The following is a 57,671-nucleotide window of genomic DNA, read 5'->3' as shown; positions in this document are numbered from 1 at the left end:
CTGATCATGGGCCACGGCCTTGGCTATGGCAAGAAGGGTCCCGAGAAGGACGCTGCAGGCTTCGACGTTACCTGCTACATGGGCCGCGGCGGCGTTTTCGGCACCACGGTTAACAAGGGCGACTCCCCCATGATCCCGACCAACGGCTACGGCGACTACCAGTGCTCCGTGTTCTTGGTTGCTGGCATCCTTGCCGCACTCCAGGGCCGCGAGAAGACCGGCGAAGGCGACTATGTCACCTGCGCTCTGCAGCACGCTGGCATCTACACGCTTGCCACGGGCATGATTTCCGCCCAGTACGGCAACCCGTACCCGAAGAGCCGTCTCGAGGTCAACAACCCGCTGAACAACGTGTTCCGCTCCAAGGATCAGAAGTGGGTTGTTCTGTGCCTGCCCGAGTACGACCGCGACTGGCCGCGCGTCATGCACCTCATCGGTCGCGACGAGCTCGCCGATCACCCTGACTACAAGTGCTGCCAGACCGTCAACGACAAGGGTCTCGCTCCTGAGGTCGTCAAGATTCTCGACGACGGCTTTGCCCAGTTCACTCGCGAAGAGCTGCTGAAGATGTTCTCTGAGAACGACATGCCGTGCGAGCCCGCGCAGACCCCGACCGACATCTACGAGGATCAGAACGCGCTCATCAACGAGTATATCAAGGCTGTTCCTTATCCCGATGGCCCGCGCTGGTGCCCGACTGCCCCTGTTCAGTTCGAGCTCGGCGAGACCGACGACCTTATCCCGGGCGGCAAGCTTGGCTCTGCCACTGCCGACGTCATGAAGGAACTCGGCTACTCCGAGGACGAGATCAAGGCCGCCGAGAAAGAGGGTGCCGTTTCCGGTCCCGTCGACTTGGCTGTTCTGCAGGGCAAGTAAGCCCATCTCGCCAAGAGAGATTAAAGCGCATCGCTTTTTCGAGAAGGGGGCGAGATACGTCTCGCTCCCTTCTTCTTTTTCACATGGAGGGATCAATTCATGATCACCGACGTCAAAATCAACGAAGCCCTGAAAAAACTCTATTACGAGCATGGCTACTGGGGAGACAAGACTATCGCAGACGTCTGGGATGAACAGTGCGAAAAGTATGGCGACCGCACGTATGTGCAAGACGATTTGGGCACGAAGCTTACGTATAAGCAGGTTGATACCGGCGCGCGTAAGCTCGCGTCGTGGCTGAAGGAAGTCGGCGTGCAAAACGGCGACGTCGTTTCCTTTCAAGTGCCCAAATGGGCAGATTTCTGCATTATTTACCTGGCCTGCCTTAAGGTGGGTGCCGTTATGCACCCGCTTGCAACGAATTTGAGCGCAAACGACATTGATTACATCATCAACAAGGTGCAATCGGTCGTATATATATGTCCTACGTTCTTCCATAAAACCGATTTCGAAAACCAGTACCACGAAATCGAAGGCAAGCTTGAATCGCTTAAAGCCGTGTTGCTGCTTGATAAAGAATTCCCCACGCACGATAAAAACGCCGTCACGCTGAGCAAAGTGCTCGACAGCTATTCGGGATTCGATGGGCCCTGCCCCGCTCATTCCGACGACGTGTGCTGCATTCTGTCAACCTCAGGCACGACGGGCAAACCGAAGCAGGCTATGTTCACGCACAACAATATCCTGTTCTCGGAGCGCTCCTACACCGCCGATTTGGACCTTACTCCCGATGACGTGATGTGGATGCCATCGCCCCTCAACCACGCGACTGGTTTCTACCATGGACTCATCTCGCCCATGCTTACCGGCAGCCGTTGCGTGCTTCAACTGCATTTCAAGGCAGCCGAAGCCATTGAGCTTATCAATCGCGAACACGTCACGTGGTCGTGTGGCGCTACGCCGTTCGTGCATGACCTCATTGCCGCTATGGAAGAAAACGGCACGGCAATTCCGAGCCTGCGTTTCTATCTGTGCGGTGGCGCTCCTGTGCCGAGCACGCTCATCGAACGTGCGGCCGAACACGGGTTTTTGCTGTGCGAGCTCTACGGCTCCACTGAAAGCTGCCCTCATCTGCGCGTTCCGCGCGACAAGTGCCTCGAATGGGACGGCCGATTCTCGGGCGTTGCCTATCCCGGCATCGAAGTGAAGGTCGTGGACGAATTCCGCAACGAAGTCGCCCATGGCGTTCAAGGCGAGGAAGCGAGCCGTGGCCCCCACATGTTCTGCGGCTACCTCAACGATCCCGAACGCACCAATGAAGCGCTCGACGATGAGGGATGGTTCTATTCCGGCGATTTGTGCACGATCGACGAAGAAGAGCGCGTGCGCATCAATGGCCGTAAGAAGGAAATCATCATTCGCGGCGGCGAGAACATTTCCGCGCGCGAAGTCGACGACAACGTGATGGACTGGGAAGACATCTGCGACCAAGCAACCGTCGGCATGCCCGACGATCGCCTTGGCGAGCGCATTTGCCTTTTCGCCGTGCCCGCCCCCGGCGTCACCGAGGAGCTTTGCCTGCACGACCTTACGGAGTATCTTGCAAGCAAGGGCGTGGCTAAGCGTTTGTGGCCCGAGCGTATCGAGACCATCGACGCCATTCCACGCACGCCTACGGGCAAAATCAAGCGCTTCGAACTCGCACGCGAGGTCAAGCGCCGCATGGGCATCGACCAATAACGCAAAACCATGCTTTCCATGCATGGGCACGCACGATAAAATGCCTGCAGCTGACGTCCGCAGCTGCAGGCATTTTCAAAGTTGGCCTTTTTGTTTTGCAGGATACGCGCGACCGGCGCCCTTCAAAACAAGCAGACCGTTCAGCGTATTAAGGGGGAACCATGATTGAACAGAAGTACACCATCACACGCACCAGAGCCACATGGAAGCCGCGCGTGACCGATGCCGACATGCCTTTTTTCACCGATAAAGACGGCAATACGCTCGTCGCCCTTTCAGGTGACGCCGACGCGGTATACACCGGCACGGGTCGCACGCTCGTGGGAGAGCCTCCCTACGCCCATCTTAACGATGCCGTTGAATCCACCAACGACCCCGTCGATTTTATCGAAGTCGAAGATCTGCCCGAAGGCATCGAGCTCGATTACCAGATCAGCGGCGGCTTCAACAACAATGCCGTGTACTTCAAATGGAAGATTGCCGACAAAACGAAATACCAAATCACCTGGGTTGCTCTGAAAACGTTTACGGGCATGCAGTTGAAATACGTGATGCCGAAGAAATTCCCGCCATTGCTGTTCGCCCTCGCCGACGAGGACGCGTTTGCGTATTGCAATAAGATTCCCTGCGAAGAATGCGCGTTCCGCTGCAAAAGCGGATTCGTGTTCTACGCGAACATCAAGGGCCTCGGAATCGTTCGTATGAGCATGGATCGCATCTCGATGCTCAACATGGACCAAATCAAATAGGCCAATTGGACAATCCCCTATCGAAAAAAACAACCGGCTGCATGGCCGGTTGTTTTCGTTTTACATAATGATGTCCGACGGAGGAGATGCGGGACCCGAATCTTGATTATCGGTATCGGGAAGCACGCCTTTGGGGCATACAAACCCTCCCGTGAAGTCGATGAAGCTTTCGAGCGCACGATTCTTGAATTCTTCCTTCTTGTACACCATGTACACGGAATGGAACTCGCGCGGAACCTCGTTTTCATCAATCGCGATAACGGCGAGGTTATTAAAGGGTTTCAAGCCGATAGTATTCGTGAGCAACGCGCAGTAATTCGGCGGCGCCGTGGAAATCATACCGCCCATCGTGATTTCATCGTCGTAATCTTGATGAACCTGAAGGCCATAACGGGTGACGAGTTTATCGACTTCGTCGCCAATGGGAGTGCCCGTGCGATAGGTATACACCTGCATGCCCTTAAGGTCTTCGAGCTGCAGCACACGACGGAACGCAAGCGGGCTTTGCTTGCTTACCGCGACAACCAGCTGATGGGCAACGACAGGCTCGAAACAAAGGCTCGACTCGCCTTCCTTCTTGGCGGCGAAAATAACGTCATATTTGTCGTCTTTCAAGCCTTCGATAAGATCGAGCGAGAAACCTTGCGATACACGGAACTTCACCGCTTCACCGAAGTTGTCGTGATAGGCACGAATGAGCGCCGGCAGATAATCGCCCGTGATGGTGTACAACGCACCCACGGCCAACTCGCCCGCGAGCTTGCCCGTGTACTCATGCATAATCGCGATGCCCTTATCGAGCTCGCGCAACGCATCGTGCACATAGGCCGAGAATTCTTTGCCATAGCGCGTAAGCTTCACATTGCGCCCCTCGCGCTGAAACAGCGGAACGCCGAGTTCCTTCTCAAGAGAACGAATGGCGTCAGATAACGCAGGCTGCGTAATATAAAGCTCCTTGGCGGCCTTGGTATAGTGCTGCAATTCGGAAAGCTTGCGGAAATAATACAGCTGCGAAAGGTTCACCGTTATCCCTTTCCTCCCAAGCGAACATCCCCTTTGCGCATAGCGCATCTCGTTCATTATATGAAACAAACAGGTATATCGAGGGTTTAATTTCATGGGCCGAGCAACAGCTCAGCACGTCGCTTTTCATCCTGCCTGATGAGGTCCCTAAAGAACGTAAATACCTACTATTTGTTTTTCAAATAATACGTGTTCAAATACGTAAAACGATTGAATTGGACTTCCTTTGACCCCGCTCGCATAATACAAGGCATAAGGAGCGAGGAGCTCCGGAGGAAATACGGATTGTCATGCAACTAGAGGAGGTTTCATGAATCCCAATGCCAAAATCACCGACGAGCAGTTTGAGGCGTATCTGAAGCAGATTCGCGAACTGGTCGAAGGCCCCTTCGAAGAGATTCAGAAGGAAGTCGAAGTCACCAACACCTTCCCCGAAGAGTTCTACGAACTCGCGAAGAAGAACGATCTGTATCGTTTCTATCTTCCCTCTGAGTACGGCGGATGGGACCTTGACGAACTCGAGATCCTGCGTGTTCAGGAAGAGTTCTCCCGCGGTCCTGGCGGCATGCGCATGCACCTGCATCACGCTGCCGATATGAACTGGCGCATCCTCGACGACTACGGCACCCCCGAAGTCAAGGCCGAGCTCATGAACAAGTTCCAGGACAAGACCGTCTACTGCAACTTCGCCATCACCGAGCAGACCGGCGGCACCGGCGCTGACCTTCACACCACCGCCATCAAAGACGCCGACGGCAACTACGTTCTGAATGGCGAGAAGTGGCTCATCTCCCACACCGACTGCTCCGATTACACCTACGTCATCGCCGTTACCAACCCCGATGACGACAAGGACACCCGTCTTTCGGGCTTCTTGGTCCCCAACGATGCTCCTGGCTTCGAAATTGTCCCCATGCCTCACATGATGGGCTGCCGCGGCGCCGGCCATGCGGGCCTGAAGTTCACCAACCTCGTGCTTGACCCGAAGTACCTGCTTGGCGAAGAGGGCCAGGGCATGGAAATCGCGATTCACTCGCTTTCCGTTTCCCGCGTGCATATCGCCATGTCGAACCTCGGCATGTCCCAGCGCATGCTTGAGATCTCCCTCAAGCGCGCCAACGACCGCGTGACCTTCGGCAAGCCGATCGCTTCCCGCCAGATGATCAAGGCCAAGATCGCCGACATGCAGAAGATGATCCATGTTCTGCGTTGCGCAATCTACGACTTCGCTCGCGACTTCAACAAAGACCCGCACAACGAGTACGTCACCGAGAAGGCTGCTATCTGCAAGCTGTTCTCCATCGACACTGTGAAGCTCGTCTCTGACGAAATGCTCGAGATCTTCGGCGGCGACGGCTACTTCGAGGATTGCCCCTACGGCCCCACCGAGCGTCTCTACCGCGACTGCCGCGCTATGTGGCTCGAGGAAGGCGCTCCCTGCGTGCAGCGCATCACCATTGCACGCGAATGCCAGAACCATGGCGGCAAGATCGAATACACCTTCGACTAAACCTTCGTTTCACTCGACTTTGCAGCGCGTGAACGTTTAATTCCTTCGGAAGCCTAGCGCTTACCTTAAAAGCTTGTGCGAGCAGCCGTCCTTCGGGGCGGCTGTTTCGCGTTTTGGAGCTTTTTCGCTTCGAGCGGAAAGCCCGAAGATGACCTGGAGTACACTATTCGCAGCTCAAAACCCTCAGAATGGAGCGCTATGAACCTTTCGCAGCTGTATTACTTCCGCAAACTCGCCGAAGTGAAGCACTATACCCACGCCGCGGAAGAGCTGTTCATATCGCAGCCGACACTTTCAAACTCCATATCGCAGCTCGAACGCGAATTGGGCATTCCCCTCTTCGAGCGCGAAGGACGCAAAATCAAACTCACGAAATATGGCGAGGAGTTCTACCAATACGCCACCGAAGCGGTGAACGCGCTCGAGAAAGGCATCGCGCTGGCCCACGAGCACGCAGGGTCGCCAACAGGCAGCATCGACATTGGGGCGATTTATACCATACAGAGCGACTACCTCCCATCGCTTATCAAAGGCTATCGCGACCAATACGGAAAAGACGCCCAGGTCAACGTTTTCCAGGGCCTTACGCAACCTCTGTTGGAGGACCTCGAGAGCAATCGCTACGAACTCGCCTTCACGGCCTACGTCGGCAACAAGCCCGATCTCACCTTCGTGCCCGTGCTTACCCAACGGCTTGTGGCGGTCGTGCACCGCTCAGACAAGCTCGCATGGTCGAAGAATCTCACGCTCGATTCTCTGCGCGGGCGCGACATCATCACCTACCCGCCCACCACGCCGATTGGCGCCGAGGTTTCCGCGCTCATGGCAACGCACGGGCTGAGCGCAACGCGCGCATACGCGAACGACGAAATTACCTTGGGCAGCATGGTGGAAAGCACGCCGGGGACCGTCGGCCTCGCCCTCGATACCATTGGGCTCACCCCGTTCCGCGAGCTCATCACCAAACGGCTGCCGGAAGTCGACGACGACTTCCACACGGTATGCCTCGCCTTTAAAACTGCCGCGTACAAAACGCGCGCCGTTGAGAACTTCATCGAGTTCACCCGATCTTTCGAATGGGACAGCAAGCGATAATCGTTGCATGAAGGCTCCACGCCCTCTCAACAACACGTGACGCCACGAACGAAACCCCATAGGGCCGTCATCAACAAGAGCCGCAAAGCACCGCCCATACAGAAAAAATCAAGCCGTCAATCGCCCAGCAATGCCAAGGCGGCTGACGGCTTGAATTCTCAATGTCGCAGAAGCCCATATTCGGGCCCTTTTGCATAGTGGGAATTTGCATCGCAATTCATTCGGAAAAAAAGGGCCGCACCCTTTCGAGCGCGGCCCTTTTCAGGAGCTCTAGATTGGAGCGAATATTATTCGGTCCAGTCGGCCTGCAGGCCCTTCATCTTGCCGAAGCAGAAGATGCCGAGCAGCAGAACCACAACCATGAGCACGATAGCGACGGTGAACAGGATGCTGTAGCTCATGTCACCGAAGAAGGCCCAGAAGGGAGCGCCCACAGCGCCAACGATGTTCACGAACATGGAGACGCGGGAGTAAATCTGAGGGTACTCACGCTGGCCGAAGAGCTGGCGAACCAAGATGGGAACCAGAACGACGCAGCTGGCGAAGAAGAAGCCGTACACAGCGGAGCCGGCGTACAGGATCATAGCGGAGCCGGTGCCGAACCACACGAGCAGGACGCCGAGGATGCCGCAAGCGCAAGCCGCAAAGAAGCTGAGCTTGGAGTTCTTGTCGGCGCAGACGCCCAGGGCGAGCTTGCAGATAGCCTGAGAAGCCATCATGACGGTTGCCATGGTAACGCCAACGGCGATGAAGGTGCCGGTGCCGTCGTCGAGCGACTTGGTGTACTTCGGGAACTGCTGAGCAACGATGGTGAGCAGGTTGATGATGCCGGCGAGCAGGAAGACCGCGTAGAAGGCAACGGACTTCATGGCCTTGCTGGCGTCGATGCCAGCGGGCTTGCCAGAAGCGGTCTGGGGCTTGCCATAGGGCAGGCAGCCAGCTTCTTCAGGAGTGGAGCGGATGCACAGCAGCGTGAACGGCAGAGAAGTGACAAGAGCGGCGACGCCCCAGATCATGTAGATGGTCCACACGTCCATGCCGGAAGCGATGAGCGCATTGAAGACCTGCAGCCAGATGGCGCCACCGATGCCGGTGAATGCCATGCAAGCGCCGATGATGGTGCCGGACTTCTGGTTGAACCACTTGTTGCACAGCGTAGGAACAGCCAGCCAGAGCAGACCAACCTCGCCAAGACCCATCATGAGGCCGGCAACGTAGAAGATCCACATGCTCTTGATGAGCGAAATGAGGATGAAGCCGACGCCGACGAGAAGCGCAGATGCGGAAAGCACGATGCGGATGTCGGTCTTAGCAAGCAGGTTGCCAATGAACGGCGCCGAGAAAGCTTCGGCCAGGTAGAGCACCGTGATGTACAGCGCCCACTGAGTGGTAGGAACGCCCAGCAGATCGGGGACGTAGGCCTGGAAAGCGCTCCACGTCGAGAAGACGAGAGCCGAGCATCCGAAGGTGATCATGATGCCCGAGATAATGATGAGGATGTGACGCACGCTCATCTTATCGGTGTAGGTTGCAGTTTCGCCCAATTTCTTTCCTCCTTATGAAAGACCAGACGATGTGGCCTGCCTTCTTAAGGGGGCCAGAATTCCCTTAAGAAGGCAGGCGCCTTAGATTTCACCCGAAGGCGCCGATCCAAGAACAAATTCACTAAGTATAATCCTGCAAATCTGCATATCATGTTACGGTCAATATTGCATTTCTGACCCTAAAACGATAAGTATCAGCGATAGTTGCCCCACAAATATAAGCAAATTGGATAGTTTTCTATCCCAATTTTTACGTTATAGGCTTGAAATCGATGGACAGTTCTTTAAAAACTGACCCAAAAGAAACGAGGGGAGCAAACGCTCCCCTCGCAATTGATAAGAATTCGGCGAAAGATGGCTACATCTCGGCTTCCGCATACTTGCGCATCACAAGAGGCGCTGCGATGTAGACCATGATCTGATCGGTGCCCTCGGCGATTTGGAAGCCGCGGCAGTCTTGCCAAATAGAAGAAATGCGTTCGTGCGTCGTATAGCCGCGGCCGCCAAGAATCTGCATGGCATCGCTTGCGACTTCGGTTGCAGCACGAGGCACATAACGCTTCATAAGTGCCACGGTCAAGCGTTCGTGCACGCCGTGGTCGAATTCCCACGCCGCCTTATAGACCATATGGCGCATATTCGTGAGCTTCACTTCCATGTCGGTCAGCATCTCTTGGACCTGCTGGAAATTCGACACGGGCGTGCCGAAGGCAGAGCGCTCGCGCGCCCATTCGACTGCATCGTCCATCGCGGCCTGGGCCTCGCCAAGCGCCGTTGCGCACGCGAATACGCGGCCGTATTCGAAGAAGCTGAACAACTGGGGGAAGCCCTTTGCCGGACCTTGCAGACGCCACGACTCGTCAAGTTCGACATTATCGAATCGAATATGGGCGAACGGGAGCATTTCTTGGCCGATTTTGCTCTCGGGAACCGCCTCGACGCCCTTTGCGGTACGCGGAACCATCCACATGGACAACGCAGGATGCCCGTTTTCAGCAGGCGCATCCTCATCGATTGCAGCAACAAGCAGGGCTGGCGCGTATTCGCCATTATTCACGAACATCTTCTCGCCATTCATGAACAAACGGCCGTCAACGGATCGAACAGACGTCTTCATGCCCGTTGTATCGGAACCCGAATTCGGCTCTGAAACCGCGAAAGCGAACGCAAGGCGCCCAGTATTCTGATACTCAAGGCGAATGGGATCGGTTTGCGAGGGGCTCGCGAAAGCCTCAAGAATCTGGAGCTGAAGGAAATCGTTTTGGAACGGCAGGGTCGCGCCCGAAACGCGCGACAATTCCTCAAGCACGAGAACCTGCGCGAGCATGTCGTAGTGAACATGGTTGCGACGATGGATAACGCCAAACCCATTGAAATCGAGGTCAACGAATGCCTTCACGACCTCATCGGGCAAGCCCATATCTCGGCGCCATTGCGCAACCGACTCTTTATTAAAGTAATTCTTGCCAAATTCGCGCACTTGCGAAATAAGCACGCGATCGGCATCGCTCAACATGAAATCCATTGCCGCGCCTTCCTATTCGCGCAACCGCGACGGATTCTCGTCGCGTCACCCCTTATACATATGTTTCGGAATGCGCGCCGCAGCAAGCTCCCCTTGCTTTCCGTTTTGCAAAGCGTGGCGCATTCCATAATGCAATGGCGCGATTATAACCGCCATTTCGCCTTATCGCATTTTTTGCAGGTAATTTGTACCACAGAAACGCGAAAATGACCCATCTACTACATTTTTAGCGATGCACTCAATTTACGCTGAAACCTCAATTACACCAACTCAAGCGATACCGAAGCGCCACGGGCGGCCATATTGTAGCTACCACGAGGTGCGAAGCCGACCGAATGGTCGGTTCGGCAGCGGACAGCCAAACCGACCAAATGCGTGAATCGGTCGGCAACGCACCTCGAGTAAAAGCGGGTTTGCCCCGCTTGAAACAACCAGGGGATATGCCACTGGGCGTATAAAGGCTTTTAAAAATAAAAGCCGCGACATCAAGGAGGAAACATGGCAGATTACTACGGAACCGACACTGTCGTATCCGAGCTTCGCGAGGACGGACTGCTGATCATCCGCATCAACCGCCCCGAGGTCGCCAATGCGCTGAACGGCGCAACTTCCGACGCTATGGAAAACATCATGAACCACGCCGAGAAGGACAAGGCTGTGCGCGCCATCATCGTGACGGGCACCGGCAAGGTCTTCTGCGCCGGCGAGGACCTCTCCGAGCTCTCTGAGGGCGGCGAGTGCCAGACCGTTACCGAGCACGGTTTCGGTGGCATCACGGCTCGTCTGTGCTCCAAGCCCATCATCGCGGCATGCAACGGCTCCGCTGCTGGCGGCGGCATGGAAATCGCCCTTTCCTGCGACATGGTTGTCGCTGCCGAGAACGCCAAGTTCGGCTGCACCGAGGTTGGTCTGGGCATCATCGCTTCTACGGGCGGCATCGTTCGCCTCGCTCGCGACATCAACCGCAAGGACTGCATGGAGCTTCTGCTCACCGGCAAGAAGATCAAGGCTCCTGAGGCAAAAGAGCTTGGCCTGATCAACTACGTCGTTCCGGCTGAAGAGGTCATGGACAAGGCTATCGAGCTGGCCGAGCAGGTTCTGAAGAACGCTCCTTTGGCTCTGAAGTGGACCAAGTATCTGGTTCATGCTGCCGACCAGATGTCTGAGGAAGACGCGATGCGCTACTGCGACGGTGCTTATCGCTTCCTCGAGAAGACCGAAGACGGCATCGAGGGCCCGCTGGCCTTCACCGAGAAGCGCACCCCCAACTGGGTTGGCCGCTAATTCGAGCGAACTTTCAGCTTCTTCCTGGCGCCCGCACGGCCCCCTAAGCGTGCGGGCGCTCCCCTTCGCTACATTCGGCCACTCCTTGGCGCGAAAGCGTCGGCCGAATCATATTGAGAGCGAGCGCTTACCCTTCGCTTTCAGCTTGTCGAAAAGAGACGCGTTATGCGTCTCTTTTCGTTTCTACAGCACATCTCGTCACTCTGTCGCCCTTAAAAAGAAACGCCCCCAGCGCGGCTCGCCCTGAGCTGCCCAGCTTTATTTCATATGCAGGGAGAACTGAAGCGCCCTAGGCATGGCTTTCGTCCAATCCAAAAGAGACAGGATAGACGACCGACTACGCCCATAAACGCATCTAAGAGAGCTCACAAAGCAAAGCGCTCCCCTTGGGTGCCTGGATCCGATAGATTCCGCACGAGCAGAACAGCACTTAATGTGCTGTTCGTAGCGAGCAGGACTTGACCGAAGCGGATTCAGGTACCCAAGGGGAGCGCACAAAGAACGCTATTCGCGAGCTTCCAACTCGTCGATAACCTCTTGGAAATCGGGCGGCAGCGTATCTTCAAACTCCATGCGCTCGCCCGTAATGGGATGGGTGAACGCAAGGCGATACGAATGGAGGAACTGGCGATCGAGGCCGAGATTTTCCTTCTTCCTCCAGCCATACACCGGATCGCCCACGCACGGATGCTTGATGTATTCCATATGCACGCGAATCTGATGCGTGCGGCCCGTAAAGAGCTTGCAATCGATGAGCGTAAAGCCGTCGTCGTTCTTGCCGGGCTCGAAGCGACGTTTGACCGTGAACGTCGTGATGGACGGGCGCGCGTCTTCGCGATCGGAAACCTCCATGCGAAGGCGATCGCGGCCGCCGCGCGCGATGGGAGCGTCGACGATGCCCGTATCGAGAGGAATCCACCCCTGCACGAGCGCCAGATAATGGCGATCGACGTCTTTCAGTCGAATATCCTCCATGAGCGCAAGGCCCACTTCGTTCGTTTTCGCGCACAGCATAAGGCCGCTCGTGTCGCGGTCGAGGCGATGGACGATGCCGAGGCGGTCTTGCTCGCCCTGCACGTCGCAAAGGTTTTCCTTGCCGCAGTGCGCGATAAGCGCATTCACGAGCGTATCGCCGTAATGGCCTTCCGCCGGATGGCACACCAGTCCCGCCTGCTTCGAGATAACGAGTAGATAGTCGTCCTCGTAGCGAATGTCGAGCGGAATATCGGCCGCAACGAGTTCGGGTGCGTGCGGGTCTTCATAGGTCTCGTATTCCAGCACATCACCCACGCAAACCGAAGCGCTCTTGCGCGGCAGCTTGCCATTGAGCGCGCAGCAGCCATCGGCAATGCATTTTGCAGCGGCGCTGCGCGTGGGATACAATCCCTGGGAAGCCATATAGGCGTCAAGGCGCATGCCCTCGCACCCTTCAGGCACCACATTGCGCGCGTAGCTAGACATGGGCGCCCTCCTTACGCGTCGCGAGCAAATAGCCTACAACGAGCAATACGAAACCGCAGGTCACACCAATATCGGCAACATTGAACACTGGAAAGTCGATGAACGTGAAATCGATGAAGTCGACAACGTAGAGTTGGCTGAAGCGATCGATGGCATTGCCCAAGCCCCCCGAGCACACCAGCGAAAGCGCAAGCGTTTCAAGCGCGCTTGGCGCGTGGCCGGCGAGCTTTTCCCAGAAGGCGAACGCAATCACGATGAGCACACAGACGATGCTCGAGGTAATGCCCAAGGCAAACGTCGAATTGCCGAACATGCCCCATGCAGCGCCCGTGTTATGCACGAGCGTGAAGCGGAACAGGCCGCAGTTTGTGCCCGCCTGCCCGAGCTCATAGGCGCCTTCAAAGTACGCCTTCGTAAGACGATCGAGCACCAGCCAAACGAGGGCGACCACTGCAAAAAGCGCAGCTGACTTCTTTTTCGAATTCTTCGATGTCACGATATCGGTAGTCACGTGAACCTTTCTTTAGAAATGCGGAGCGGGCCGAAAGATCACTCCCCCGGCCCGCCTTTGAACTCGCGTGCGATGGCGCGCGAAACTCCAAGCTGCTTTTCAGCACGCCCAGAGCTCGCACGCCCGTATTACGCGAAAATGCGGATGCTTACGCGAGTTGGTCGAGCACGTCGCCGCAGCGCTTGCACACCTCGGCGTGGTTCGCGTTGCCGCCCAGCTCACGATGGTTCCAGCAACGCGGGCACTTCGGCTCGCTGGTCGCGGAAACCTCGACCTGGGCTTCCTCAACGTCGCCCGCGACAACGTCGACATGGCTCACGATGAAGAGCTCTTCGAGGTCGGCTGCGTCATATGCGCCAAGCACGTCGGCGACAGCCTGGGAAACCGTAATCTTCAGCACGGCCTCTTGACTCTTGCCCACGGTTTTCGCGTTACGAGCTTCCTCGATGGCCTTCGTCACGGCGTCGCGAACCTCAAGCAGGCACGCGAAGTTCGCCATAACGGCCTCGGCGGCCTCGCCCTGGGGCAGCGCCGGATTGAAATCGGCAGCCTCGGGCCAGCCGGCCAGCTGCACGCTCACGGGACGGCCCTCGCGATTGCGCTCGGTCTCGGGATAATGATCCCACACCTCGTCGCAGGTGAACGACAGAATCGGACTCATGACGCGCACGAGCACCTCGAGGATGTTCATGAGCACGGTTTGAGCCGAGCGACGCGCCACCGAGCCGGGAGCCTCGGCATACAGGCGGTCTTTCACGACATCCATGTACACCGACGACAAATCGCCGACGACGTAGTCGTAGAGCGCACGGAATACCTGATGGAAGTGGTACTCGTTGTAGCCGCGCTCCACATCGTCGAGCAGCTGCTTCAAGCGCAGCATCGCCCACACGTCAACGGGTCGCATTTCGTCGAGCGAAACGGCGTCGCGCTCGAAGTCGAAACCGTCGAGGTTGCCGAGCAGGAAGCGGAACGTGTTGCGGAAACGACGATACGCGTCGGAGGTGCGCTGCAAAATGTTGTCGCCGATGGAGACGTCGACCGAGTAGTCGGTAGACGCGACCCACAGGCGCAGCACGTCGGCGCCGTACTTGTCGATGACCTCCTGGGGAGCGATGCCGTTGCCCTTAGACTTCGACATCTTCTCGCCGTTTTCGTCAACGGTGAAGCCGCAGCACATAACGCTCTTGTAGGGCGACTGGCCAAACGCGCCCGTGCCCAACAGAAGCGAGCTCTGGAACCAGCCGCGATGCTGGTCGGAGCCCTCAAGGTACATATCGGCAGGCCAACGCAGGTGATCGGCCTCGGCGCGATGCTTCAGCACGCCCACATGCGACACGCCCGATTCCCACCACACGTCGAGAATGTCTTTCTCGGGCACGACATCGGTGCAACCGCACTTCGGGCAGCACGTGCCCTCGGGCAGGTATTCCTTAGGCTCCTTCGTGAACCATGCGTCGGCGCCTTCGGTGTTGAACAGGTCGATAACCGCGTCGAAGGTCTCTTCGGTGGCAACGGTCTCGCCGCAGCTCGCGCACTTGAACACGGGAATCGGCACGCCCCAGCTGCGCTGGCGCGAAATGCACCAGTCGGGACGATCGGCGACCATGGCGCCAATGCGGTTCACGCCCCACTCGGGAATGAACTCAACGTGGTTGTGAATCTGATCGAGCGCAGCCTCGCGCAGGCCCGTGTTGTCCATGGAAACGAACCACTGGTCGGTCGCGCGGAAGATGACGGGCTCATGGCAGCGCCAGCAATGCGGGTAGCTGTGCACGATGTCGACATGGGCGACGAGCGTGCCCTGCTCACGCAGCCACTCGATGATCTTCGGATTGGCCTCATCGGTGGTAAGGCCCGCCCACTGCGGCACGTAGTCGGTGAAGCGGCCGTCGTCGTCAATCGGCATGATGGTGTCGACGCCGAACTTCATGCCAACCTTGTAGTCATCGACGCCATGGCCGGGAGCCGTATGAACGGCGCCGGTGCCTGCGTCGAGGGTGACATGCTCGCCCCAGATGATGCGGCCCGTGTTCTCGTGCAGAACGGGGCAGATATACGTGATGTCGCCGAACTGGTCGCCCTTCATGGTGACGGGCTCGCCATTCGCCTCAACGATGCGATAGCTCTCCCAGCCAGCAACCTTGGCAACGGCCTCAACCATGTCCTTCGCGAACATCATGAATTTGCCGTCAGCCTCGACGAAGCAATAATCGATGTCGGGACCTAGCGACACGGCGGTGTTCGAAGGCAGCGTCCACGGCGTGGTGGTCCAAATGAGCACATAGGCGCGATCGAGGTCGACGCCGGCCTCGGCGAATGCAGCCGGAATGTTGTTGAGCTTGAAGTTCACGTAAATCGAAGGTGACGTCTCGTCGGCGTATTCGATTTCGGCCTCGGCGAGTGCGGTATGGCAATGCGAGCACCAGTGAATAGGCTTGCGACCGCGATACACGGCGCCATCGAGATAGAGCTGCTTGAAAACTTCAACGTTCGCGCTCTCGAAGTTCGGCTGGAACGTGAGGTATGGGTGCTCCCAGTCGCCGTTCACGCCCAGGCGCTTGAAGTCGTTGCGCTGCACGTCGACGAACTTTTCCGCCCACTCGCGGCACAGACGGCGCACCGTCGCCTGAGGCAGCTCGCGCATTTTCTCGGTGCCGAGCTTCTTTTCGACCTCATGCTCAATCGGCTGGCCGTGGCAGTCCCAACCAGGGATATACGGGGTGAAATAGCCGCGCTGCGCGTGCGACTTGATCACGAAGTCTTTCAGAATTTTGTTGAAGGCATGACCAATGTGAATCGGGCCATTCGCATACGGAGGGCCATCATGCAAGATGAAGGGCTCGCCATCTTTGTTCTTCTCGAGAATGCGATGATAGATGTCCTCTTCGGCCCATTTCTCCAGGCGCTTCGGCTCGTTCTGCGGAAGGTTCGCCCTCATGGAGAAGTCGGTTTTCGGCAGATTCATCGACTGCTTGTAATCGTTTCCCATCGTGTACTCCGATTCCTTTCTTCTGTGCGTGTTCCAAGCGCCGAATCGCGCTTGGGGCAGTACGGTTCACGCGATGGCCACCGCGGCCTTCGCGCAAGTTTTCCGAGTATAAAACATCGCGGCGCCAACGCCTACGGCAACAGGCACATTCTATGAGGTTCACACGCCACACGGGCAAGCACACACGTGTCAGGCGTGGCTTCGCGCGTCAGGGTGGCTTCGCGTGTCAGGCATCCCCGCCGCACGTACTGAATCAGATTTTCCCTTCACGGCGAAACGCATGCCCCACGCGGGCGCTTCAGCGCCATCGGCCGCAGCGCGCCCGCACGTGTCGCCGCGTGTCGTTGCCTATGGCAAGCACGTGTTCGCGGACAATAAAAAATGGCTCATGTCAAGACTTCTTGACACCTACGGCTATACTTTTTCTATTCCGCAGTTCAAGAGCGGAACGCCGCGCGAACGCGGCCGCAACGACGGGAGCACCTATGGGCTATCAAATTGTCACCGACTCAGCATGCAACCTTACCGAAGAGATGATCGACGCATTCGGACTCGAGATTCTGCCCCTCACCTTCATGGTCGACGGCGTGCAGCACCGCAGCTACCTCAAAGGCGAGAAAACTGACCTGCGCCAGTTCTACACGATGATGCGCGAAGGGAAGGTCATTACCACGTCCCTCCCCAACATGCAGGAAACCGAGACCACGCTGCGCCGCGTGCTTGATGCAGGCAGCGACGTGCTCTACCTTGGGTTCTCGAGCGCGCTTTCAGGCACCTATGAAGCCACAGAGCTGCTGATGAAACAGCTCGCCGGGGAATATCCCGAGCGCACGCTCTGCGCCGTCGAAACGTTCGCGGCATCGGGCGGCGAAGGCATGCTCGTATATTTGGCCTGCAAGAAAAAGGAAGCGGGCGCGTCGCTTGAAGAAGTCGCTGATTTCGTGCGCGAAACGCGCGACCACCTGTGCCACTGGTTCACCGTCGACGATTTGATGTTCTTGTTCCGCGGCGGACGCGTGAGCCGAACGAGCGCATGGGCGGGCACGTTGCTCAATATCAAACCCGTGATGCACGTCGACAACGAAGGCCGCCTTGTTCCCATGGAAAAAGCGCGCGGCCGTCGCAAGGCAATCAAGGCACTCGTCGACCACATGGAGCAAACAGCAATCGACCCCGCGAACCAAACGATTTTCATCACCCACGGCGATTGCATTGAAGACGTCGTGCTGCTGGAGAGCGAAATCACGAAGCGTCTCGGCTGCACCGAGTTCGTCGTGAACTACGTCGACCCTGTTATCGGCGCGCATTCCGGACCGGGAACGCTTGCATTGTTCTTCGTCGGCGAGCACAAATAGCACACCAAAGCGCCTTCGGGCGCTTTTTTATTGCCCGTTGGTAGGCTTCCCTATTTCAGCTCGATAGAATCGGACCCATGAATCACGATTTCCGCATCGAAGAACGCCTTCAGAGCATCGATGGAAAGCTTCACATCACATGCGGCGCAGGTCTCATAGCTCGAATGCATCGCGAGCTGCGGCAAACCCACGTCAACGCCATGCATGCTCACCTGGGTATTCGACAAGTTGCCCAGCGTGGAGCCGCCCGCCATATCGCTTCGGTTCGCGAACGTTTGCACAGGCACGCCCGCCGCCTCGCATACCGAAAGAAACGCGGCGCGCGAAAACGCATCGGTGCAGTATTTCTGGTTCGCGGCCTCCTTGACCACTATGCCGCCACCAAGAACGGGACGATTTTCCGCATCGGCCACTTCGGGTCGGTTCGGGTGTAGAGCATGGGCGTTATCGCAGCTCACGAGCATGGATTTCGCGACGGCGCAGTGATAATCTTCCCGCGAGAAGCCGAGCGCGACATTCATGCGCTCAAGCGTATCGCGCAGCACCGTGGACATGGCGCCCTGCTTGGTGTTCGATCCGACCTCTTCGTTGTCGAAGCAGCAATACACCGAAACGTCGTGGTCGTTTTCGGCTGCCAAGAACGCCTCGAGCGAAACGAAGGCGCATGCCAAATCGTCGAGCTTGGGCGCCGAAAGGAATTCTTCGCCCGCGCCCCACAGCTCGGGCTTTTGGCGATTCACCAAGAACATATCGCGGGAAATCACCTGGTCCGCGGAAACTCCCAGTTCAAAAGCAACGTATTCATCAAGCGCGCCGCGCGTGAGCGCGCCGGCCGAAAACAGCGGCATGAGGTCGGTCTGGCGGTTCGGGGAGAATTTCTCGTTCACCGAGCGATCCATATGAATCGCCAAACTCGGAATGAGCGCAACGTCGCAAGCCGAATCGTACAGCCTGCTTTCGATGCGCCCGCCTTCGCGCACAAGCACACGACCCGCCAAGCCAAGCGGCTTGTCGAACCACGTGTAGTCGATAGCGCCGCCGTATACCTCGGTATTCAGGCGCACATATGCGCCAGGGCCTTCAAGCTCGCTTTGCGCCTTAAGCTTGAACGTCGGCGAATCGCCATGCGCGGCGGTGATTTGGAAATGGTAATTGTCGAGCTGCTCGCCCACCTTGAACGCGACGACCGTTGAACCGTTGCGCGTCGTGAAATACTTCCCACCGCGCTCAACGCTCCACGCCTCGCCTTCAGGAAGGAACGTGAATCCCGCGTTCTTCAAACGGTCGGAAATCTCGGCCGTCGTATGGAACATGCTTGGACACTTCTCGATGAAAGCGGAAAGTTCCAAAGCCGCGTTGCGCGCATCGGCGGGCATGGCGCTCTCGTGATTGACATTCAGCATTAGTTGCCCTTCTTTCAAAATCACTCTGACTAATCGGCCTTCTCGACATAGGATGGAACATTGCTTTCGGCGCTCGTCGAGGCACCTGAACTCGTCGCTTCGCCCGTGAGCACACGGCTCGAGACCACGTTGCCGGGAGCAACGAGCAAGGCTCCCACGGAGCCGACCTCGGGCGTATCGACATACAGCGTATGGTTGATCATTTGGCTCTGCGAGAAACGCTCATCGGATCGCACCGTGATCACCACATCGGCGCCATCGATTGCCGCCATAGGACGCACGTCATGCGTAAGCACAACGATGATATCGACGCCGGCATTGCGGAAATGGTCGATAACATCGCCGACACGGGCAACCAGTTCCTCGTCAATAGAGTCGACATCGACATCGGCAAGCAGTTCAGCCACATTCGCATACGCGCTCTTCGTGGAAACCCTCGCGCTCGACCCTACCGACGATGTGCGGGACTCGCGCGACGTCGTAATGGTGGTTTTCGTGGTCGTGGCCGCCTTCGGCAAATCAAGCGCCGCAAGCTCGTCGTCGGTAATGCTCACAACGCCGTAGGTATGGCCGCCCTTCATGATGATGCGGCCATATTGGTATTGCTCCAAATCGTTCACGTCGAGCCCGAGGACGGTCGCCTTCTTCGCCTCGTAGATTTGCTTCGCTTCGTCCATCGTCATAGGGTCGCTCGCACCATCGGAAGCCGAGCTCGACGTCGAGGTCGCTGCGCCCGTCGATTCCGAAGCCTTCGCCGAGCCCGAAACGCCCTCCTCGGTTTCGGAATCGAGGCCCAGAGCCATTTTCACGAAGCCTTTGACAGACTGCTCGTCCGATTTGCTCTTCGCGCCCGACGCGCCCTCTTCGGCGCCTTCGTCCGATTCACCGCTTTCGCCCGTGCGGGCCGATCCGTTGGGGACCAGCGCGTTGTCGCTCGTCAGCGAAGACGCGGCCGACGATGAGAATTCGACCGTGCCCTCGTACAGAATCACGCCATACCCCGACATGTCGCCCGCGATATCGTCGATACCCGTAGAGGCATAGTTCAAATTATGTCCGGCGGAAATATACGTCGTGAGCGCTATGAAACCTGCGACGACGAGTAGCCCAAACACCGTGAGCGCGATGCCTTCGCGCACGCCATGACGCACGGTGTCTTTCGTGTTTGACTTCGCGTCAACCAAATGGGCCGCTTCTGGTGAGCAGATCATTTCTTCTAAAGAAAGCTCGCCGCTGTTGGCCTTTTCGCGCGCCTTCTGGGAAATGGCGGGATCCCACAGCACGACAGGCTCGGGAGCGGGAACTTCCTCGAGCGAAGCCTGAGACCCCGACGCAGCTTTCGCCGCACGAATCGCGGCCTCAGCATGGGCGAGCTCAATAGACTCGGGAGTTGGGACCGTATCTTCTTCCCCGGTTTTGCCCGCCAAGTCTTCCGCGAGCTTCTGCTCGTCATCGGCCTTCGAGCTCACAAGCAACACCATGGCAACGATGCAGGCAAAACCAATAAGGTCAACGAGCTCGAAACGCGTTCCAAGCAACGTGACCGTGAAAATGGTAGCCGCCACAGGTTCGACCGCCGCAATCATCGACGCCTTCACCGCGCCGATATCGGCGATCGCCTGCATGTAAATCCATGCAGCGATAACCGTGCCAACCACGATAATCGCGGCCATGCCCAAAATCACTTCGGTGTTCACGTCGACGGGAACTGTCCACGGCTGCTCGATAAAGCACATGGAAGCGCCTGCCACGAACATCGAGAAACCCATGGTGACCAGGCTGCCATAGCGGCCGATAAGCTTAACGGGAATGATGTTGTATGCCGCAAGGCCCACGGCCGAAAGCAGGCCCCATACAAGGCCGGGCAGCGGCATGGCCAAGCTCGAAATGTCGCCGTTCGTCGCAATGAGCACAACGCCGACGAGCGTGAGCACGAGGCCGAATACCTCTCGCTTTCGCGGAAGGCGGTGGCTTGCCCGACAGCTGTAGCCCATAACCAAAACCAAGCCCACCATCGACAACACAGTCGTGGTGCCCGAATCGGTATAGCTGATGGACGTGAGGTACGTGAACTGGCAAAACACGGTGCCGAAAAGGCCATTGACCGCGAACGCAATCCACGCGCGCTTGTTTTTGGCGGCTTCAAGAAAGCGCTCGCGGTCGATGATGGCCGCAAGAATCAAGAACACGACGCCCGAAATCATGCATCGCACCGACGTGACCCACGCCGGCGAGAGATGCTGCGTCTCAAAAAGGAATTCTGCGCATGTGCCAGAAAAAGCCCAGCTCACGCCTCCGATAAGAGCGAAAAGCACGCCGCGTGCGAAATGCGGCCGCGATTTCTGCATGTAACATCCCCCTTTAGCGCGCAAGCCGTGCGCGGGCGGCTAGACGTTCAAAATATCTCGCAAGAAGCGACCAGTGTGGCTTTCGGGAACCTTCGCAACCTGCTCGGGCGTGCCCGTGGCCACAATGGTACCACCGCGCGAGCCGCCTTCGGGTCCGAGGTCGATCAATCGGTCGGCGGTCTTAATAACATCAAGATTATGCTCAATAACGAGCACCGTATTCCCCGCATCGACAAGACGCTGCAAAACATCAAGAAGCTGTCGCACGTCTTCCATATGCAGGCCCGTGGTGGGCTCGTCGAGAATATAGAACGTTTTGCCCGTTTGACGACGCTGCAACTCGCTCGCGAGCTTCACGCGCTGGGCCTCGCCGCCCGAAAGCGTGGTGGCAGGTTGGCCCAATCGAATGTAGCCCAAGCCCACATCGTGCAGCGTTTGGAGCTTGCGCGCCAAGCCCGGCAAATTCTTGAAGAACTCGAGCGCCTCGTCGACCGTCATATCGAGCACGTCGTACACGTTTTTGCCGCGGTACGTCACCTGCAAGGTCTCGCGGTTATAGCGCATGCCGCCGCATACCTCACACGGCACGTACACATCGGGCAAGAAGTGCATCTCAATTTTGATTTGCCCATCGCCCTTGCACGCCTCGCAGCGGCCACCGCTCACATTGAAGCTGAAGCGACCAGGCGCATAGCCGCGCGCCTTCGCCTCCTGCGTGCTCGCAAACAGCGCGCGAATGTCGTCCCACAAGCCGATATACGTCGCGGGATTCGAGCGCGGCGTGCGACCGATGGGGCTTTGGTCGATATCGACGATCTTATCGAGCGCCTCGTAGCCCGTGAGCTTGCGGTATTCGCCCGTGCGATGGCGCGCGTGATTGATGCGGTTCGCGAGCGCCGGCGCAAGCGTGTCGGTGATAAGCGAGCTTTTGCCCGACCCAGAAACGCCCGTGACCACGGTAAGCGTGCCAAGTTCAACGGAAATGGACACGTTCTTTAAGTTGTTCTCGCAAGCACCGGTGAGCTTAATGGCACCGCGTTTGGGCTTGCGGCGAACCTCAGGCACCTCGATACGGCGGCGGCCCGACAGGTAATCAGCCGTGAAGCTTCCCTCGGCGCTCGCCACTTCATCGGGCGTGCCGGCGGCAACCACATGACCGCCCTTCTCGCCCGCACCAGGACCCATATCAATCACGTAGTCGGCATGGCGAATGGTGTCTTCGTCATGCTCGACGACGATAACCGTGTTACCCAAATCGCGCAGGCGTTCAAGGGTGGCGATGAGGCGCTCGTTGTCGCGCTGGTGTAGGCCGATGGACGGCTCGTCCAGAATGTACAACACGCCCATGAGACCAGCACCAATCTGCGTGGCCAGGCGAATGCGCTGGGCCTCGCCGCCTGAAAGCGACGCCGTGCCGCGTTCGAGCGTCAAATAATCAAGACCCACATCGACCAAAAACTGCAGGCGCGCACGCACCTCTTTCACGATGGCCGTGGCAATGAATGCCTGACGCTCGTCGAGCTGCAGGTTGTTGAAGAACTCCAGCGCCTCGGCGGCCGACATGTCGCACGCTTCATGGATATTCTTGCCGCCAACGGTCACGGCGAGAATCTCGGGCTTCAGACGTTTTCCGCCACACGTTGCGCATGGAATGGTGGCGAAATATTTCTCGTATTTCTCGCGCTGGGAATCGCTCGTCGAGTCTTTATAGCGGCCCATGACCGCTTCGCAGGCGCCTTCCCAATCGATGCTCCAGCCCGTTTCGCGACCGTCGACGGTCACGTAGTCGACGAAAACCTTTTCGTTCTTGAGACCATACAGCAACACATCGCGCGTTTTCTTCTTCAAATCTTCCCACGGAGTGGCGGGGTCTTCGCCCATATGTTTGCACACCGCTCGAAGCACCTGGGGATAATAATTGCCCGTTGCAAACGGCGCAATGCAGCCCTCGTTCAGCGACAGCGACGGGTCGGGAATGAGCAGGCTCGGGTCGACTTCCTCGCGGCTGCCGAGGCCCGCGCAATCGGGGCAGGCGCCGTAGGGCGCATTGAAGCTGAAGTCGCGCGGCTGCAGCTCGTCCATCGAATGGCCGTGCTCAGGACACGCGAGGGCAAGCGAATAGAAGTGGTCGCCCGGCATAACCGTCGTGAAGCCCGGAGTCGATTTCTGCCCATCGGCTTCCTGGACTTCCTCATCGACCAAGTGGCACACCACGCGACCATCGGAAAGCTTCGTCGCCGTTTCAACCGATTCGGCAATGCGGCTCGTCGCAGACGCCTTCAACACCACACGGTCGACCACGACATCGATCGTGTGCTTGAACTTTTTATCGAGCTTGACAGGCTCGCCTTCCAGACGCTGCACCACGCCGTCGATACGCACGCGCGAGAAGCCTTCTTTTTGCAGGTCGGAAAGGATTTTCGTGTGCTCACCCTTGCGTCCGACCACGACGGGCGCCAAAATGAGCGCCTTCTTGCCCTCGCCGAGCGCAAGAATTTCGTCGGTTACTTGGTCGGTGGTGCGCGCCTTGATTTCGCGCCCGCATTCAGGACAATGCGGCGTGCCCACGCGCGCGAACAGAAGGCGCAGGTAGTCGTAGATCTCCGTCGTGGTGCCCACCGTTGAGCGCGGGTTTTTCGACGTGGTTTTCTGATCGATTGCCACCGCGGGTGAGAGGCCGTCGATCGAATCGAGGTCGGGCTTGTTCATTTGCCCCAAGAATTGGCGGGCGTAAGCAGAAAGGCTTTCCACATAACGGCGTTGGCCCTCGGCGTAGATGGTGTCGAACGCGAGCGACGACTTACCCGAACCCGACAGGCCCGTAATAACCACGAGCTTATCGCGAGGGATGGTGACGTCGACGTTTTTCAGGTTATGCTCACGCGCGCCCTTGATGACGATGGAATCGCTGGCCACGATCTCGACCTTTCTGCCAAGTATTTGCAACCGCGCCATAATAGCAGAAATAGAACATTCATTCGTTCTTCTTCATAAAGCGCCCCACGATTTCGCCATGGATTGTGCCGCAAGAATGGCGCGTCGACGGTCGCCCTTCCCCTCGAGGCGCCCTACATGCCCGGTTTCACCAAACCGCTTTCATAGGCGGCAACCACGAGCTGGGCTCGATCGTGAGCGTCGAGCTTCACCATGATGCGGCCCACATGCGTGCGAACCGTTGCGGGAGAAATCACCAGTTCAGCAGCGATTTCATCATTGGACATGCCCTTGCCGACCATAGTGAGAATCTCACGCTCTCGGTCGGTAAGATCAGAGATGCGCGTGCCATCGAAGCGCGCCTTGCTGCGCGACGCGGCGTACGTCTCAACCAAGCGGCGCGTGATCGAGGGCTGAATGAGCGCATTGCCCTCATGCACAACGCGAATGGCCTGCGCCAAATCGTCGGGATCGACATCTTTCAGCAAGAAGCCGCTCGCACCCGCCGCAAGCGCATCGTAGACATATTCATCGATATCGAACGTCGTAAGAATAAGCACCGCAACATCGGCCGTATCGGGGTCGCCCGCGAGCTCTCGGCAGGCTTCGATGCCATCTTTGCGCGGCATGCGAATATCCATGAGCAGCACGTCGGGGCGCATGCGACGCGCCAATGCGACGGCATCGGCGCCATCGACCGCCTCGCCCACCACTTCAATGCCGGGAAACGACGAAAGAATGAACCTGAAGCCCTTACGAACCAGGTCTTGGTCATCGGCAATGGCGACCCGAATGGGTGCGCCGCCGCACGTCTCATCGATGTTCGTCATCGTGTACCACCTCCAAGGGTACGTCGGCGCGAATCGTGCATCCGCGGCCAGGCTCGCTTTCTATGGTGAATGCGCCGTTGAGCGCTTCGATTCTCTCGCCCATGCCCTCGAGGCCATGGCCTTCGGCATGCTCACGCACCCCGCTGCCCATGCCGACGCCGTCGTCGGAAAATACGAGCGTCGCCTTCGAGGGGGAAGATGCCAGTTCAATGCGAATACGAGAGGCATGGGCGTGGCGCACAGCATTGGTGGCCGACTCGCGCGCGAGCGAGAACAGCGCCATATCGACGAATGCGGGCACCCGCGCCTTGTCGTAATCGCTTTCGTCGAAATCGACCTCGATGCCAGCGCGCTGCAAGAACGACACGACATCGGCCATGCGCTCGGTGCCTTCGGCGGGCGCATGCTCAGCGGCTTCGTCGCCACGCAGCACTCCGATAAGCGAGCGGATCTCATCGAGCGACGATTTCGAAACCGATCGAATGTCGGCAATCGCTTCTTTCGCTGCAGCAGGGTTCAAGTCGATGAGGCGCTCCGCCGCAGCCGCCTGAATGGCGACCGCAGAGAGGGAATGGGCCGTAATATCGTGCACCTCACGCGCGATGCGCACACGCTCGTCGGCAACGCGGCGCGCAGCGAGCTCTTCGCGCGTGCGCTCGGCTTCAGCCAAACGGCGGCGCGTCTCTTCCATGTACGCATGGTACATGCGCACGCCGAAACCGCCCAAGGCCGCGACCACCACAAACGCAACGTTTTCGATGCGCATCACAAGCGCCATGGCGACGCTCGAAGCACCCATGGGAACCACCGCCGCGCACACGCCCACCACAGCCGCAGCCGCAAGGGCCTCGCCGCGGGCGCGTTCGCTTGCCACGGTATAGACAGCCACGATGGGGCCAATGGGCGAAAGCGAAACCGTTCCGCCCATGGAATTCGACAGGAAAACATAACATGCAAGGGTGAGCGCGAGCACGAACCACGGCGCCTCGCGACGAAGAATCAACGGCGCAGTCGTAAGGGCAACCGCCAAATATGCATAGATGTTAGGAACGTAATTAACCCAGCTCGACCCATAGGGACCAGCATCAACATGCACGACGGAAGAAGCGGTAATCACCATTTGGGCACAGCCAAACGCGAATGCGACAAGAGCGACGGCAACGTCGATTCCCCAATCGGCCGCGCTGCGATTCTGGGGCGCGGCGCCTTTTTCCGACACTCCGCCGAAAATACCGCTTGACGCGATGTTGTGCTTCACGAAACCGGCGAAGTCTTCCTCGCTGGAAGCATCGGGGCGGGAATGAGGGGCGGCCTGCGCGCGATCCTCGGGGCAGCTTTCGGCGCGACCCTCGGTGCAACCGTCAGAGCGACCTTCGACGTGGCCGTCAGCCTGATTTTCAGCGCAACCATCAGCACGATCACCAGCATGACCTGCGGCTTGCTCTCCGGCCCATTCGCCATGCAAAGAGGGTTCTACGGCGCACGGAGGGCAAGAACGCCCGCTCGCTTCGGGCTCAAAGACAGCAGCTCCACAATTGGCAGTGCCACAATCGGCTGGATCAAAGTTGTCGGTATGTTCCTTTATATTTTGCATGGAGTCATCGTAGAACATGGGCAGCGTTTCATCCATACTGCCAGCAGCGTAAACCCGACAATTGTTCAAAAAGGTGCTCGAATGCGGCATATTCGCATGTCACAGCAAGCACATCGTGCAGCCTTCCACTCATTTCTTCCCATACCACCAGGTCAGAAAGCCGTTTTCTCGCTCTCAAATTACAACCTCGCTAGATGGGTGATTTTTTAACCACATTCGAGCACCTTTTTGATCATTTCATAGATCATTTCTGTGCGCGAAGGAACAGAAAGGGAGCGAAAGAACACGACCGAGCGCCACGCGGCGGCACATCGCGAATGCGCCGCCCGAATTCGCGCCCTCCACGGCACAACAGCGGCGCGCACGCCGCTTTATCGCAAGTAGCCGCATACTCCTCGCAACGGAACAGCCTCCTGCGTCTTTTCCTCCGTATAGAGATGTACTCGTCCACGGGTCGGTTCCGTCTTATGGGGAGCTGCTGCTTGGCAAGCAATTTCCAAACATACCCGCCGATCACACTCGGCGAGCCTAATACCACGAAGCCGAAGTGAAGACGACCACGCCCTTCGCGCGGCCTCCACAGCAAAGCGGCACGCCGCACGTCTCCCGCCCGCGGCAAAACGACAGCCCGCATTTCTCTTCCGCCCGCAGCAAAACGGCGCGAGACATGCCTTTTCTGCCCATGGGAAAACGGCACGGCGCACGCCTTTCCTCCCATGGCAAAAACGGCACGGCGCATACCTCTTTCACCTTCAGAAAAACGACGACCCGCACGCCTCTTCTATCTGCAGCAAAACGACAGCCCGCACGCCTCCCCTATCCGCGCGGAAGGGTGCGGCGATGCTCCTCTTTCAAATGAGAGATGGACACATGCGTATAGATTTGCGTGGTCGACAAGCTCGAATGGCCGAGCATCTCTTGCACGCTGCGCAAATCAGCGCCACCTTCGACCAGGTCGGTCGCAAACGTGTGACGCATATCGTGCGGCGAAAGCGTTTGGTCGAGACCCGCAGCAAGCAGACTTTGCTTGAACATTTTGCGAAGCGCATCGGGCGACATCCGATTGCCGCGCGTGCTCACGAAGAAATACGGACTCTCTTTGCCAGCGAGCAGCGCCGGGCGCGCGTTGAAAAGATAGTCGCGCATGGAAGCGATAGCGAGCTCATGCAGCGGCACGATGCGCTCTTTCGAGCCTTTGCCGAACACGCGCACCTGCGCGGTGTCGAAATCGACATTGTCGACCAGCAAGCCCGACGTTTCCGAAATACGCGCGCCGCATGCGTACAAGAACTCGAGAATCGCGCGGTTGCGCATATCGGAAGGCTTATCGCTGCCGCGCCACACCGAAAGCAAACGCGCCATGTCGGCGGGCGGAATAGTTCGCGGAAGGCTGCGAGCGAGCTTGGGGCCGCTCACCACATCGGCGGGATTCGACTCGACCAACCCCTCGGCCGCAAGCCATCGGAAAAACGAGCGAATGGAAGACAGACGACGGTTCACCGTGCGACGGGAATACTGGGCATAGTCCAAATCGCCCAAATAGCTTCGCATATCGCGTCGCGTCGCGCACAGCGGATTCACCGAGGAGCGTGCCGCCCATCGGCCGAAGTCGAGCAAATCGAGCCGATAATTGCGCACGGTATGCTGCGACGAATTGCGCTCCACAACGAGCATGTCGCAATAGCTTGCGAGATAATCCAAGTAGAGCTCGTCAATCGCGGGAAGCCCGGGTTCGTCCGCCTGGCGTTCAACTTGTGCGCCCGTCCGGCCTTCAACCTGCGCGCCCAACCCTCGTTCGGCTTGCGCTCCCGCCTCGTAATCAACCCGCACGGCTGCCTCGCGTTCAACCTGAACGTTCGCCTCGCGCACAACTGGCGCAGCAAGCTCCCACTCAACCTGCGCGCACGCCTTCCCGACTTCCGGTTTCGCCTTCGCCATGCCTTAGAGCAGGCCCTTGGCACGAATATCAGCCACGTAGCCCTCCATGGCGCGCGACCCGCGCTCGGCATAGGCGGCGTAGCGCATACCCTTGTTGCGAATATGCTGATCGAGCGGCTTCAAGATGCCGAAATTCACGTGCATGGGCTGATAGTCTTGCGTTGCGGGGTCGGTGGCGTAATCGAGCAGCGCGCCGAAAGCGGTTTCCACAGGCAAAAGCGGAGCCTGCATGCCTTGGAGCCGGGCATACACGAACAGCGCGCACATAAGACCCGACGCGATGGCCTCGCAATAGCCCTCGGTGCCAGAAAGCTGACCGGCAACATACACGGGGGCGTCGATGCCGCGCAAGCGCAAATCGCGATCGAGCAGGCGCGGGGCCTGGATGAACGTGTTGCGATGCATGACGCCATAACGCGCGAACTCGGCGTTTTGCAAACCGGGGATCATGCGGAAGACACGTTTCTGCTCGCCAAATGTGAGATTGGTCTGGAAGCCCACCAGATTGTAGGCCGTGCCCTGGGCGTTTTCGGCACGAAGCTGCACCGCCGCCCACGGACGACGACCCGTTGCAGGATCGGTAAGCCCCACGGGCTTGCAAGTACCGAATCGGGGTGCGTCGGCGCCCTTGCGGGCGATTTCCTCAATAGGCTGGCACGCCTGGAACAAGTCTTTCGTTTCGAAGTCGCGCTTAATAACGCGATCGGCAGCAACAAGCTCCGCAATAAAGGCGTCATAGCTCTCTTTGTCGAAAGGCGCGTTCAGGTAATCGCCGGGAGCATCTTGCTCGTAGCGCGATTGGCGGAACAACACATCCATATCAAGGGAATCGGCCATGACCACGGGCGCCGCCGCGTCAAAGAACGCGAGATTGTCGGAGCCGGTTTTGTCAACAAGCCACTGAGCAAGCGCATCGCTCGTAAGCGGGCCCGTTGCCAAAATGGTAGCATCCGCAGCGCCCAAGGAAGCGTCGAGCGGGTCGGAAACGCACATCACACGATATTCGATATAAGGGTTTTCCTTCACCATGGAAGTGACGTCGGCGGAGAACTCGTCTCGATCGACCGCGAGCGCACCACCCGCGTCGACGCGGGTTCGGCCCGCCGCCGCAATAAGCTGCGAACCGAGTGCTGCAAGCTCCGCCTTCAGCATGCCTGCAGCGCTTTCAGGCTTGGTGCTCTTCAGGGAGTTCGAGCACACGAGCTCGGCGCAATCGCCGCCGCGATGCACATCGGTTTCGGTTTCGGGGCGCATCTCGAACAGACGCACATGCACGCCACGCTGGGCGAGCTGAAGCGCGGCCTCGCTGCCTGCGAGACCCGCGCCGATTATGTTCACAAATTTATCCATGCAGCGAGGATAACACACCCGCATGGCAATTCATAAAAGCCCGCAAGCTATCCAACAGCGCCAAACCGGCCATCGGGAAAACGAGTGAGCGCGCCCGCCCCTTCCAGCAGCGATACATGCGCCATGACGCGTGTCGCCGCGGCCATGGGATCATCGCCATCAGCGAACAGGGCGATGATTTCTTCGAGGCGCATAGGATCCGCCGCAAGCGCCGAAAGAATAGGATCGTCGACCCCCGCATCGGCCCCATCGCCCGCAAATAACGCCAACTGTTCAGCGCCATAGCCGCCTCCCACGATTTCCGGAAATAACGACATAATCGCCGAATCGAACACTTCCTTGCTCACGATGGGCATAGCTCCCTGCGCGAGCAACATATTCGAGCCCGCCGATGTGGCGGAAAAAATCGACCCCGGCACCGCAAGCACATCTTTATTGGCAGCAAGCGCTTCGTCGGCCGTAGAGAACGTACCGCTGGGAAGCCCCGCTTCCACGATAAGCGTCGCACGCGCCAACCCCGCGATAAGGCGATTGCGTTTGCGAAACATGAAGGGCTTCGGCGGATAATGCCACGGAAATTCCGAAGCAACCGCTCCTCCGCCCTTGACGATGCGCCGAAACAGATCCACGTTCGATTTCGGATACGGTTCGTCGCAACCGCCGCCCAGAAACGCGACGGTTTGACCGCCGGCCGCAAGAGCCGCCTCGTGCGCGGCTGCGTCGCAACCGCGCGCACCGCCCGAAATCACCACCACGCCGAGCTCAGCTGCGCGGCCTGCCAACATTTTGGTCGCATTCAACCCATAAGGCGTCGCCTTGCGCGCCCCGACGACCGCAAGACCCTCTTTAAGCGCAGAGGGGTCGCCGATCACATAGAGCCGTTCTGGCGGCTCGGGCACAGCCTCAAACGCATCTGGATACCCTTTCGTGCCCCGCGCAATTTCGAATCGCGGGCCATCGATGCGAAAACGTTCTTCCATGGCCGTTATACCCCCTTTCGGAGCTTGAAGCTCAGAGCTTCCATAAGGTGCTCTTCGGCCACCGACTTCGATTCGGCGATGTCGGCAATTGTGCGCGCCACCATGAGCGCTCGCGTTATTCCACGCCCAGAAAGAAGCTGTGTGCGCGACACCGTTTCCAACAAGCCCCGCGTTCGTTGCGCCATGCGGCAACGGGCAAGCAGCGCGCCCACATCGATGGCATCGCTATCGCCAAGCACGGCCCGCCGCCACGAACTGAACTCGCGAGCAGCCAAAACACCCGCCAGCAAACGCTCGGAGTCGATTGGGTCGCGGCCATCGGCGCGATCGAGCATCTCGCCGGGATCGCAGCGCCACACATCGACATGCATATCGATTCGGTCGAGCAGCGGGCCGCCGATGTTGCCCTGGTACCGCTCGATTTTCCATTGCGGACAGGTGCATTGCTTTTGAGGGTCACCGTAATACCCACAAGGACAGGGATTCGCCGCCGCGACAAGCGAAAAACGTGCAGGAAGCGCAACGCTGCCATCGGCCCGGGTTATCACGATGCGGCCCATTTCCATGGGCTGGCGAAGCGCTTGAAGCGATCGCGACGAGAATTCCGGCAATTCGTCGAGGAACAGAACGCCGGCATGAGCAAGCGATATCTCACCTGGATGCACGGGCGTTCCCCCGCCCACAAGGCCCGCCACCGTAGCGCTGTGATGCACGCGGCGAAACGGCCGTGTGCCCGCGAGAATAGAATCGATGGGCTCGCCCGCAACGGAATGGACGATAGCCGCCTCAAGCCTTTCGTCATCGGAAAGCGGCGGCAATATGGAAGGCAGGGCACGCGCAAGCATGGTTTTGCCCGATCCCGGAGGCCCCATGAGCAAAATGCCGTGGCCGCCCGCGGCCGCAACCTGCATAGCGCGCTTGGCAGCCGCCTGTCCACGGATATCGCCAAAATCGGGCGCCTCAACCGAAGAAGAAGGCGCGCAGAAATCGAGTGGCCGCACGGCCATGGAGCGCAAACTGGCAAGCGAGGGCAACGCGAGCTGCTCCATGTGCCCAAGCGGCGCTCCGTCACGCGCATCGGCGCTCACCAAGAGTTTGCACCCGAGCTCACGAGCGCACGCGGCGAATGCGAGCGTACCGTGCACCGGTCGCACGGAGCCGTCGAGCCCAAGCTCCCCTACCAGCAAGCATTCACCAAGAGCTTCTGCGTCGATTTGCTTCGTTGCCGCCAAAATCGCCGCAGCGATAGGCAAATCGAAGCCCGACCCGGCCTTGCGAATGGAGCTTGGCGCCAAATTCACCACCACTTTATCGCCCGGCATGGTGAAGCCGCAGGCTTTTATGGCAGCCCGCACGCGCTCGGTCGATTCGCGCACGGCGGCATCGGGCATGCCGACAATAGAAAAACCCGGCAATCCGTTCGAGACAACCACTTCAACGGCAACAGGAATCGCCCGCACGCCCACAATGGTCGCCGAATATAACGAGCATCGCAGCTGCATGACGTCACGCGCCCGCGCCGAAAGCGTTCACGATATGTTTCACGAAGCCCTTCGAATTCGGCATTGCTTGAATGGCGATCACGTCGAAGCGCACGCGGGCATCGGCCCCATCATAGCTAGACAAAAAGCTATAAGCGATGCGTTCATAACGGGCGCGCTTCTTCGGCGTGACCGCTTCCTGGGGAAAGCCTTTATCGCCACCCGCGCGCGTTTTCACTTCAACAAATACGAGGCAGCCGTCATCAAGAGCGATGATGTCGGCCTCGCCTGCGGCGCACGCCCAGTTGCGCTCCAGAATGATGTAGTCGTTTCGTTTCAGCAATTCGCAGGCGAGGTCTTCGCCGTAGGCCCCCAGTGTCTTCGGGTCGCAATTCCAGCGCTTGACGAAAGCGATTTCTTCTTCATCGTCGCCCCAATAGCCCTCATCGACAGCGGCGCATTCGTCGCTCACATGGGCATGGGAGTGCGGATTGCGTGGTGCAGCATTTTTTTCGGTCATGGCATCCCCTTTCTCGTACGGCGAGTGTAGAGGTGAAACCTTGTCCGATTCTTGCCCAAATCACGCGCTTTTCCTCGCGACAACCTTGCAATTGCCCCGCGATTCCCCAGCGTATTCTTTGGCCTTTAATGCCAATCGCTCTTCGTTTCCATCGCGTTCTCACGCATTTTTCCGGCAATTCTCCGACGATTCGCGCACAAATTCCCCGCGTTTCCCGCGGCGTGGAAGGGCGGCCTTCTTAGAACAGCGTCTCCTGCGTCCAGGCACGACAAAAACTCGCGCGGTGCACGGGAGAAAGTCCATATTGCTTTATTGCCTCGATATGCTCGGCGCTCGCGTAGCCTTTGTTCGATTCGAAGCCGTAATGGGGAAACCGCTCGGCATAGCGGCACATGAGCGCGTCACGATCGACCTTCGCGATAATGGACGCCGCCGCGATGGACGCGCATTTCCCATCGCCTTTCACAATATTGACCTCGCGTGCGTCGAGATGCTGCGCATTGCCATCGAGCAACACCGCATCGAGCGAAGCGCCTTTCGCTGAAAGCTGCTCCTCAATAGCTGCAATAGCGCGCAGGTTCGCCATACGCAACGCCCACGTCATGCCATGTTCATCGATTTCCTGAGGCTGAATGTATTCGATATCCCACGCGATAGCCACCTCGCGCACCACGGCGGCGATTTCTTCGCGACGCTCAGCAGAAAGCTGCTTCGAATCGTTCACGCCCTCGACACGCGGGTCGTCGGGCAGCACGACGGCACCAATGGCAAGCGGACCTGCGACCGGGCCTCGACCCACTTCATCGAGCCCCACGGCGATGCCGCCTCCTGCAAGTTTTGCCTGGAAGCTGTACATGCCCTCCAGACGAGCCGCTTCCGCGTCTTCGGCGGCGAAGCGGCGCGCAGCGCTTTTCAGGGCAGCTTTGACCCCCTTGCGCCCATCGGCAGCAAGGGCGCGGGCAAGCGCCTCGTATTCCGCGCGATTCGCGGTCTTCAGGGCTTCTCGTATTTCTGCAAGCGTTTGAGCCATTCGTTCCCCTCGTTTCTGGGCGACGATTCTTTTTCCATGCGACGAAGCATTTCGCTCACGCAAAACAGCAGTGAACACCGTTGGAATGCGCGCGCAGAATACCCCAGCGCATGGAAAATGAAACAAGAAAGGGGTCCCGAAGGACCCCTTCCAAAGCACCAATTCGGTAAAGACTTAGAATGCCTTTTCCTTGATCTTGGCAGCCTTGCCCACCTTGTCGCGCAGGTAGTACAGCTTGGCACGACGGACCTTGCCGTGACGCACGACCTCGATCTTCTCGATCTTGGGGGAGTGCACGGGGAAGGTACGCTCAACGCCAACGCCGAAGCTGATCTTGCGGACGGTGAAGGTCTCGCGGCAGGTATGGCCGTGACGACGGATAACGTCGCCCTGGAAAACCTGGATGCGCTCGCGGTTACCCTCGGTAATGCGATAGTGCACCTTGACCGTGTCGCCGACGTTGAACGGGGCGACTTCCTTGATCTGCTGCTGCTCGATAGCGCGGATGATATCCATTTCGTTTCCTTCTGCTAGTCTTTTCCTTCGACTGTGCTGCTTAAAACGCCAGTTTCGGGTTCGCCTTCGCGCTTGCGCGCGGGCATCGCATGCAATGCCCAACTAAGCTGAGCCCTTCAAGGTTCTGGACAAAACCTGGCACCGCAGCAGAGGTCGGATGGAAACGAACGCGACCCGAAGGTTGCTCGTTCCGACGTGAAACGGAGCGCTTAAGAAGCCGACGTTGAATTATAGCAGAGACGCACTCGCTCTCCAAGAGCTTTTTGCCCCTTGGGCAAGCGAACACAACTTGTGCAAATTGGCGCGCGAAATGCGGTTATGGAGCGCACGAAAGAGCCGCCCGCCACACCGCCCGCACGCGGGATACCGCCGCAGTTTCTAGCGGATGTTGGGCAGCCCCACGCCAGCAAGCATCTCGCGCTCGCGAGCTTCCATGGCCTCGGCCTCTTCGTCGGAATGCACATGATCCCATCCGCACAAGTGCAGAAGGCCATGCACGAGCAGCACCGCGAGCTCTTCTTGCGGCGTGGTGCCGAACTGGGCCGTTTGAGCGCGCGCATAATCGGAGGCGATGATGATGTCGCCAAGCATGAACGGCTCGTCATCGGGCACGCCCGCGTCGTCGTACGCCGCTCCCCCGTCGAAATCGTCGTCAAGGCCGTCGCACTCGAAGCTGAGCACGTCGGTCGGGCGGTCGATTCCGCGGTATTCCTTGTTCAGGCGATGAACTTCCTCGTCGGTCGTGAGCGTGATGGAGACCTCGGTTGTGGCGGGGCATCCTTCCTGCTCAAGCACGTATTGCGTGATACCCTCGATATCGACGCCGCTCGCGATGTCGGCGCCATGCTCGATTTCGATTTCGATGTTCATTTAAAACCCTTTCTTGTCGGCGCCCATGCCTCCGCACGCATACAAAACGAGCGCAGGGGCAACGATTCCAGCGGTTTCGGTACGAAGGATCGACGGGCCAAGCGTCACAGGCCAGGCATTGACGCCTGCCGTGAGCGCTTCGACCTCATCGGCGGAAAGGCCGCCCTCGGGACCCACCAGCACGGCGATGCGCGGCTTGGCGACAGCGGCGCTCCCGAGCGACTGTTCGAGCGCGGCGGCGATGGTCTTCGTCGAGGGGCATTCCTCCCAGCATACGAGCACGCAGTCGAATTCGCGCAGCAGCTGCACAGCCTGCTTCACCGTATGCGGCCCATGCACGCGCGGCTCGACCATGCGTCCCGATTGCATGGCGGCAGAATGCGCGATGGCCTGCCAACGGGCAAGCTTGGACTTCGCCTTCTTCGCATCGAGCTTCATGACGCAACGAGAGCTCGAAAGGGGCACGAACTCGTCAATGCCCACCTCGGTCGCATGGCGAATGATATCGTCCATCTTGTCGCCCTTGGCAAGGCCCTGGAACAGCGCAATGCTCGCAGGCGCCTGCGGCGCATCGAGACGCTGCGCGATGCGCGCCACCAGGCCATCGTGCGCCGAGATGATTTCCAGTTCGAAATAATCGCTCGCCGCATCAACAACGCTTATATGCTCGCCCTCAGACAGGCGCAGCACGCGCGCGTGTTTGGCGTCTTCCGCAGAAAGGCGCACGGGGAATTCCTGCGCCGTCTCTTCGGCGATAACTTGGCCGTCAAGAAAAAAATGATGGAATGACATGCGCTTGCCCCCCTATGCTCCCAGCAGCGCCAAAAGCGCCGGAACGAATACGATAAGGCCTACGACGACGCTTGCGCAGGCTGTGATAAGGGCGGCACCCGCCGCGCAATCTTTCGCGCGCTTGGCAAGCGGGTGGATGTCAGGCGAAGCCAAATCAACGATTGCCTCTATCGCCGTGTTCACGGTTTCCATGGCGAGCTGTACGCCCACGCACATGGCAACCACAGCCCACCCCCAAGCAGGCACCTGCAAAAGCGCGCACGCGGCAAAAACCACAACCGCCGCCACGACATCGACCTTGAAGTTGCGCTCGCTTCCCGCCTGGACCACGCCCGAAGCCGCATAACCGAACGATTTCACGAGATTGTTCTTGCGCTTCAGCGTTTCGCCCGTTTCGCCCATCTCACCCGCATCGACGCTTTGGCCTGCTGCCTCGCCGCCGCCGGCCATGGGCTCGCTTCCAGACGCGCCGGAATTCGAACGTTCTTCCATCATAGTTCGCACTCCACCAAATCGCCCACGATGCTGCCCGCTGGGGCATCGATTCCGTGATAGCTCTCAGTCGTGGCGTTGCCCTCCGATTCGACCAGGGCCAATTCCCTCGACCCGCAACGGCGATGCATATCGTCGGCGCGAAGACGTTCCTCGATCGCCTCGAGCCTTTTGGCGCGCTCGGCCTTCACTTCGGGCGAGACCTGATCGTCGCGCTCGGCCGCAGGCGTTCCCGCACGCTTCGAGTAGCGGAAAATGTGTATCTTCGAAAAGCGGCATATTTCAGCCACGCGGCATGTCTCGAGGAAGTCTTCTTCAGTTTCGCCGGGAAAGCCGACGATGACGTCAGTCGAAAGCGACAGCTGGGGCATGGCGGCATACAGCTTCTCGACCAGGCCCAAAAATCGCTCGGCGCTATAGGGGCGTCGCATTTCGCGCAGCACCTTGCTCGAACCCGATTGCAGCGGCAAATGCAAATGTCGGCAAATGCGGCCATTCGATGCGGCCATGAGCTCAATAAGGTCGTCATCGACGTCGCGCGGCTCAATCGACGACACGCGGAAACGAACGCGCGGCACGACGCCAAGGCCCGAATCGGCGGGAAATTCTTCATCGACCGCTTTCATAAGGCAACGCAGCAAATCGGCCAGGCGCATGTCGCCCTCGCGATACGAGCCCAAATTAATGCCCGTGAGCACGATTTCACGCACGCCCGCGCGCGCGAGCTCACGCACTTCCTCAATAATCTCTTCGGAAGGCCGCGATGTGGCACGCCCGCGCGCAACATGCACGATGCAGTACGTGCACGCATTGTTGCAGCCATCTTGCACCTTCACGCCAACACGCGTGGGAAATTCCTCGCCCGCGCGAATGGCGGCCAAGGCGGGCGACTCGCTCGTCTGCGCGCCAAGCACGTCGGCCATGGCGCTTTTCGGCACCACTTCGATGCGGGGATCCATCTCGGTATAGGTAATGGGATCGATGGCGGCGGCGCAACCGGTTACAACGACGCGAGCGAAATCGTTCGCGCGCAGCGACTGGCGCACGGCCTTGCGCGTTTTCTTTTCAGCCTCGCCCGTAACGGTGCACGTGTTCACGACAATGAAATCGGCGGCCTCGATGGGCACTTCTCGCCCACCGCCCGCAATAAGGGCGGCTGCGAAATCGTCGCTTTCGACGCGGTTCACCTTGCAGCCAAGGTTCACGACATGAAAAGAAGCTGCATTTTTTTTGGTTTGTTCCAACAAAGGCATTCCTTGCATTCGGCAATCAACGGCAGTCAACGGCGCTCAATCGTTTCAGGCAACCAGTGTACCCGAAGCGAAAGCGAAAAAGCCGCAACAACAAAGAGGCACCTAGCTCTACGCCAGGTGCCTTCATGCTTCCTAGTTGAACGCGTCGCGCAACTTCTGCAGCGGGCTGCGCGGTGCGGCCACGTCTTCGCCGAATTCCTCGGCCACCTTTTCGAGCAGCTCACGCTGCTTCTTGGTGACCTTCTTCGGAATAAGCACGGTAATGTGCACATACATATCGCCGCGCTCGGTGGACTTCAAACGGGGCATGCCCATGCCCTTTACGCGAATGACCTGCTCGTTTTGGCAGCCCTCGGGAACGCGAACCTTCACCTTTTCGTCATGGAAGATGCCGTCAATCTCGATTTCGGCGCCGAGCGTGGCCTGGATGAAGCTCACGTTCGCACGGGCGTGCAGATTGTCGCCCTCGCGCTCGAAGAACTCATGCGGCTGAATACGGCACGTCACGATGAGGTCGCCCGGACGAGCGCCGTGCATGCCGGCCTCGCCGAAGCCCGTCACGCGCAGCTGCTGGCCCTCGCGAATGCCGGCAGGCACTTCGACGGTGACATGCTGGCGATCGGGGATGCGGCCCTGGCCCTCGCATTCTTCGCACGGCTTGTCGATGACTTTGCCCGTGCCGCCGCATGTAGAGCACGTAGAGGCGGTTTGCATATCGCCCAGGAACGTATGCTGCACGGTGACCACGCGGCCGCGACCGTGGCAATCGGGGCAATCGATTTCTTTGCCGCCCTCGGCCTTGCCCGAGCCATTGCACACCTCGCACGGCGCCAGGCGGTCGTAGACGATTTCCTTCTTCGCGCCCGCAGCGACCTCTTCAAGCGTCAGGCGCAGGCCAACGCCCATATCGCGGCCTTCTTTGCGCACCGTGGCGCGACCGCCCGCAGCGCCGCCGAAGAAGCTCGAGAAAATATCGCCCATGCCGCCGAAACCGCCGCCGAAGATGTCTTCGAAGTCGACGTTGTAGCCGCCGGCGGGGCCGCCCGCCGCTCCGGGAACCGTGCCGAAGCGGTCGTACTGCGCACGCTTATTGGCGTCGGAAAGCACGTCGTAGGCCTCGTTCAATTCCTTGAAACGATCCTCTGCATCGGGCGCTTTATTCACATCGGGGTGAAGTTCGCGCGCTTTGCGGCGAAACGCCTTCTTGATTTCGGCGTCGGTTGCATCTTTGCTGACGCCCAAAATGGCGTAGAGGTCTTTTGCCATAGTGTGTGTGAGCCTTCCTATTTACAAATCTTTCAGCGCGCTTTTCGCGGAGCGCACCACGCTGATGACCTTCGAATAATCCATGCGCGTAGGGCCGATGACGGCGACCACGCCTTGAGCCTCGCCCGAACCGTATTGGGCGGCGACGACCGAAACCCCCGATAGCTCGCTCGCGGAATTCTCCTTACCGATGCGAACCTCGAGCGAATCGGGGGCATTGCCCGCAGAGCCCACGTCGTCGAAAAGATGCATAAGCACCGTGTCGTCTTCGAGCACTTGGAGCACGGGCAACGCAGCGGACGAGTTGCTGAATTCGGGCTTGCTCAGCAACGTCGACATACCCAAGCTATGCGCGCGGCCTTCGTCGGCCTTCGCCATGCAAACAACGAGCTCGTCAATCACGATGCGCGCGAGCGGGCTGGAAAGCGCTTCAATACGCACGCCCTTCGCTTTGCGCACCTCGGAAATTGAACGCCCCGAAAGCGCGGCGTTCAATGCATTCTGCACGTCGGCCAGCTCATCGGCGGAAACGTCTTCCGCAAACTCGACCGACCGGTTGAACACCTGACCGTCGTCGGTAACGACGACCATGAGCATGCGACGAGACGACATGGACACGAGCGAAATTTGCTTCACCGAAGACGCGAGCAAAGAAGGCGCGACCACAACCGAAAGGCAATCGGTCAAGCGAGACAGGGCGGCCGATGTTTGCTCCATGAGGTCGTCCATCTTCGTTGCCGCATCACGCACGTCGTCGAACATGCCGCCCGTGGCGTCTTCGCCGTATTCGCGCGAAAGCAAATCGTCGACGAATGCACGATAGCCCGCATCGGTCGGAACGCGGCCGGCGGAAGTGTGCGGAGAAGTGAGATAGCCTTCATCTTCAAGCACCGAGAGTTCGTTGCGAACCGTAGCAGAGGAAACGCCGAGCCGGTAACGATCGACCAAGGTGCGCGAGCCTACAGGCTGCGCGTTGGCGATGTACTCCTCGATAAGCGCTTGAAGCACTTTCTGTCGACGATCGGACAGCAACGGTTCTCGGCCCCTTTCATGCGACGCATTCCATGCCCCGCGCACCGATCGGCGCGAGACGACACAACGAATCACGCGCGTGCGCGTTAACGTGACAGGATTCTAGCAGCGATGCCCCAAGAGTGCTAATAAACCAAAGAAAACGACACCGTTCCGTCACGCTGCGGAAAGAAACGAGCTCCACAGCACCGCGGAGACATGCCGACGGGCACGCAACGCGCATATTCGCGAAGGCGAGAACCGCCAGTTAGCGTGCCAAATATCGTTCCTCTTCCGCTTCAATGCGCGCGGCGTCGGCAAGCAGCTGTTCAAGCACTCGGTCGAAATCGTCGAGCGTCACGCACTGGTTGAGCTCGCCGCGCGCCTTCGAGGCTCCTGGAATGCCGCGCAAATACCACATCACGTGCTTACGCATATAGACCAAATTGTTCCCTATGCGCTTCGATAAAATCTCGGCATGGCGATGAGCCATGGCAACGCGCTGTTCGGGCGTGGGGGGCTCGGGCGCGGCTTCGCCGTTCAAGGCGGCGCGCACCTGCTCGAACACCCACGGGTTTCCCTGCGCGCCGCGACCAATCATCACGGCATCGCAACCCGTTTGCGCCACGAGCGCACACGCCTCTTTTCCGCCAGTCACATCGCCATTGCCAATAACGGGCACCTCGACGGCGGCCTTCACGCGCGCAATCACATCCCAATCGGCGCATCCCGAATAGAATTGCGCCGCCGTGCGGCCATGCACCGCAACCGCCGAAGCGCCGGCATCTTCCATACGGCGGGCGAAATCAACCGCGATGTCTTCGTCTGCGGCATATCCCTTGCGGAATTTGACCGTCGTGGGATGTTCGACGGCGGCCGACACCTTGCGCACAATCTCGGCAGCGAGTTCGGGCGTCGTCATGAGCGCCGAGCCGTCGCCCTTCTTCACGATCTTACGAGCCGGGCAGCCCATGTTGATGTCGATGTAAGCGAGCGCATCGCCCATCTCGGATTCAATCCACGCGGCTTCACGCGCCATCGTCTCGGGCTCGTGGCCGAACAGCTGCACGGCAACCTTGCGTTCGTTGGGCGCGCGATCGAGCAAGTGGCGCGTTTTTTCGTTCGCGAACGAGAGCGCTTTGCTGGAAACCATTTCGGTATACGTGATGTCGCAGCCCAACTCCAGGCTCAGCTGGCGGAAGGCGATGTCGTTCACGCCAGCCATGGGAGCAAGAAGCACGGGAATGGAGTTGCGTGCGCCGTGCTCTTCCGAGGGGAGCGCTTCACGCGCAGTTCCGCACGAGCCGGAAGCCACTAAATGTGGCTTCCGTGCGAGCTCAGGACTGTTTGAGCATGCAGCGCTCTCCTCGGAAGAGCACGGCGCGCCCACAAAACCCGTCTTATTTGCCGTAACGGCGCATTCCTCGAAGGCAACCTTACGGAGCCAGCTCATAAATCCTCCCGTAAAGCTCGTTGCCCAAAAGCCAGCCGCCAAATGTCGGCTTCCAGCGACCATCTTCGCGTTTCACGAGCTTGTCGCGAACGAGCGAATTGAAGACGTCGAGCGCTCCAGGAATGACCACGGCGGCGGCGAACAGCTCATCGTCCGAAACGCCGCGCGTCATGCGCATTTTCATCATGAGGTCTTCGGCGCACATCTGCTTGCGATTGAGGTCGTCTTGCACTTCCCCATCTTGCACGCGCATGCGGCGGGCATCGTTTTGCGTCATGGTGACGGCAGAAATGCCCAGGCCAAGGTACGGAACACCCGTCCAGTAGGCAATGTTGTGCTTGCATTCGAAACCCTCGCGCGCATAGCTCGCCACCTCGTAGCGATGGAAGCCCACAGGCGTGAGCACGTTGGGCGCCATCGACATCATGAGCGCCTCTTTGTCCTGGTCAACGTCGTCAATCTCGCCCGAGTCGACCATGCGGCGAAACGGAGTGTGGTCTTCGATGGTAAGCGGATACACGCTCACATGCGTCACGCCCAAGTCGACCGCGGTTTGCACGTCGGCTTCGAACATTTCGGGCGTCTGGCCAGGCACGCCGCACATAAGGTCGACCGATACGTTTTCAAAGCGCTCGCGCGCATCGAGCACCGCTTGCTTGGCGCGCGCCGAATCGTGAATGCGATCGAGCGTTTTCAGCAAACCGTCGTCGAAGCTTTGCACACCAATGGAAAGGCGATTCACGCCCAGGGCATAGATATCGCGAATGAGCTCGGGAGTGAGCGAATCGGGATTCGCCTCCATGGAGCATTCGACCTCAGGCGTCAAATTCATGGAAACGCCCAGGGCATAAAGCAATTTCGAAAGGCGCGCCTGGCCCACAAAGCTCGGCGTGCCTCCGCCTACATACACGGTTTCGATTTCTGCGAGCTCGCCCTCTTTTGCCTTGCGGCGAAGCTCGAGGATCAGATTGTCGATATATTCGTCGATTTCCACCGAATCGGGAGCAACGGCTCGCGTGGTGAAATCGCAATATGCGCAGCGATGCTTGCAAAAAGGCAGATGGATATAAAGCGCCTTATACGGATCGTGCGGCATAGGTGCCTCCTAATTCGTTGCGACCACGGAAAGAAACGCGCCAAGGGCGTTCATGGATTCAACGCCAAGCAAAACAAGCAAAACCAAGGCCGCGATAATCGCCACGATAATTGCCGCCTTCGCCTTGCCCGACATTTTGCGTCGCACGGGGGCTTGCTCGCTGAACGCATCGTCAAGCCACGTGCCTTCGTCGCTCGCATGAACAGGCGTCGAGGCCTGAGGCTCGTCACGAAACGCGTCTTCCAGGAAGTCGTATTCTTCGTCGTGCTTTCCCATAAACACCTCCAAGCAAGCTCAGCAGTTAAAACCAAACCAAAAGAGCGACCCAAGCCCGCAAGGACCAGCAAAAGTCGCAGGTCAAACCAGAAAGCACCTGATTTGGCCAATGCCAACGAACGGCACTCCGAGCGGGCAGCTCGCCGCGAAACCGCGCGCATGAGCCTTACAGCCATGCGCGCGGCCCAAGCGGCAAGGTGCGGCTCGGAGCGCCGCGCAGCGCCAGGACTGACGCGTGGCGGGACTATTCGTCAACCTTCAAAATCGCCATGAAGGCTTCCTGCGGCACTTCGACGTTGCCAATCGCCTTCATACGCTTCTTGCCGGCCTTCTGCTTCTCGAGCAACTTACGCTTACGCGAGATGTCGCCGCCGTAGCACTTCGCCAAAACGTCCTTGCGCTTCGCGCGTACCGTTTGACGGGCAAGCACGCGGCCGCCAACGGCCGCCTGGATGGGCACTTCGAACATCTGCTGCGGAATGATGTCTTTCAGTTTCTCGCACAGCACGCGCCCGCGGTCGTACGCCTTATCTTTGTGCACGATGAACGACAGGGCGTCGATCGGCTTGCCGGAAAGCAGAATGTCGAGCTTCTGCAGGGAGCCCGGCTTGTATTCGTCGAACTCGTAGTCGAGGCTTGCGTAGCCCTTCGTGCGGCTCTTCAGCTGATCGAAATAGTCGAGGATGAGCTCGCTCGAGGGAATCTCCCAAATCTGCTCCACCGTCGTAGGCGAAATATAGTTCATGGTCTTGAACGTGCCACGGTGCGCCACGGTAAGCTCCATGACCGCGCCCACATAATCGGGCGGAATCATGATAGTCGCACGCAGATACGGCTCTTCGATATGATCGATTTCCGAAGGGTCGGGCATATCTTGCGGCGAATGCACGCTCACCATTTCTTTGTTGGTCTTGTACACGTGGTATTCAACGCTCGGCGCGGTGGCGATAAGGTCAAGGCCGAACTCTCGCTCCAGGCGCTCCTTGATGACCTCCATATGCAGAAGGCCCAAGAATCCCACGCGGAAGCCAAATCCCAGCGCGTGGCTGTTCTCCATCTCCCACTCAAGCGCAGGGTCGTTCAGCGACAGCTTCTCAAGGGCCTCTTTGAGCGCCTCGAACTGGTCGCTTTCAATGGGGAACAAGCCCGTGTATACCATGGGCTTCGCCTCGCGATAACCCGGCAAGGGCTCAGTCACGCCGCCGACCCTCGAGGTGATGGTATCGCCCACGCGAACTTGGGAAACGTCCTTCAAGCCCGTGACCAGATACCCGACTTCGCCTACCGAAAGATTCGGGAGCGCAACCTCTTTGGGATGGCGCGCGCCAACTTCTTCAACAAGAATCTCGGTGCCGGCGTTCACGAGGCGCACCTCGTCGCCCTTCTTGATGGAGCCGTCGACCACGCGAACCAGCGCGACCACGCCGCGATACGGATCGAAATACGAGTCGAAAATAAGCGCGCGCAGCGGACCTTCGGCGTTGCCTTCGGGCGACGGAATAAGATGCACCACGGCCTCGAGCAGGTCTTTCACGCCAACGCCCGTTTTGCCGCTCGCCAAAATCGCGTCATCGGCGACAATCGCCAGGCCATCTTCAATCTCGCCCTTCACGCGCTCGGGCTCGGCCGAGGGAAGGTCGATTTTGTTGATGAGCGGAATAATCTCGAGGTCGGCGTTCATAGCCATCATAGCGTTGGCGACCGTTTGGGCCTCAACGCCCTGCGTGGCATCCACCACGAGCACCGCGCCCTCGCATGCCGCCAGGCTTCGGCTCACTTCATAGGTGAAGTCGACGTGACCCGGGGTGTCGATAAGGTTGAACTGGTACTCCTGGCCATCGTCGGCGGTATAGGCGACGCGCACAGCCTGGCTCTTGATGGTAATACCGCGCTCGCGCTCGATATCCATGGTATCGAGCAGCTGCTCTTCCATATCGCGCTGGGATACCGTGCCGGTAAGCTCGAGAATGCGGTCGGAAAGCGTCGACTTGCCATGGTCGATATGGGCGATGATGCTGAAATTGCGAATGAACTTGGGATCGGTGCTCATATAGTTGCAGCGCTCCTGGTCTCTATAGCGGAAAGGGCCCACTTCCGCGGGCCCTTTTCAGTAACGTAACGCCGCGCTGTGGCCCGGCGTTGATTGTTGAGGATTTACTCCTCGGTGGCCTCGGCAGCCTCGGCGGCAGCGGCTTCAGCCTCGGCCTTGGCCTTGGCGTCGTGAGCCTTCTTCTCGGCCTTCAGGGTAGCCTCGCGGCGCTTTGCCTTCTCGGCGTCGGCAGCCTTGTAAGCTTCCTTCTTGGCAACCTTAGCGGCAGCCTTCTTGGTGCCACCCTTGGGGGCAGCAACCTTCTTCTCGCGCTTCGGCGCAGCAGCGATGTCTTCCGCGGTCACCACGGTGTTGGCGAGAGCCATGACGCCAGACTTGCGGTTGGAAGCCTGGTTCTTGTGGATGATGCCCTTGGAAGCAGCCTTGTCGAGCAGACGGCAAGCATGCTGAGCCTTGGTGTAAGCCTCAACGCCGTTGCCGGCAGCGACAGCCTCGCGGACCGCGCGAACGGCGGTCTTCAGCTCGCTTTTGACAGCCTGGTTGCGCTTGCGAGCCTTCTCGGCGGTGATGATGCGCTTCTTCTGAGATTTGATGTTAGCCACTGTTTCCTCCGGTTAATTAGAAATGGTCCCGTACCAGCGAATCGACGCATCTTCAGCACTCAGCTGCGTCGACGTGCGGATTTGCCGCTTCGCTACCCTTTGCATGGTTACCCGCGTCAGTTTCACGTGTGCTGGAAACCTGTAAGCGGCGCTTCGACCGGTGGACTGCGGCCTGGCCCATGCAACAAGGCAATGTGAAACTATAAGCGCTCGTCAAGCCCACGTCAAAGAATTTATGCCGAATGTGGGCGAAAAAGCGCAACCGTGTGAAAAACGCGGCTTCATACGGTAGTATGGGCGGCGTTACCAACAAGGAGATCGCATGTCTAAAACGATGAACTACCACAACGTGAAATTCACCGCAGCCTATGGCACTTCCAAGCAGCTGCCCCCTTCCACGCGCGCCGAGGTTTCTTTCGTCGGCCGCTCCAACGTTGGCAAGTCGTCGCTTATGAACAAGCTGTTCAATCGCAAAAAGCTTGCGAAGGTTTCTGCCACGCCGGGCAAAACGTCGACCATCAATTTCTTCGAAGCCGAATGGGCCGACTTCGTCGACCTGCCAGGGTATGGCTTCGCGCAGGTTTCGAAATCTGAAAAAGCCCGTTGGCGCGAAATGATCGAAGGCTATTACAACCAAGACCGCGAGTTTTGCTGCGTGGTCTCGCTCATCGACATTCGCCACCCCGCAACCGCGCTCGACGTGAATATGATCGAGTTCTTGATTGCCGCCGAACTGCCGTTCATGATCGTATGCACGAAAGCCGACAAGCTCTCGAAGAACAAATGCATGCAAAATATCGCCGCGCTGCGCCGCCAGCTGGGATTCTCGCGCGATGAGGTGGAAATCATTCCCATCTCTTCAGCCAACGGCTCGGGCATTGACGATTTGAAGGCAGCCCTCGAACGCCGCATCAAAACTTACAACAACGACGAAAGCAGCGAGGAATAGACCTTCGCCGAACCGCATAACCGCGCGCCGACGCACCCCTTGATTTCAGGCGATGCAAGCCTACTTCTTTACGCAGGTTGAAATGGCCCAATCGAAGAACACGCCCTCGGCGTCGGCGCCGCTTTTCATCGCGCGTTCGCAATCACGGGCGCTTGAAAGGGCTGCACGAAGCTCCGCAGCAGACCACAAACGCGCAGCAGCCGCCACCTTCTTCGCTTTCCAATCGGGCATCTTGAGCTGCTTCGCCAAAGGCCCGGGGCCGCTTTGCCCGCGAGCCGCAAGCGCATGGCATGTGAGCATTTCGCGCAACGAACTCACGCAAAAACCGATAAGCGCATACGCCGATGTATCGCCGAGCTTCGCGCGCACGCGTACGCATTCGGCGACATTTCGCTGCGTGAACGGCGTGGTGAAATCCCACGGCTTCGCCTGCGAAGTACGCGTGACAAGCGCCGACACCTCTTCGGGTCCAACGGGTTGGGTGCCCGTGTGCGCAAGCGCGATTTTCTTCAGCTCGGCATCGAGATGCACCGTGTCTTCGCCCACAAGCTCCACCAAAAGCTTCGCAGCCGAATCGGTCATGGCGATGCCGTGCGACGTCGCCATGGCGCGCACCTGGGACGGCAATTCGTACGCCTTGCGCGGCGCGCAATCGATGACCGCCTTAGGGCCAACCGCCGCCGCAGCCTTATAGAGGCGCGTGTTTTTCGCAAGCTTATTCGCAAGCAACGCCAGCACCGTGAAATCGGCCGGCGATGAGAGATACGCGACGAGCGCTTCGGAATCGGCCTTCTTCAAATCGTCGGCATTTCGCACGATAACGAGGCGCTTGTCGATGCCGAAGGGCATGGTGTTGCACGCAGCCACGATATCGCCACCCAAAGCGTCTTTACCGTCGAACGTGTCGCAGTTGAAATCGAGGTCGCCCATCGCTTCCAGGCGCGAACGCAAGCGCTTAAGCACAGTTTCGCGCTTAAGCTGGTCTTCGCCGTTGATCAAATATGCCGGCAGCAAATTCACTTCGGCCATAGCCTTCTGACTCCTCGATTCCATATCTTTTCTGACGCCCTATTCTAAGGCAACCTCGCCCGCATACTGAGGCCGCACCTCAATTCCCTCTCGGGAAAACACGCAGGCGATATCGCCCAGCTCATCGGTTCGAAAGACGCGCGTTCCCGCCGCCTCAAGGGCATCGATCGTCGTTTGCGCGGGATGCCCGTAGCGATTGTTCGCGCCGCAGCTCACAAGGGCGATATTTGCCGAAAGCTCCTTGGCGAGTTCCGTCGTCATTCCCGCCTTGCTGCCATGGTGGCCCGCCTTCAGCACATTCACGACCGGCGTCCCCAAAGAACCCGTGCCGCCGCTTTGCACCATGCTTTCTATTTGGTCGGCCTCAGCATCGCCCGTGAGCAGCGCGGTAAGCGGCCTCGCCTCGCTCTCGTAGCTCACGAGCAAACACAGGCTATCGGCGTTGCCGCCTGCATCCGAAAAAACTTGAGGCCACACCACGCGGCACGTAAACCTTCCCACGCGTATCTCATCGCCCACACTAAGCCCCACTGCCTGGCGTCCCGAAACGCTGCGCGCTTGCGCGAGCAGCTCGGCGCAACCATCGCAGGGGCACGCATACGTTTCCCGGGCGACATACACACACGACCCAGCTACGGCGGATGCAAGCGAGTCGAGCGATGCACAGTGGTCGTCGTCGTGATGGCTAATCGCGACGCCCGAAAGATGCGGCGTGCGCGTTCGAGCGAGCGCCGCCGCGAGCATCGCATCCTGATTGCCCGTGTCAACCAAAAGCGATGCACCTTCGCTTTTCACCAGAATCGCATCGCCCTGCCCCACATCGAGCGCGACGATTTCGTCGGGCTCGAGCAGCGGAGCCACCACGACGCACGCCACCACCATAAGCGCCATAGCAGCCGCAACCCCCACCGCGCACGCTCGCGTTGGACGAGGCCACACGGCCCACAGGGCCACAAACGCCAATGCGGAAAGGGCGACAACAACCCACATTTCGGCCGAACACGGAAGAGACGCAAAGGGAACGCGCGCGAGCGCCGCCAAAAGCGCAGACAGTGCCTGAGCCAAGACGATAATCGCCGCAAGAACCGCCTTTCCCACCGGCGCATACAAAGCGGTAAGCCCCAGCCCAACAAGACCACCCGCAATGAAAACCGTGAACAGGGGCGCCGCAATCATATTCGTCAAAGGCGACAGGAGTGGCACGCGCGAGAACACGCACGCCGTAACGGGCGCGATGGGAATATTCGCCGCCGTCGTAAGCGCGCACGTTTGGCACAGCGTTTCTGCCCGCCGTCCAAAAACAGTCTCAAACCACGCCTGCATGAGGGGCGCAAGCGTCACGATTCCCAAAGTCGATGCAGCCGAAAGGAAGAACGACAACGACAGTGCATTCGTCGGATGCGCAGCAAGCAAAATGCATACGCATACCCCAAGCGCCGCAAGCGACGACGATCGACGAGCCCCCCAAATCGCGCTCACCACCACAGCCGCCATGAGCGCCGCGCGAATGACGGGCGCCGAAAACCCCGTGAAAGCCGCATAGGCGCAATAGAACAGGCACAACACGATGGAAAGTGCCATGCGCGGCATGCGCGCCCGCGTGAGCAACGCACCCGCAAGCGCGGCAACCACCGAAAGATGGGCGCCCGAAACGGCAACCATATGCGCCAAGCCTACCGCTTTCACATCGTCGTACAGGCCATCCTCTTCGAGCTTGCTCCTATCGCCTATCACGATCGCCCGCACGAGCGCCGCGCCACGCCCCTCAAACGCGTCGAACACCTCGCGGGCGAAACAGCGCGCCGCCACAACCGACGAGAGAGGGCCCGCGTCGTCAACAATCGTGGCCTGCGTTAATTTCGCACGCGCGCAGAGCCCCTTTGAGGCGTATCGAGAAAACGACGCTTCGGAAAATTCCGAAAACGTCGCGCTCGCCACAACGCGCTGCCGAGCGAGCAGGCGCGCGTCGCCCTCTATATCGGCGTCGCCATACGTCGCCAACACGTCGCGGGCAACGCCACTCGCATCAATCACGCGCGCATGCACGGAATAGCCATACGAACCGAGCTTGGCGTCTTCCACCACCTCGAGCGCATATTCCCCTGGTTCAAGGCCCCGTGGCACATCGAGCGGTACGTCGCCGCCCGCAATCGCGAGCGCTTGCCACGCCGCAAGCGATATCCAAGCGACAACCGCGACAACAAGCGAAACGGGCAAAGACGGACGCCGCGGAAATCGAGGCGCCGACCGATCGGTCGGCCCTTCCACCAATCCTTCCCCGAGCAAAACGGCATTGCTTCCTCGCCCAACGCGCCCCAAAGCCTTCGCGCCATGCGAAATAGCCCGTTTCATACGCAAATCGAATCTTTGAGCTTCGCGAATTTCTTCTCGCCGATGCCATCGACGCGCATAAGGTCTTCGATGCTCGAAAACGGGCCGTTTTGCTCTCGATCGGAAATGATCGCCTGAGCCGTCGCGGAGCCCACGCCGGAAAGCGTCTCAAGCGCCGACGCGTCGGCTGTATTGATGTTCACAAGCGATGTCGCAGCCGCCACACCGCTCGCGCCGCCTGCGGGCCCCTGTGCCAAAGCTGCCTCAACTTCAGCCTTCGTGGGCAGATCGATATGCTCGCCGTCGGAAAGCACCCGCGCCAGGTTAACCGTTGAAGCGTCGGCATCCTCGGCAAGCCCGCCTGCCGCTTCGACGGCATCGCACACGCGCAAGCCCTCATCCAGCGAATACACTCCAGGGTTTGTCACAGCGCCCGTCACGTACACATACACCTGGGCCTTTGCCTCAACCGCTTCGGGCTCGGGCGAGCTTGGCGCAACGGCGTCGCCGGCATGCACCTCAAACGCCGGAGCATGCATGCTGGAAAACGCCGCCCATCCAACCCCCGCAACAATAAGAACCACAAGGGCCACAGCGCCGACTTTCGCCGGCATGCTTGGCATGAGGCGATTGATCGCACGACGCACACCGCCCCGACCGCTCGAAAAAGGTATTTCGCTGCGCATAGCCGCCCCTTACAACAAAGAAGAACCATGCAGGCGAGTATGGCACGCAAACCTTGCCGATTCCTTGCCCCGCCGCTGCCCAACTCGCGCCGTTTTCCTGCCGCTTTCCCGCAGAAAACACGCGAAATCCCTCGCACCTTCACGCAAAACTGCGGCATTTTCCGCGCAAACTCCCGCAGTTTTCCCCCAGAATCCACGCCATTTCCCGCTTCAGAACGCCGATTTGCGCCGCCGTGCCACGCGAGCGCGTGCTTTCCTCAAGTAGCAATTCGGCAACGGAGCCAAGATGTTCCGTTCGTCAGGTGGACGCGCGGGATAATAAGTGGATGCAATTATCGACAACTGCCATACCAGCACGTGAAAAAAGGGCGCACGAGCCCCTTACTTTGTATTACCTCGTATTCGTTTTCGCGGTGTGCAGCATCTTGGGGCTCATCCTCGAAACCGTCGTGAGCTATTTCGTCGATGGCCGCTGGGAAAGCCGCGTCGGATTCGTTTGGGGACCGTTCTCGCCGATTTATGGCGTAGGCGGCGTGCTCATCACGCTCGCGTTGCACCGCTTCGAAAACGCCTCACCGCTTGTCATTTATGCGGTGTCGGCCGCATTCGGCGCGGCGTTCGAATATTTCGCGGCATGGTTTTGGGAAAGCGCCTTCGGCATTGTTGCCTGGAGCTATATCGACCAGCCCTTCAATATAGGCGGGAAAACCTGCCTCGGAATCGCGCTCGTATGGGGGCTTGCAGGCTTTGCATGGGTAAAACTCGCCGCTCCCATGCTGAAAGAGGCTTCGGAGGCGGTTCCGCGCGCCTGGCGCGAACCCCTCGCCTGGGCCCTGCTCATTTTCTTTTTGGCCGATGCCGCCACAACCATGCTCGCCCTCGACTGCTGGATGTACCGCCTGAACGGTCTTGAGCCCGAAGGTGCCCTCCAGCAATTCTTCGCGCAGCATTACGGCGATGGCGCCATGCAGGCGAAATTCGAGACCATGTCGATGTATCCGCAGCTCGCGACCCTTCGCGACTAAACGGCCCAGAACGCGCCGGACAACGCGAACCAAGCAGGCCGCGCAATACCCAAAAGAGCCATCGGCAGTCTCCCTATTTTCGCGAAGAGCCGCAATTGCATCGCGGTTCGCGCGCGCCCGCAACGCACCCTTCCATGCTCAACGCCGCCAGAAGCCTATCGAGCACAACGCCTTGCTCTATTCCCTGCAATGCGCACATATCGCCGAGCGTTCTTCGGGCGTTCCATTTCTGGAATTCGAGCGCCTCTTCCGATGGGAACCCGTCTTCACTTTGCGCCAGCGAGGAATACAGCCCCAAAATGCCGTGCACGTTATAGCGAATAAGCATTTCGACCTGAGGGCTGAGCGCCTCGCCATTGGGGCAGAGCACGGCGCGCCAAATATTCCTGAATATGTCGAACACCACGTTCATCACATGCTCGCCGCCTCCCTGGCGCACGAGCAGCACGGTACGTTCAATATGCCTTTGCATGCTATCGAACGGCATGCGATCGATTTCGCCCGTCGTCATAAGCAGCACTTCATGCACGATGGAATGCTGTTCGAGCAGCTCGCTTTCAATCGCCCTATCAACAAGGGCGTCGACGCTTTTGAAGTGGTAATAGAACGTGCCGCGGTTCACTTCGGCCGCCTGGGCGACGGTTCGCACGGAAACGCACCGCAGCGGCGTAGTTTCGAGCACATGCCAAAACGCATCAAGAATGCGCCGTTCCGCGCATATCTCGGTATCTTTTTTCGGCCTAGCCACGACACTCCCCCTTCGCGCGATTGTCGTTTACCGCCGAGCTGGCGCCCTTGCTGGCATGCGCGCTTATCACGAGCATTTGCAGCCTGTTCTCAATGTTAGCAAAGCTCACGTCGGGATCGTAATCGAGCGGCAAAATGTTCGCATGCGGGTAGCGTTCTTTGAGCTGCTTGACGATGCCGCGCCCCACGACATGGTTGGGCAGGCAGCCGAACGGCTGCAAGATAACGAAAGAGCTGCAGCCATGCTGCGCCTGATGCAAAATCTCGGCGGCGATGAGCACGCCCTCACCGGCATCAAAGGTGTGATGGATGATGGGGTCGCTTGCTTGCACAAGATCGCCCATGCGGCAGGGCGGCTCATAGAGCGGGTGCGCTTTGCCGATGCGGTCGCACACATCATGCGCATGCTCGAAGAGCGTGTTCGCGATGCGATTGAAGGCGACATTCGCAGCAGGCCTGGTCACGTGAAATTCACGAGACTGGGCATCTTGGTAGAAATACGTTTTGCGAATCACGTCGGTCATGCGCGCCTCGATGATCTCGAATCCGTTTCGTTCAAGATACGCCTCAATGTCGCGATTGGCGCCAGGGTGGAAGTTGAGCAGGTACTCACCCACGATGAGCACCGTCGGGCGCGGGTTGCTTCGGTCGTACTTCACGTTGTTCATAAGCGAAATCGCATGCTTGAACCCACGCTTCGCACCAGCCACGCCATGACGCTCAATGCCTTCCATAATCGCGTCGATGCCCGCCTCGAATGCCGCATCGGCGGCGCCCGGCTCAAGCTCATAGGGGCGAATGCGACGCAAAAGCGCCTCGAGCGCGTCGATCATCGGCAAGCCCATGACAATGCGAATCGCACTCGCGAGATTCATGCGAAAGCCCGGGTGGATGTTATGCGCGTCAGCATCATCGTTCGTGATAATGGGAACATGTGCATACCCCGCATCGTCGAGCGCTTTACGCAGCAACGCCGCATAGTGGGTAAGGCGGCAATCGCCGATATATTTTCCCGTGCCAATAGCGACATCGGCATCGTCGTATCGACCGCTTTCAAGCGCGGCGAGCGCCTCGCCAATCACGATTTGCGCCGGGAAGCATATGTCGTTGTGCACGTATCGCTTGCCGAGCTCGATAGCGCGCTCGCGGCCCAAATCGAGCGGAACGGCGCGCACGCCCTGCTTGCAAAACACCGAGCTCATAAGCCTGCAGAACGCGTGCGAAGTATTCGGCACCAGGATGACTTTCTCGCGACGGTCGGCGCGCGTGAACTTCTGCGGGTAAGGGTCGGGCAGCTCATGCGGCGTCGCGGGAGCCGACGCACGCTCGCGGCGAGCATCGACGGTCTCGATGAACGAGCGCACGCGAATGCGCAACGGGCCCGAAGCGTCGCTTTCGTCGGTCTTCAATATGAGCGGCGTTTTCGTGCCGCCCGAGCGCTCGCGCATCAGGCGCGCGATTTCGTCGCTGAGGTAGGCATCGTGCCCGCAACCGAAGCTTACGAGCTGCACGTATTCCAAATTCGGACTTTCGGCGGCAATCATGGCGCTCGCGAGCATGCGCGCGTGGAAGTTGTTCACCACATCGATCAAGCTCGCCGACAGATCGACGTCCTCGATATGCGGCACCGCATCGGGCGGCAAAACCGAAATGCCCAACTTGCAGAACAGCTCAGGAAGGCGATGGTTCACAAGCGGATCGTTGTGATAGGGTCGGCTCGCGAGCACGACCGCGTAGGCGCCCGCCTCGCGCGCGGCGTTAAGAGCGGCACCGCCCCGCTCGACAAGCTCGCGCTTGAAGCGCATCTGAGCACCGTCGGCCATGCGAATAGCCTCGCGCGCCATATCTTCGTCAATACCGAACGTCTCGCGCATATACGCGCACAATTGGCAATCGCGATCGGCCGTCGAGAACCAATGGAACAGCGGCGTGTCGAACGGCACATTCCACGTGCGCGCCGGGTCGTCGCTGCTCTTCACCACCATGGGATAGCCCTTCACCACGGCGCACATCGAAACGCTTGTTTCGGCACGATTCTCGGTTGGCACCGTCGTGATGATGGGCATGAAGATGCGATCGACTCCCATGCGAGCGAGCTGGCGCACGTGGCCATGCACGACCTTCGCAGGGAAGCACACCGTGTCAGACGTGACCGAGGGCAAGCCGTCTTCGTACATGCTCCGCGTGCTCAAGCTCGAGAGCTCCACGTCAAAGCCCAGCGCGCGCAAAAACGTCGTCCAGAACGGCGCAGTGTCCCACAGGGCCAGCACGCGAGGCAGACCCACGGTTATATGGCGCTTCGGGCACAGCGGGCGCGAGGGCCACTCTTTGAACAGAAGGCGCTGGCGCGTCGCAAACAGGTTCACCGGCGTGGCAACCCTTTTGCAAGCCGCTCCCGCAGCATGCGATTCAAGCGCCGATGCGGATATCTCACCGCGCGCGCACCGATTGCCCGTCACAAACGCGCGACCGTCAGAAAACGACACGACCGTGCGTGCGCACCGGTTCGCGCATTTGTCGCAGGGAACGTTGGCTTGCGTCGTGAACGCAAAACCGTCGAGGGCATCAAGCCCAATAAACGAACTTTTCTCCCCCGCGTTGCGATCGCGCGCGATAAGCGCGCAGCCAATGGCGCCCATAAGGCCCGGATACGGCGCGCGCACCACATTGCGCCCCACATACGCCTCAAGCGCGCGCAGCACGGCGTCGTTGGCGAATGTGCCGCCCTGCACCACAATGCAATCGCCAAGCGAGTCGAGGTTCGAGACGCGAATGACTTTCGTGAACACGTTTTCGATAATCGATCGGCACAAGCCCGCCATGATGTCGTCGGGAGTGCGCCCGTTTTTCTGCTCGCTCACAATAGAGCTGTTCATGAACACGGTGCAGCGACTGCCCAAATGCGCGGGATGCTCGCTTCGAAATGCCGCCTTCGCGATGTCGCTCGTTTGGATGCCGAGCGATTGCGCGAAGTTCTCGAGAAACGACCCGCAGCCGCTCGAACAAGCCTCGTTCACCACGATATCGCGCACGATGCCGTCTTCGACCCACATGGCCTTCATGTCTTGACCGCCGATGTCGAGAATGAAGCTCGCATCGGGCACGAACGCGCGCGCGGCACGCGCATGGGCGACCGTCTCGACCGTATGGCAATCGGCCGAAAATGCGCTCGCGAACAAATCTTCTCCGTAGCCAGTCACGCCCACGCCCGCGATATCGATCCGAATGCCCGCCGAAGCGTATCGGTCGCGCAGCGCAATAAGGGCATCGCGGGCAATAGCGAGCGGCTCGCCCTCGTTGGACGCGTAAAAGCTATCAACGACCTCGCCATCGTCGGTGACAAGGGCGAGCTTGGTCGTAGTGCTGCCTGAATCGATGCCAAGCCACACGCGCACAGAGCGATTTGAGTCGCAGAGTTCACGCGCACGAGCAACGCCGCCGCATTCCGCAAGCTTTCCATGGCGCGCCTCGAAATCGGCCTTCTCTTCCGCATTCGCGAACAGCGGCGCATCGGTGGGCTGCGCTTCGAACGAGCTTTCGAGCTCAGAGAGCGCGACGCGGGCATGCTCGATGCAAAGGCTCGCGTCTTCTGCGGCAAACAAGTCGGAAAGCGAGAGCGCGGCGCCTCGCGCGACCATGGTTTCGGGGTGATCGGGAATGAGAGCCTGCTCGTCTGAGAGGCCCAAGCGCTCCTTGAAAACGCCAATAAGACGAGGATTGAACGTGAGCGGCCCGCCCATGAACACGATAGGCGCCCTCACATCGAGCCCCTGGGCCAAACCGCCAAGCGTTTGCTTAGCGATAGCGTGAAACGTTGAAAGCGCCAAATCGCACTTCGAGACGCCATTGTTCAAAAGCGGCTGGATATCGGTTTTGGCATACACGCCGCATCGGCCCGAAATGTCATAGGGGCGCGTGCCCGCCTCAGCGTATTCATTGAATTTCTCAACGGGAATGCTCAGAACCTCGGCAACCTCGTCGATAAACGCGCCCGTGCCGCCGGCGCAGCTGCCATTCATGCGCATGTCGCCGACTTCTTGCGCGCCAGATTCATCGTGGCGGAAGAAGATCATCTTCGCGTCTTGCCCGCCAAGCTCGATAGTGCAATTCGCCTGCGGATACAGCGCGCGAACCGCCGTAGCGCCCGCAACAACCTCTTGAATGAAAGGGGCGCCGATACCGCGCGCGATGTCCTCCGAGCCCGATCCGCACAAAGCGCAGCGAATATGGGCGAAAGGAAAGCGCGCAACGATTTCATCAAGCACCCGCAACGTTGCTTGAATCTGCTGAGAGCCGTGGCGACGATACACGCCAAAAAGCTCTTCGTTCGTATCGGCATCGAGCACGACGGCCTTCACCGTAGTCGATCCGATATCGATTCCAACATGCAAATTCCGGCTTTGCGCCGCAGTCATTTCAGTCATAGGGCCCTTGCGATCCAATTCATTCATGGTTAATTGAACAATGCGTTGATTAAAATACAACACAGTGTTCAATTAAAATGGATGCAAGGGCCAATTCTGCAGGGTATTTATATTTGGTGCCGTTTCGTTATTGTCCATCGGGCAAAACGCATCGCCCCGAATGTGACGAGCTAGTTTTCCTTTGCCTTCTTGCCGAAATACGATTGGGGGCAACGGTAATCGTGCACCTCGAGCGCGTCCATGATTTCATCGGACCACTCGTCGAAAGGCAAATCGGCTTCCGCGTCATATACATCGCGCAGCTTCGCGTGCGTCTCGGGCGCGCGCGGCATAAACAGCGTGCAGCAGTCGGGCGCATCTTGGCTCGAAATCTCGAACGTGCCGAGCTTTTTGGCGTCTTCGATAATCTCGAGCTTGTCGCAGCCGATAAGCGGACGGAAGATCTGCATCTTCACCGAATCGCTCGTCGCGGCAAGGTTATCGAGCGTCTGCGACGCAACCTGGCCCAAGCTCTCGCCCGTGACCAGCGCCTTTGCGCCCTCACGACGCGCAATGCGCTCAGTGATGCGCATCATAAAGCGGCGATAAATGACAATACGCAACGCGGGAGGCACGCGCATGGCGATTTCGCGCTGGTAATCGCCGAAGGGCACCACATACATGCGCGCCACGCCGCCGAATTCCTCAAGCACACGGCAAATATCATCGGACAGATATTCAGACGTCGAAG

General features: G+C 59.0%; 45 protein-coding genes (2 of these 45 cut by a window edge). 10 read left to right on the top strand and 35 right to left on the bottom strand.

Annotation, left to right across the window (positions count from 1 at the left end):
• From Q0D41_RS00460 to Q0D41_RS00450, 3 genes are all read left to right on the top strand, one after another.
• Window positions 1-876, top strand: partial view of a CaiB/BaiF CoA-transferase family protein gene (locus Q0D41_RS00460; protein ID WP_294373612.1) — the 3' portion only. It extends 363 nt beyond the left edge of the window; the window shows 876 of its 1,239 coding nt (coding positions 364-1,239); its start codon lies off the left edge, out of view; the stop codon is at window positions 874-876.
• A 99-nt stretch (window positions 877-975) separates the two neighbouring features.
• Entirely contained in the window at window positions 976-2,616 is a 1,641-nt protein-coding gene (gene fadK / locus Q0D41_RS00455) for a medium-chain fatty-acid--CoA ligase (protein WP_294373610.1), read from the top strand.
• Between the two features lie 161 nt (window positions 2,617-2,777).
• Window positions 2,778-3,365 (top strand): hypothetical protein, encoded by a 588-nt coding sequence (locus Q0D41_RS00450; RefSeq protein ID WP_294373608.1) that lies wholly within the window; start codon window positions 2,778-2,780, stop codon window positions 3,363-3,365.
• Between the two features lie 60 nt (window positions 3,366-3,425).
• On the opposite strand, the gene Q0D41_RS00445 is transcribed toward Q0D41_RS00450, so the two are convergent.
• Window positions 3,426-4,388 carry a LysR family transcriptional regulator gene (locus Q0D41_RS00445; protein ID WP_294373605.1) on the bottom strand — a complete coding sequence of 321 codons (963 nt, stop codon included), beginning with the start codon at window positions 4,386-4,388 and terminating at the stop codon, window positions 3,426-3,428.
• A 310-nt stretch (window positions 4,389-4,698) separates the two neighbouring features.
• Between Q0D41_RS00445 and Q0D41_RS00440 the strand changes: the two genes are divergently transcribed.
• Together Q0D41_RS00440 and Q0D41_RS00435 are read left to right on the top strand one after the other, a co-directional pair.
• Window positions 4,699-5,898 carry an acyl-CoA dehydrogenase family protein gene (locus tag Q0D41_RS00440; RefSeq protein WP_288484360.1) on the top strand — a complete coding sequence of 400 codons (1,200 nt, stop codon included), beginning with the start codon at window positions 4,699-4,701 and terminating at the stop codon, window positions 5,896-5,898.
• Between the two features lie 198 nt (window positions 5,899-6,096).
• Window positions 6,097-6,993, top strand: a complete 897-nt coding sequence (locus Q0D41_RS00435; RefSeq protein WP_294373595.1) for a LysR family transcriptional regulator — start codon at window positions 6,097-6,099, stop codon at window positions 6,991-6,993.
• A gap of 287 nt (window positions 6,994-7,280) precedes the next feature.
• Here the strand turns inward: Q0D41_RS00435 and Q0D41_RS00430 are convergent, their stop codons facing one another.
• Together Q0D41_RS00430 and Q0D41_RS00425 are read right to left on the bottom strand one after the other, a co-directional pair.
• Window positions 7,281-8,537 (bottom strand): nitrate/nitrite transporter, encoded by a 1,257-nt coding sequence (locus tag Q0D41_RS00430; protein ID WP_123219345.1) that lies wholly within the window; start codon window positions 8,535-8,537, stop codon window positions 7,281-7,283.
• Window positions 8,538-8,895: 358 nt separating this feature from the next.
• Complete coding sequence (locus tag Q0D41_RS00425) at window positions 8,896-10,062, bottom strand: acyl-CoA dehydrogenase family protein (protein ID WP_294373588.1); 1,167 nt, start codon at window positions 10,060-10,062, stop codon at window positions 8,896-8,898.
• A 498-nt stretch (window positions 10,063-10,560) separates the two neighbouring features.
• On the opposite strand from Q0D41_RS00425, the gene Q0D41_RS00420 reads away from it, so the two are divergent.
• Entirely contained in the window at window positions 10,561-11,346 is a 786-nt protein-coding gene (locus Q0D41_RS00420) for an enoyl-CoA hydratase/isomerase family protein (RefSeq protein WP_114614990.1), read from the top strand.
• Between the two features lie 504 nt (window positions 11,347-11,850).
• Here Q0D41_RS00420 and Q0D41_RS00415 read toward each other — a convergent pair.
• From Q0D41_RS00415 to ileS, 3 genes are all read right to left on the bottom strand, one after another.
• Entirely contained in the window at window positions 11,851-12,807 is a 957-nt protein-coding gene (locus Q0D41_RS00415; protein ID WP_294373583.1) for an RluA family pseudouridine synthase, read from the bottom strand.
• Window positions 12,800-13,318 carry a signal peptidase II gene (lspA, locus tag Q0D41_RS00410; protein WP_294373581.1) on the bottom strand — a complete coding sequence of 173 codons (519 nt, stop codon included), beginning with the start codon at window positions 13,316-13,318 and terminating at the stop codon, window positions 12,800-12,802. The genes Q0D41_RS00415 and lspA overlap by 8 nt, the downstream gene beginning before the upstream one ends.
• Before the next feature lie 148 nt (window positions 13,319-13,466).
• On the bottom strand, window positions 13,467-16,310 hold the full coding sequence (gene ileS / locus Q0D41_RS00405; protein WP_294373577.1) for an isoleucine--tRNA ligase: 2,844 nt from the start codon (window positions 16,308-16,310) through the stop codon (window positions 13,467-13,469).
• A 485-nt stretch (window positions 16,311-16,795) separates the two neighbouring features.
• On the opposite strand from ileS, the gene Q0D41_RS00400 reads away from it, so the two are divergent.
• Entirely contained in the window at window positions 16,796-17,665 is an 870-nt protein-coding gene (locus Q0D41_RS00400; protein ID WP_294373575.1) for a DegV family protein, read from the top strand.
• Between the two features lie 50 nt (window positions 17,666-17,715).
• On the opposite strand, the gene Q0D41_RS00395 is transcribed toward Q0D41_RS00400, so the two are convergent.
• The 5 genes from Q0D41_RS00395 to Q0D41_RS00375 form a co-directional block, all read right to left on the bottom strand.
• Complete coding sequence (locus Q0D41_RS00395) at window positions 17,716-19,068, bottom strand: M18 family aminopeptidase (RefSeq protein ID WP_294373572.1); 1,353 nt, start codon at window positions 19,066-19,068, stop codon at window positions 17,716-17,718.
• A 29-nt stretch (window positions 19,069-19,097) separates the two neighbouring features.
• Complete coding sequence (locus Q0D41_RS00390; protein ID WP_294373562.1) at window positions 19,098-21,416, bottom strand: DMT family transporter; 2,319 nt, start codon at window positions 21,414-21,416, stop codon at window positions 19,098-19,100.
• 39 nt (window positions 21,417-21,455) lie between these two features.
• Entirely contained in the window at window positions 21,456-24,332 is a 2,877-nt protein-coding gene (gene uvrA / locus Q0D41_RS00385) for an excinuclease ABC subunit UvrA (RefSeq protein ID WP_294373560.1), read from the bottom strand.
• Between the two features lie 152 nt (window positions 24,333-24,484).
• On the bottom strand, window positions 24,485-25,180 hold the full coding sequence (locus Q0D41_RS00380; protein WP_294373557.1) for a response regulator transcription factor: 696 nt from the start codon (window positions 25,178-25,180) through the stop codon (window positions 24,485-24,487).
• Entirely contained in the window at window positions 25,164-26,438 is a 1,275-nt protein-coding gene (locus Q0D41_RS00375; protein WP_294373555.1) for a sensor histidine kinase, read from the bottom strand. Before Q0D41_RS00375 ends, Q0D41_RS00380 begins: the two co-directional genes overlap by 17 nt.
• Between Q0D41_RS00375 and Q0D41_RS00370 the strand changes: the two genes are divergently transcribed.
• Window positions 26,430-26,984, top strand: a complete 555-nt coding sequence (locus tag Q0D41_RS00370; RefSeq protein WP_294373552.1) for a hypothetical protein — start codon at window positions 26,430-26,432, stop codon at window positions 26,982-26,984. The two genes, Q0D41_RS00375 and Q0D41_RS00370, sit on opposite strands and share 9 nt — an antisense overlap.
• A gap of 606 nt (window positions 26,985-27,590) precedes the next feature.
• On the opposite strand, the gene Q0D41_RS00365 is transcribed toward Q0D41_RS00370, so the two are convergent.
• The 18 genes from Q0D41_RS00365 to rpsT form a co-directional block, all read right to left on the bottom strand.
• Complete coding sequence (locus Q0D41_RS00365) at window positions 27,591-28,712, bottom strand: tyrosine recombinase (RefSeq protein ID WP_294373548.1); 1,122 nt, start codon at window positions 28,710-28,712, stop codon at window positions 27,591-27,593.
• A 3-nt stretch (window positions 28,713-28,715) separates the two neighbouring features.
• A complete protein-coding gene (trmFO, locus tag Q0D41_RS00360) occupies window positions 28,716-30,062 on the bottom strand; it encodes a methylenetetrahydrofolate--tRNA-(uracil(54)-C(5))-methyltransferase (FADH(2)-oxidizing) TrmFO (protein WP_294373545.1) in 1,347 nt (448 codons plus the stop codon).
• 47 nt (window positions 30,063-30,109) lie between these two features.
• Window positions 30,110-31,042, bottom strand: coding sequence for a DNA-processing protein DprA (gene dprA / locus Q0D41_RS00355; protein WP_294373543.1), 933 nt, complete (start codon window positions 31,040-31,042; stop codon window positions 30,110-30,112).
• 5 nt (window positions 31,043-31,047) lie between these two features.
• Window positions 31,048-32,544, bottom strand: coding sequence for a YifB family Mg chelatase-like AAA ATPase (locus tag Q0D41_RS00350; RefSeq protein WP_294373540.1), 1,497 nt, complete (start codon window positions 32,542-32,544; stop codon window positions 31,048-31,050).
• Window positions 32,545-32,548: 4 nt separating this feature from the next.
• Complete coding sequence (locus tag Q0D41_RS00345; protein ID WP_294373537.1) at window positions 32,549-33,043, bottom strand: YraN family protein; 495 nt, start codon at window positions 33,041-33,043, stop codon at window positions 32,549-32,551.
• A gap of 238 nt (window positions 33,044-33,281) precedes the next feature.
• On the bottom strand, window positions 33,282-34,073 hold the full coding sequence (locus tag Q0D41_RS00340; protein WP_294373535.1) for a ribonuclease HII: 792 nt from the start codon (window positions 34,071-34,073) through the stop codon (window positions 33,282-33,284).
• A gap of 174 nt (window positions 34,074-34,247) precedes the next feature.
• Complete coding sequence (gene rplS / locus Q0D41_RS00335) at window positions 34,248-34,589, bottom strand: 50S ribosomal protein L19 (RefSeq protein WP_287537855.1); 342 nt, start codon at window positions 34,587-34,589, stop codon at window positions 34,248-34,250.
• Between the two features lie 378 nt (window positions 34,590-34,967).
• On the bottom strand, window positions 34,968-35,459 hold the full coding sequence (gene ybeY / locus Q0D41_RS00330; protein WP_114614975.1) for an rRNA maturation RNase YbeY: 492 nt from the start codon (window positions 35,457-35,459) through the stop codon (window positions 34,968-34,970).
• A complete protein-coding gene (locus Q0D41_RS00325) occupies window positions 35,460-36,251 on the bottom strand; it encodes a 16S rRNA (uracil(1498)-N(3))-methyltransferase (RefSeq protein WP_294373522.1) in 792 nt (263 codons plus the stop codon).
• 12 nt (window positions 36,252-36,263) lie between these two features.
• Window positions 36,264-36,746 carry a diacylglycerol kinase family protein gene (locus tag Q0D41_RS00320; protein WP_294373520.1) on the bottom strand — a complete coding sequence of 161 codons (483 nt, stop codon included), beginning with the start codon at window positions 36,744-36,746 and terminating at the stop codon, window positions 36,264-36,266.
• On the bottom strand, window positions 36,743-37,987 hold the full coding sequence (gene mtaB, locus Q0D41_RS00315) for a tRNA (N(6)-L-threonylcarbamoyladenosine(37)-C(2))-methylthiotransferase MtaB (RefSeq protein WP_294373518.1): 1,245 nt from the start codon (window positions 37,985-37,987) through the stop codon (window positions 36,743-36,745). Before mtaB ends, Q0D41_RS00320 begins: the two co-directional genes overlap by 4 nt.
• Window positions 37,988-38,128: 141 nt before the next feature.
• Window positions 38,129-39,262, bottom strand: coding sequence for a molecular chaperone DnaJ (gene dnaJ, locus Q0D41_RS00310; protein WP_294373517.1), 1,134 nt, complete (start codon window positions 39,260-39,262; stop codon window positions 38,129-38,131).
• 21 nt (window positions 39,263-39,283) lie between these two features.
• A complete protein-coding gene (hrcA, locus tag Q0D41_RS00305; RefSeq protein ID WP_294373516.1) occupies window positions 39,284-40,294 on the bottom strand; it encodes a heat-inducible transcriptional repressor HrcA in 1,011 nt (336 codons plus the stop codon).
• A 247-nt stretch (window positions 40,295-40,541) separates the two neighbouring features.
• Window positions 40,542-41,726, bottom strand: a complete 1,185-nt coding sequence (gene dusB / locus Q0D41_RS00300) for a tRNA dihydrouridine synthase DusB (RefSeq protein ID WP_294373515.1) — start codon at window positions 41,724-41,726, stop codon at window positions 40,542-40,544.
• Window positions 41,710-42,822 (bottom strand): radical SAM family heme chaperone HemW, encoded by a 1,113-nt coding sequence (gene hemW / locus Q0D41_RS00295; RefSeq protein ID WP_294373513.1) that lies wholly within the window; start codon window positions 42,820-42,822, stop codon window positions 41,710-41,712. The genes dusB and hemW overlap by 17 nt, the downstream gene beginning before the upstream one ends.
• Before the next feature lie 9 nt (window positions 42,823-42,831).
• Window positions 42,832-43,098 carry a hypothetical protein gene (locus tag Q0D41_RS00290; protein WP_294373510.1) on the bottom strand — a complete coding sequence of 89 codons (267 nt, stop codon included), beginning with the start codon at window positions 43,096-43,098 and terminating at the stop codon, window positions 42,832-42,834.
• Window positions 43,099-43,342: 244 nt separating this feature from the next.
• Window positions 43,343-45,148 carry a translation elongation factor 4 gene (lepA, locus tag Q0D41_RS00285; protein ID WP_123219428.1) on the bottom strand — a complete coding sequence of 602 codons (1,806 nt, stop codon included), beginning with the start codon at window positions 45,146-45,148 and terminating at the stop codon, window positions 43,343-43,345.
• A gap of 104 nt (window positions 45,149-45,252) precedes the next feature.
• Window positions 45,253-45,750: a 30S ribosomal protein S20 gene (gene rpsT, locus Q0D41_RS00280; protein ID WP_294373502.1), complete on the bottom strand. Its 498-nt coding sequence runs from the start codon at window positions 45,748-45,750 to the stop codon at window positions 45,253-45,255.
• Between the two features lie 334 nt (window positions 45,751-46,084).
• On the opposite strand from rpsT, the gene yihA reads away from it, so the two are divergent.
• Window positions 46,085-46,699 (top strand): ribosome biogenesis GTP-binding protein YihA/YsxC, encoded by a 615-nt coding sequence (yihA, locus tag Q0D41_RS00275; protein ID WP_294374428.1) that lies wholly within the window; start codon window positions 46,085-46,087, stop codon window positions 46,697-46,699.
• A 60-nt stretch (window positions 46,700-46,759) separates the two neighbouring features.
• Here yihA and holA read toward each other — a convergent pair whose 3' ends face one another.
• The 3 genes from holA to Q0D41_RS00260 form a co-directional block, all read right to left on the bottom strand.
• Window positions 46,760-47,752: a DNA polymerase III subunit delta gene (holA, locus tag Q0D41_RS00270; protein ID WP_294373500.1), complete on the bottom strand. Its 993-nt coding sequence runs from the start codon at window positions 47,750-47,752 to the stop codon at window positions 46,760-46,762.
• A 15-nt stretch (window positions 47,753-47,767) separates the two neighbouring features.
• Window positions 47,768-49,945, bottom strand: a complete 2,178-nt coding sequence (locus tag Q0D41_RS00265) for a DNA internalization-related competence protein ComEC/Rec2 (RefSeq protein WP_294373498.1) — start codon at window positions 49,943-49,945, stop codon at window positions 47,768-47,770.
• Between the two features lie 131 nt (window positions 49,946-50,076).
• Complete coding sequence (locus tag Q0D41_RS00260; protein ID WP_294373495.1) at window positions 50,077-50,745, bottom strand: helix-hairpin-helix domain-containing protein; 669 nt, start codon at window positions 50,743-50,745, stop codon at window positions 50,077-50,079.
• A gap of 386 nt (window positions 50,746-51,131) precedes the next feature.
• Between Q0D41_RS00260 and Q0D41_RS00255 the strand changes: the two genes are divergently transcribed.
• The gene (locus Q0D41_RS00255) at window positions 51,132-51,770 is read left to right on the top strand and encodes a putative ABC transporter permease (RefSeq protein WP_294373492.1); all 639 of its coding nucleotides are present in this window, start codon (window positions 51,132-51,134) and stop codon (window positions 51,768-51,770) included.
• A 73-nt stretch (window positions 51,771-51,843) separates the two neighbouring features.
• Here the strand turns inward: Q0D41_RS00255 and Q0D41_RS00250 are convergent, their stop codons facing one another.
• The 3 genes from Q0D41_RS00250 to thiI form a co-directional block, all read right to left on the bottom strand.
• Window positions 51,844-52,518 (bottom strand): TetR/AcrR family transcriptional regulator, encoded by a 675-nt coding sequence (locus Q0D41_RS00250; RefSeq protein WP_294373489.1) that lies wholly within the window; start codon window positions 52,516-52,518, stop codon window positions 51,844-51,846.
• A complete protein-coding gene (locus Q0D41_RS00245) occupies window positions 52,511-56,941 on the bottom strand; it encodes an acyl-CoA dehydratase activase (RefSeq protein WP_294373488.1) in 4,431 nt (1,476 codons plus the stop codon). The genes Q0D41_RS00250 and Q0D41_RS00245 overlap by 8 nt, the downstream gene beginning before the upstream one ends.
• A gap of 170 nt (window positions 56,942-57,111) precedes the next feature.
• Window positions 57,112-57,671 carry the final stretch of a tRNA uracil 4-sulfurtransferase ThiI gene (thiI, locus tag Q0D41_RS00240; RefSeq protein ID WP_294373485.1) on the bottom strand. Its footprint extends 658 nt past the window's final position, so the window shows 560 of its 1,218 coding nt (coding positions 659-1,218); the start codon falls outside the window, past its right edge — the gene reads right to left on this strand; it ends in the stop codon at window positions 57,112-57,114.

Origin of the sequence: uncultured Slackia sp., assembly GCF_934630525.1 — a bacterium.
Lineage (GTDB): Bacteria > Actinomycetota > Coriobacteriia > Coriobacteriales > Eggerthellaceae > Slackia.
The sequence above is the reverse complement of the archived record's forward strand: the minus strand, read 5'-3'. Positions and strand labels throughout refer to the sequence as shown.

What these genes read in the sequence shown, in the direction of transcription:
- Q0D41_RS00365 (WP_294373548.1), bottom strand. Translation starts at nt 28,712, where the DNA reads ATGGCGAAGGCGAAACCGGAAGTCGGGAAGGCGTGCGCGCAGGTTGAG.
- dprA (WP_294373543.1), bottom strand. Translation starts at nt 31,042, where the DNA reads ATGGAAGAACGTTTTCGCATCGATGGCCCGCGATTCGAAATTGCGCGG.
- dusB (WP_294373515.1), bottom strand. Translation starts at nt 41,726, where the DNA reads ATGAGCTGGCTCCGTAAGGTTGCCTTCGAGGAATGCGCCGTTACGGCA.
- Q0D41_RS00415 (WP_294373583.1), bottom strand. Translation starts at nt 12,807, where the DNA reads ATGTCTAGCTACGCGCGCAATGTGGTGCCTGAAGGGTGCGAGGGCATG.
- hemW (WP_294373513.1), bottom strand. Translation starts at nt 42,822, where the DNA reads ATGCCGCACGATCCGTATAAGGCGCTTTATATCCATCTGCCTTTTTGC.
- ybeY (WP_114614975.1), bottom strand. Translation starts at nt 35,459, where the DNA reads ATGAACATCGAAATCGAAATCGAGCATGGCGCCGACATCGCGAGCGGC.
- Q0D41_RS00420 (WP_114614990.1), top strand. Translation starts at nt 10,561, where the DNA reads ATGGCAGATTACTACGGAACCGACACTGTCGTATCCGAGCTTCGCGAG.
- Q0D41_RS00290 (WP_294373510.1), bottom strand. Translation starts at nt 43,098, where the DNA reads ATGGGAAAGCACGACGAAGAATACGACTTCCTGGAAGACGCGTTTCGT.
- yihA (WP_294374428.1), top strand. Translation starts at nt 46,085, where the DNA reads ATGAACTACCACAACGTGAAATTCACCGCAGCCTATGGCACTTCCAAG.
- Q0D41_RS00325 (WP_294373522.1), bottom strand. Translation starts at nt 36,251, where the DNA reads ATGTCATTCCATCATTTTTTTCTTGACGGCCAAGTTATCGCCGAAGAG.
- trmFO (WP_294373545.1), bottom strand. Translation starts at nt 30,062, where the DNA reads ATGGATAAATTTGTGAACATAATCGGCGCGGGTCTCGCAGGCAGCGAG.
- ileS (WP_294373577.1), bottom strand. Translation starts at nt 16,310, where the DNA reads ATGGGAAACGATTACAAGCAGTCGATGAATCTGCCGAAAACCGACTTC.
- Q0D41_RS00435 (WP_294373595.1), top strand. Translation starts at nt 6,097, where the DNA reads ATGAACCTTTCGCAGCTGTATTACTTCCGCAAACTCGCCGAAGTGAAG.
- Q0D41_RS00425 (WP_294373588.1), bottom strand. Translation starts at nt 10,062, where the DNA reads ATGGATTTCATGTTGAGCGATGCCGATCGCGTGCTTATTTCGCAAGTG.
- Q0D41_RS00450 (WP_294373608.1), top strand. Translation starts at nt 2,778, where the DNA reads ATGATTGAACAGAAGTACACCATCACACGCACCAGAGCCACATGGAAG.
- Q0D41_RS00245 (WP_294373488.1), bottom strand. Translation starts at nt 56,941, where the DNA reads ATGACTGAAATGACTGCGGCGCAAAGCCGGAATTTGCATGTTGGAATC.
- Q0D41_RS00340 (WP_294373535.1), bottom strand. Translation starts at nt 34,073, where the DNA reads ATGGCTCAAACGCTTGCAGAAATACGAGAAGCCCTGAAGACCGCGAAT.
- Q0D41_RS00260 (WP_294373495.1), bottom strand. Translation starts at nt 50,745, where the DNA reads ATGCGCAGCGAAATACCTTTTTCGAGCGGTCGGGGCGGTGTGCGTCGT.
- lepA (WP_123219428.1), bottom strand. Translation starts at nt 45,148, where the DNA reads ATGAGCACCGATCCCAAGTTCATTCGCAATTTCAGCATCATCGCCCAT.
- rplS (WP_287537855.1), bottom strand. Translation starts at nt 34,589, where the DNA reads ATGGATATCATCCGCGCTATCGAGCAGCAGCAGATCAAGGAAGTCGCC.
- holA (WP_294373500.1), bottom strand. Translation starts at nt 47,752, where the DNA reads ATGGAATCGAGGAGTCAGAAGGCTATGGCCGAAGTGAATTTGCTGCCG.
- Q0D41_RS00400 (WP_294373575.1), top strand. Translation starts at nt 16,796, where the DNA reads ATGGGCTATCAAATTGTCACCGACTCAGCATGCAACCTTACCGAAGAG.
- Q0D41_RS00395 (WP_294373572.1), bottom strand. Translation starts at nt 19,068, where the DNA reads ATGCTGAATGTCAATCACGAGAGCGCCATGCCCGCCGATGCGCGCAAC.
- Q0D41_RS00440 (WP_288484360.1), top strand. Translation starts at nt 4,699, where the DNA reads ATGAATCCCAATGCCAAAATCACCGACGAGCAGTTTGAGGCGTATCTG.
- Q0D41_RS00345 (WP_294373537.1), bottom strand. Translation starts at nt 33,043, where the DNA reads ATGACCGAAAAAAATGCTGCACCACGCAATCCGCACTCCCATGCCCAT.
- Q0D41_RS00390 (WP_294373562.1), bottom strand. Translation starts at nt 21,416, where the DNA reads ATGCAGAAATCGCGGCCGCATTTCGCACGCGGCGTGCTTTTCGCTCTT.
- fadK (WP_294373610.1), top strand. Translation starts at nt 976, where the DNA reads ATGATCACCGACGTCAAAATCAACGAAGCCCTGAAAAAACTCTATTAC.
- dnaJ (WP_294373517.1), bottom strand. Translation starts at nt 39,262, where the DNA reads ATGGCAAAAGACCTCTACGCCATTTTGGGCGTCAGCAAAGATGCAACC.
- Q0D41_RS00350 (WP_294373540.1), bottom strand. Translation starts at nt 32,544, where the DNA reads ATGCAGCTGCGATGCTCGTTATATTCGGCGACCATTGTGGGCGTGCGG.
- Q0D41_RS00380 (WP_294373557.1), bottom strand. Translation starts at nt 25,180, where the DNA reads ATGACGAACATCGATGAGACGTGCGGCGGCGCACCCATTCGGGTCGCC.
- Q0D41_RS00320 (WP_294373520.1), bottom strand. Translation starts at nt 36,746, where the DNA reads ATGATGGAAGAACGTTCGAATTCCGGCGCGTCTGGAAGCGAGCCCATG.